General features: G+C 39.3%; 37 protein-coding genes and 6 pseudogenes (2 of these 43 running past the window's edge). 27 read left to right on the plus strand and 16 right to left on the minus strand.

What is annotated here, in order from left to right:
* From rplO to alaS, 11 genes are all read left to right on the plus strand, one after another.
* Positions 1 to 183 carry the 3' end of a 50S ribosomal protein L15 gene (gene rplO, locus NMK50_RS02960; RefSeq protein ID WP_254770815.1) on the plus strand. It extends 297 nt beyond the left edge of the window, so 183 of the gene's 480 nt are visible here — the last part of the coding sequence; its start codon lies off the left edge, out of view; it ends in the stop codon at positions 181 to 183.
* Positions 184 to 338: 155 nt separating this feature from the next.
* The gene (secY, locus tag NMK50_RS02965) at positions 339 to 1,685 is read left to right on the plus strand and encodes a preprotein translocase subunit SecY (protein ID WP_254770816.1); all 1,347 of its coding nucleotides are present in this window, start codon (positions 339 to 341) and stop codon (positions 1,683 to 1,685) included.
* Positions 1,682 to 2,260: an adenylate kinase gene (locus NMK50_RS02970; protein WP_254770817.1), complete on the plus strand. Its 579-nt coding sequence runs from the start codon at positions 1,682 to 1,684 to the stop codon at positions 2,258 to 2,260. Before secY ends, NMK50_RS02970 begins: the two co-directional genes overlap by 4 nt.
* A 178-nt stretch (positions 2,261 to 2,438) precedes the next feature.
* A complete protein-coding gene (gene rpsM / locus NMK50_RS02975) occupies positions 2,439 to 2,807 on the plus strand; it encodes a 30S ribosomal protein S13 (protein WP_241438666.1) in 369 nt (122 codons plus the stop codon).
* A gap of 126 nt (positions 2,808 to 2,933) precedes the next feature.
* Positions 2,934 to 3,323, plus strand: a complete 390-nt coding sequence (gene rpsK, locus NMK50_RS02980) for a 30S ribosomal protein S11 (protein WP_254770818.1) — start codon at positions 2,934 to 2,936, stop codon at positions 3,321 to 3,323.
* A gap of 94 nt (positions 3,324 to 3,417) precedes the next feature.
* Positions 3,418 to 4,431 (plus strand): DNA-directed RNA polymerase subunit alpha, encoded by a 1,014-nt coding sequence (locus NMK50_RS02985; protein ID WP_254770819.1) that lies wholly within the window; start codon positions 3,418 to 3,420, stop codon positions 4,429 to 4,431.
* A 25-nt stretch (positions 4,432 to 4,456) separates the two neighbouring features.
* Positions 4,457 to 4,885, plus strand: coding sequence for a 50S ribosomal protein L17 (rplQ, locus tag NMK50_RS02990; RefSeq protein WP_254770820.1), 429 nt, complete (start codon positions 4,457 to 4,459; stop codon positions 4,883 to 4,885).
* Between the two features lie 272 nt (positions 4,886 to 5,157).
* Complete coding sequence (locus tag NMK50_RS02995) at positions 5,158 to 6,552, plus strand: DegQ family serine endoprotease (RefSeq protein WP_254770821.1); 1,395 nt, start codon at positions 5,158 to 5,160, stop codon at positions 6,550 to 6,552.
* Between the two features lie 8 nt (positions 6,553 to 6,560).
* Positions 6,561 to 7,880, plus strand: a complete 1,320-nt coding sequence (locus tag NMK50_RS03000) for a replication-associated recombination protein A (RefSeq protein WP_254770822.1) — start codon at positions 6,561 to 6,563, stop codon at positions 7,878 to 7,880.
* A 614-nt stretch (positions 7,881 to 8,494) separates the two neighbouring features.
* On the plus strand, positions 8,495 to 9,538 hold the full coding sequence (gene recA, locus NMK50_RS03005; protein ID WP_241438672.1) for a recombinase RecA: 1,044 nt from the start codon (positions 8,495 to 8,497) through the stop codon (positions 9,536 to 9,538).
* A 205-nt stretch (positions 9,539 to 9,743) separates the two neighbouring features.
* A complete protein-coding gene (alaS, locus tag NMK50_RS03010; RefSeq protein ID WP_254770823.1) occupies positions 9,744 to 12,407 on the plus strand; it encodes an alanine--tRNA ligase in 2,664 nt (887 codons plus the stop codon).
* Between the two features lie 99 nt (positions 12,408 to 12,506).
* Here alaS and NMK50_RS03015 read toward each other — a convergent pair whose 3' ends face one another.
* Entirely contained in the window at positions 12,507 to 14,291 is a 1,785-nt protein-coding gene (locus tag NMK50_RS03015) for a glucan ABC transporter ATP-binding protein/ permease (protein WP_254770824.1), read from the minus strand.
* A gap of 215 nt (positions 14,292 to 14,506) precedes the next feature.
* Between NMK50_RS03015 and NMK50_RS03020 the strand changes: the two genes are divergently transcribed.
* Both NMK50_RS03020 and NMK50_RS03025 read left to right on the plus strand, forming a co-directional pair.
* Complete coding sequence (locus NMK50_RS03020) at positions 14,507 to 15,496, plus strand: RluA family pseudouridine synthase (RefSeq protein ID WP_254770825.1); 990 nt, start codon at positions 14,507 to 14,509, stop codon at positions 15,494 to 15,496.
* A gap of 634 nt (positions 15,497 to 16,130) precedes the next feature.
* Complete coding sequence (locus NMK50_RS03025; RefSeq protein ID WP_254770826.1) at positions 16,131 to 16,913, plus strand: ATP12 family chaperone protein; 783 nt, start codon at positions 16,131 to 16,133, stop codon at positions 16,911 to 16,913.
* A gap of 35 nt (positions 16,914 to 16,948) precedes the next feature.
* Here the strand turns inward: NMK50_RS03025 and NMK50_RS03030 are convergent, their stop codons facing one another.
* The 4 genes and pseudogenes from NMK50_RS03030 to uvrA form a co-directional block, all read right to left on the minus strand.
* Positions 16,949 to 17,497, minus strand: coding sequence for a hypothetical protein (locus NMK50_RS03030; RefSeq protein ID WP_254770827.1), 549 nt, complete (start codon positions 17,495 to 17,497; stop codon positions 16,949 to 16,951).
* Between the two features lie 155 nt (positions 17,498 to 17,652).
* Positions 17,653 to 19,061 (minus strand): annotated as a pseudogene (gene glnA / locus NMK50_RS03035) (type I glutamate--ammonia ligase).
* 57 nt (positions 19,062 to 19,118) lie between these two features.
* The gene (locus NMK50_RS03040; RefSeq protein ID WP_254770828.1) at positions 19,119 to 19,457 is read right to left on the minus strand and encodes a P-II family nitrogen regulator; all 339 of its coding nucleotides are present in this window, start codon (positions 19,455 to 19,457) and stop codon (positions 19,119 to 19,121) included.
* 271 nt (positions 19,458 to 19,728) lie between these two features.
* The gene (gene uvrA, locus NMK50_RS03045) at positions 19,729 to 22,629 is read right to left on the minus strand and encodes an excinuclease ABC subunit UvrA (protein WP_254770829.1); all 2,901 of its coding nucleotides are present in this window, start codon (positions 22,627 to 22,629) and stop codon (positions 19,729 to 19,731) included.
* A 318-nt stretch (positions 22,630 to 22,947) separates the two neighbouring features.
* On the opposite strand from uvrA, the gene ssb reads away from it, so the two are divergent.
* The 7 genes from ssb (at position 22,948) to NMK50_RS03080 (ending at position 32,036) form a co-directional block, all read left to right on the plus strand.
* Positions 22,948 to 23,466, plus strand: a complete 519-nt coding sequence (ssb, locus tag NMK50_RS03050) for a single-stranded DNA-binding protein (protein ID WP_254770830.1) — start codon at positions 22,948 to 22,950, stop codon at positions 23,464 to 23,466.
* Positions 23,467 to 23,698: 232 nt separating this feature from the next.
* On the plus strand, positions 23,699 to 26,479 hold the full coding sequence (gene gyrA / locus NMK50_RS03055) for a DNA gyrase subunit A (protein ID WP_254770831.1): 2,781 nt from the start codon (positions 23,699 to 23,701) through the stop codon (positions 26,477 to 26,479).
* A 24-nt stretch (positions 26,480 to 26,503) separates the two neighbouring features.
* Positions 26,504 to 27,022: a pantetheine-phosphate adenylyltransferase gene (coaD, locus tag NMK50_RS03060; protein WP_254770832.1), complete on the plus strand. Its 519-nt coding sequence runs from the start codon at positions 26,504 to 26,506 to the stop codon at positions 27,020 to 27,022.
* Positions 27,012 to 27,605: a peptidylprolyl isomerase gene (locus NMK50_RS03065; protein ID WP_254771169.1), complete on the plus strand. Its 594-nt coding sequence runs from the start codon at positions 27,012 to 27,014 to the stop codon at positions 27,603 to 27,605. The genes coaD and NMK50_RS03065 overlap by 11 nt, the downstream gene beginning before the upstream one ends.
* Positions 27,606 to 27,624: 19 nt before the next feature.
* Complete coding sequence (locus tag NMK50_RS03070) at positions 27,625 to 28,137, plus strand: peptidylprolyl isomerase (protein ID WP_254770833.1); 513 nt, start codon at positions 27,625 to 27,627, stop codon at positions 28,135 to 28,137.
* Between the two features lie 879 nt (positions 28,138 to 29,016).
* Positions 29,017 to 30,135 (plus strand): tRNA guanosine(34) transglycosylase Tgt, encoded by a 1,119-nt coding sequence (gene tgt / locus NMK50_RS03075; protein ID WP_254770834.1) that lies wholly within the window; start codon positions 29,017 to 29,019, stop codon positions 30,133 to 30,135.
* Positions 30,136 to 30,827: 692 nt separating this feature from the next.
* A complete protein-coding gene (locus NMK50_RS03080) occupies positions 30,828 to 32,036 on the plus strand; it encodes an MFS transporter (protein ID WP_254770835.1) in 1,209 nt (402 codons plus the stop codon).
* Positions 32,037 to 32,077: 41 nt separating this feature from the next.
* On the opposite strand, the gene NMK50_RS03085 is transcribed toward NMK50_RS03080, so the two are convergent.
* From NMK50_RS03085 to NMK50_RS03135, 11 genes and pseudogenes are all read right to left on the minus strand, one after another.
* Positions 32,078 to 33,505 (minus strand): MFS transporter, encoded by a 1,428-nt coding sequence (locus tag NMK50_RS03085; protein ID WP_254770836.1) that lies wholly within the window; start codon positions 33,503 to 33,505, stop codon positions 32,078 to 32,080.
* 122 nt (positions 33,506 to 33,627) lie between these two features.
* On the minus strand, positions 33,628 to 34,842 hold the full coding sequence (locus NMK50_RS03090) for an NADP-dependent isocitrate dehydrogenase (RefSeq protein ID WP_254770837.1): 1,215 nt from the start codon (positions 34,840 to 34,842) through the stop codon (positions 33,628 to 33,630).
* A gap of 910 nt (positions 34,843 to 35,752) precedes the next feature.
* Positions 35,753 to 36,789: pseudogene (locus tag NMK50_RS03095) on the minus strand (tyrosine-type recombinase/integrase).
* Between the two features lie 7 nt (positions 36,790 to 36,796).
* Positions 36,797 to 37,016 (minus strand): annotated as a pseudogene (locus NMK50_RS10580) (hypothetical protein).
* Positions 37,017 to 37,287: 271 nt separating this feature from the next.
* On the minus strand, positions 37,288 to 37,641 hold the full coding sequence (locus tag NMK50_RS03105) for a DUF488 domain-containing protein (protein ID WP_254769725.1): 354 nt from the start codon (positions 37,639 to 37,641) through the stop codon (positions 37,288 to 37,290).
* Between the two features lie 60 nt (positions 37,642 to 37,701).
* The gene (locus tag NMK50_RS03110; protein WP_254770838.1) at positions 37,702 to 38,325 is read right to left on the minus strand and encodes a lambda exonuclease family protein; all 624 of its coding nucleotides are present in this window, start codon (positions 38,323 to 38,325) and stop codon (positions 37,702 to 37,704) included.
* A 1-nt stretch (position 38,326) separates the two neighbouring features.
* Positions 38,327 to 39,082: an ERF family protein gene (locus NMK50_RS03115; protein ID WP_254770839.1), complete on the minus strand. Its 756-nt coding sequence runs from the start codon at positions 39,080 to 39,082 to the stop codon at positions 38,327 to 38,329.
* Positions 39,083 to 39,156: 74 nt separating this feature from the next.
* Complete coding sequence (locus NMK50_RS03120; protein ID WP_254770840.1) at positions 39,157 to 39,597, minus strand: hypothetical protein; 441 nt, start codon at positions 39,595 to 39,597, stop codon at positions 39,157 to 39,159.
* Between the two features lie 14 nt (positions 39,598 to 39,611).
* On the minus strand, positions 39,612 to 40,262 hold the full coding sequence (locus tag NMK50_RS03125; RefSeq protein WP_254770841.1) for a hypothetical protein: 651 nt from the start codon (positions 40,260 to 40,262) through the stop codon (positions 39,612 to 39,614).
* A 163-nt stretch (positions 40,263 to 40,425) separates the two neighbouring features.
* Positions 40,426 to 40,923 carry a hypothetical protein gene (locus NMK50_RS03130; protein ID WP_254770842.1) on the minus strand — a complete coding sequence of 166 codons (498 nt, stop codon included), beginning with the start codon at positions 40,921 to 40,923 and terminating at the stop codon, positions 40,426 to 40,428.
* Positions 40,924 to 42,799: 1,876 nt separating this feature from the next.
* Positions 42,800 to 43,417 (minus strand): annotated as a pseudogene (locus tag NMK50_RS03135) (type ISP restriction/modification enzyme); the annotation flags it as partial.
* Positions 43,418 to 43,923: 506 nt separating this feature from the next.
* Here NMK50_RS03135 and NMK50_RS03140 point away from each other — a divergent pair.
* From NMK50_RS03140 to NMK50_RS03170, 7 genes and pseudogenes are all read left to right on the plus strand, one after another.
* Positions 43,924 to 45,684, plus strand: a complete 1,761-nt coding sequence (locus NMK50_RS03140; protein ID WP_254771170.1) for a ShlB/FhaC/HecB family hemolysin secretion/activation protein — start codon at positions 43,924 to 43,926, stop codon at positions 45,682 to 45,684.
* A 93-nt stretch (positions 45,685 to 45,777) separates the two neighbouring features.
* Positions 45,778 to 53,286: a two-partner secretion domain-containing protein gene (locus tag NMK50_RS03145; protein ID WP_254770843.1), complete on the plus strand. Its 7,509-nt coding sequence runs from the start codon at positions 45,778 to 45,780 to the stop codon at positions 53,284 to 53,286.
* A 17-nt stretch (positions 53,287 to 53,303) separates the two neighbouring features.
* Entirely contained in the window at positions 53,304 to 53,774 is a 471-nt protein-coding gene (locus tag NMK50_RS03150) for an SMI1/KNR4 family protein (protein ID WP_254770844.1), read from the plus strand.
* Positions 53,771 to 54,358 (plus strand): SMI1/KNR4 family protein, encoded by a 588-nt coding sequence (locus NMK50_RS03155; RefSeq protein WP_254770845.1) that lies wholly within the window; start codon positions 53,771 to 53,773, stop codon positions 54,356 to 54,358. Before NMK50_RS03150 ends, NMK50_RS03155 begins: the two co-directional genes overlap by 4 nt.
* Positions 54,359 to 54,510: 152 nt before the next feature.
* Positions 54,511 to 56,499, plus strand: a pseudogene (locus NMK50_RS03160) (DUF637 domain-containing protein); the annotation flags it as partial.
* A 61-nt stretch (positions 56,500 to 56,560) separates the two neighbouring features.
* Positions 56,561 to 57,160, plus strand: a complete 600-nt coding sequence (locus NMK50_RS03165) for an SMI1/KNR4 family protein (protein WP_254770846.1) — start codon at positions 56,561 to 56,563, stop codon at positions 57,158 to 57,160.
* Positions 57,161 to 57,312: 152 nt separating this feature from the next.
* Positions 57,313 to 57,671: pseudogene (locus NMK50_RS03170) on the plus strand (DUF637 domain-containing protein); its annotated part runs 1,582 nt beyond the window's last position; the annotation flags it as partial.

The following is a 57,671-nucleotide window of genomic DNA, read 5'->3' on the forward strand; positions in this document are numbered from 1 at the left end:
TCTTTGAAAGAAGCTGGTATTGTTCGTCGTGTGAAGGATGGGGTACGTCTCCTTTCTGATGGTGAGTTGAGAGCAAAAGTTATCGTTCATGTTTCTGGTGCTTCTGAGGCTGCTCGTGTTAAGGTTGAAAAAGCTGGTGGGCAAGTTATTCTTCCTGAAGTTGTTCCAGTAAGCTCATTTTGATGTAAATGATATTCTAGGGAAGTTTAGGTACTTCATTGAGGGTGCCTTTTAGGAAAAATTATTTAATTTTTATATTTGTTTATGTGTGACAATATAAATTTTAAGGGTTATACTTCTGTGACTTAGAGAACTGGAGTATAAATAGGAGACGTTTTATGGCATCAGCGGCAGAGCAATTTGCTTCCAATGTGAGCTTTGGTACCTTTGCGCGTGCAACTGAATTGAAAAAGCGCATTTGGTTTACTTTAGCAGCACTTCTTGTCTATCGCTTTGGTACTTATATCTCTCTTCCTGGTGTCAATATTGATTCTTTACGGCAGACATTTGAACATCATGCATCTGGTGTTTTGGGATTGTTTAATATGTTTGCGGGAGGTGCTGTTGGGCGTATGGCAATTTTTGCATTGGGTATAATGCCTTATATATCAGCTTCCATTATTGTGCAGTTATTAACTTCAGTGATTCCTTCCTTAGAAGCTCTCAAAAAAGAGGGGGAACTTGGCCGTAAAATTATTAACCAGTATACGCGTTATGTGACGGTAATTTTAGCGATTTTGCAAGCATTTGGTATTGCTGTTGCTCTTGAAACTGGGATAGGAACAGGACTCCAAATTGTTGTCGATCCCGGTCTTATTTTTCGTATTTCTTCTGTTATTACCCTTGTTGGTGGAACAATGTTTCTCATGTGGCTTGGTGAGCAGATTACTTCACGTGGTGTTGGTAATGGGGTGTCCCTTATTATTTTTACAGGTATTGTTGCTAATCTTCCTTCCACTTTTGCCCAACTGTTGACTGCCCATAGTCAGGCTGATTTGTCAACTTTTTTGCTGATAGGAATTGTTCTTATCGCGGTTTCTGTTATTGGAGTTATTGTTTTTGTAGAGCGTGCACAACGACGGATTCTTATTCAGTACCCCAAACGTCAGGTTGGCAATCAAATTTTTCAAGGTGATATGTCGCATCTGCCTTTAAAATTGAATACCGCTGGTGTTATTCCACCCATTTTTGCTTCATCTTTATTATTGCTGCCTGCGACTATTAATAATTTTTCTGATAAAATGCCCCAATGGATGCAGGCTATTTCTTATTCTCTTAGCCATGGGCAACCACTTTATATGATTGTTTATGCATTTTTGATGGCGTTTTTTTGCTTTTTTTATACGGCGATTGTATTTAATCCAAGTGATACAGCAGACCAGTTAAAAAAACATTCTGGTTTTATTCCGGGCGTTCGTCCTGGTGAGCGTACGGCTGAATATATTGATTATGTTTTGACACGTATTACTGTTGTCGGGGCGATGTATATTATTTTGGTCTGTTTATTGCCTGAATTTATGATATCTGCGTTACAGGTTCCTTTTTATCTTGGAGGAACGTCTTTGTTGATTGTTGTTACAGTTACACTTGATACAGTTGCTCAAATTCAAGGACATCTTGTTGCTCATCAATACGAAGGTTTGATTAAAAAATCAAAACTTCGTGGAGGTAGAAGGAATCGATGAGAGTTATTCTTTTAGGACCTCCAGGGGCTGGAAAAGGTACACAAGCTAAAATGTTAACGGAGAGGTATAATATCCCTCAGTTATCAACAGGCGATATGTTGCGTGAAGTGATTGCCAAAGAGACAGAGATTGGAAAAAAAGCCAAAGCTGTTATGTGTTCTGGTGCTTTGGTTTCTGATAACATTGTTAATCAAATTGTATCAGATCGAATTGATGAAAGTGATTGTGTAAACGGTTTTGTTTTGGATGGATATCCGCGGACGGTAGGACAGGCAGAATCATTGCAAAAGATTTTGCAGTCAAAAAATATGCGGCTTGATGCTGTTATTGAGTTGAGGGTTGATGAAGATGCGCTGATTGAGAGAATGAAGAGGCGTGTTGAAGAGACAATCGCTGCTGGTGAGCAGGTTCGTTTAGATGATAATTCTGTTGCATTTGCGAAGCGGTTAGTAGAATATCGTGAAAAAACAGCTCCTCTCTCAAAATTTTATTCGGAAAGAGGGTTATTAAAGGTCATTGATGGGATGATTGGTATTGATGAAGTGTCACGTGTGATTAGAGAGTTTCTTCAATAACATTTTTTTTAGAAATAAATGAAAAGTGTTGACTTTTTTTGTAATATCTATCAAAAGAATTCCAATCTATTTCGGTAAGGTATTAAGATTCGGTGTATATTTGTGTCGGATCATGTTTTTCTGTAAAATGCATCGTGTATTTTGCGGCTAATGTCAATATAAATCAAGGAGAGTAGGCGTGGCTCGTATTGCTGGCGTCAATATCCCGACAAATAAGCGTGTTATCGTTGCGCTTCAGTATATTCATGGGATTGGACCAAAATTTGCTCAAGAAATTACTAAAAAAGTTGGTATTCCCATAGGGCGTCGTGTTCATGAACTTTCTGATGCTGAGGTATTGCAAATCCGTGAGGCGATAGATCAAGGTTATCAAGTTGAAGGTGACCTTCGGCGTGAAGTTGCTATGAATGTTAAACGTTTGATGGACCTTGGTTGTTATCGTGGTTTGCGTCATCGTCGTTCGTTGCCTGTTCGTGGACAGCGTACGCATACAAATGCGCGTACTCGTAAGGGGCCAGCTAAAGCAATCGCTGGTAAGAAAAAGTAACAGTCTTTTAGAAAAAAAGGTTTGTTTTTTAAAGTGTTTTGTTTCTTGTTTGTTCATTTTTAATGAGAACAAGGAAGGTGGAGCTGCTGGTGTTACGGCAGTGAAGAGATCGTTGAAAGGAAGATTATGGCCAAGGAAGCCACACGTGTTCGTCGTCGCGAGCGTAAAAATATTTCATCAGGTGTTGTTCATATCAACTCAACATTCAACAATACAATGATTACTATTACGGATGCGCAGGGAAATACGATTACGTGGTCGTCTGCTGGTGCTCAGGGGTTTAAGGGATCACGTAAATCTACACCCTTTGCAGCGCAAGTCGCTGCAGAAGATTGTGCTAGAAAAGCACAAGAGCATGGTATGCGTTCGTTGGAGGTTGAAGTTTGTGGTCCTGGGGCGGGTCGTGAGTCTGCTTTGCGTGCCTTGCAAGCTGTTGGTTTTGTCATTACTTCTATTCGTGATGTAACACCAATTCCTCATAATGGATGTCGTCCACGAAAAAGACGGCGTGTTTAATTGGGTATTGTTTTTTGTTGTCAGGGAATCCTCTGATGTTCACATTGGTCGTTACGATTGAATGGTAGCGGAACTAAAGAACGGGAATGAAAATATGATCCAGAAAAACTGGCAGGAACTGATTAAACCCAGTAAGGTTGAGTTTGCTGCGCATGATAATCCAAATGTTTTGAGCGTGATTGCAGAGCCTCTTGAACGTGGCTTTGGCTTAACGTTGGGGAATGCACTTCGGCGTGTGTTGTTGTCATCACTTCGCGGTGCCGCAATTACCGCTGTACAGATTGATGGTGTGCTACACGAATTTTCATCGATTCCGGGCGTTCGTGAGGATGTTACAGATATTATTCTTAATATCAAAGAGATTGCACTTCGTATGGAAGAAGAGGGGCCTAAGCGTGTCGTTGTTTGTAAAGAAGGTCCCGGTGTTGTAAAAGCTGGAGATATCAATACTGTTGGAGATATGGAGATACTGAATCCAGAGCATATTATTTGTACCCTTGATGAAGATGCTGAGATTCGTATGGAATTTATTGTTAATACAGGAAAAGGCTATGTTCCATCTGATCGCAATTGTGTTGATGATGCGCGAATAGGTCTTATTCCGGTTGATAGTCTTTATTCACCAATTCGTAAAGTCTCCTATAAAGTGGAAAATACGCGTGAAGGTCAGGTTTTGGATTATGATAAATTAACGCTTACGATTGAAACAAACGGTGCTGTAAATGGTGAGGATGCTGTTGCTTTTGCTGCACGTATTCTTCAGGATCAATTGTCGTTTTTTGTCAATTTTGAGGAGCCGCAAAAGCAAGTTGTTGAAGAGCCTGATCCAGAGCTTTCTTTTAATCCCGCGCTTCTCAAGAAAGTGGATGAATTAGAACTTTCGGTCCGATCGGCAAATTGTCTTAAGAATGATAATATTGTCTATATTGGTGATCTTATTCAAAAAACAGAAGCTGAGATGTTGCGAACGCCGAATTTTGGACGAAAGTCGTTAAATGAGATTAAAGAAGTTTTGGCATGTATGGGGTTACATCTTGGTATGGAAATTTCTGCATGGCCACCTGAAAACATTGATGATCTTGCTAAACGTTATGAAGATCAGTATTAAAATTTAGAATTTAAGGAGATAATTCATGCGCCATAGTAAGTCAGGTCGCAAATTGAACCGGACTGCCAGTCACCGTAAAGCGATGTTTGCTAATATGGCGGTTTCATTGATTGAGCATGAGCAAATTGTGACGACTCTACCAAAAGCTAGAGAAATTCGTCCTATTGTTGAGAAGCTTGTTACACTCGGTAAGCGTGGAGGGTTGCATGCACGTCGGCAAGCAATTGCAGCACTTCGTGATACGGGAAAAGTCGCAAAGCTATTTGATACGCTTGCACCGCGTTATGCATCACGTAATGGTGGGTATTTGCGTATTATGAAAGCGGGATTTCGTACCGGTGATAATGCTCCTATGGCTGTTATAGAGTTTGTTGATCGTGATATTGATGCGAAGGGTGCGGTAGACCGTGCACGTACGGAAGATGTTGTAAATGAAAAAGAAGCTTCTTCATGAAGTTAAAGTGTTTCCTTTTTATTGCGTTTTAAAGAGCCGCCTTTTCAAGGCGGTTTTTTTTATTAGTCTTTTTGAAGAATTTTTACTTAAAACTAGCTATGGTAAAAAGATTATAAAAGTTTGAATTATTTTATTTTTATAATATTTTTTGTTCAAATGGTTGTTTTTTTTCTTCATTATAAATATTAATAAAAGCTGTTCGTTTATGGAGGATGAGAGGGGCTCTTATCTTATTAATATTAAAGAATGGATGGGGTTTTTAGGAGTAGATTATGAGATATTTTCTCTTAGTAGGGCTTTTTTTTGTTATTATGACACAGATGTCCTTTCATTATGCGTGTGCTCAAATTCCGAAAACACAAGAAGAAATGACTCTTTCATTTGCTCCTCTCGTTAAAAGGACGACTCCTTCGGTTGTGAATATTTATGCAGCACGGCAAATTAGAGCGCGTTCTCCTTTTGAAGGAGATCCATTTTTTGAGCAATTTTTTGGTCGTTTCCAAAATAATCGCCCCTTACGAAGACAATCATCATTAGGATCAGGGGTGATTGTTGATCCACGTGGTTTAATTGTTACCAATTATCACGTTATTAAGGATGCAGATGAAATTAAAGTTGCTCTTTCTGATGGACGTGAATTTGAAAGTAAAGTGAAGCTAAGAGATGAGGAGACAGATATTGCTGTTCTTGAAATTGATGCAAAGGGTGCTCAGTTTCCTATTCTTCCTTTAGGAGATTCGGACGCAGTTGAGGTTGGTGATCTTGTCTTAGCGATTGGTAATCCTTTTGGAGTTGGTCAAACAGTTACAAGTGGTATTGTTTCAGCGCAGGCACGTACACGTGTTGGTATTTCTGATTTTGACTTTTTTATTCAAACAGATGCTGCCATTAATCCAGGAAATTCTGGTGGAGCTTTAATTGATATGAAGGGGCAACTCATTGGGATTAATACGGCTATTTATTCGCGCTCAGGTGGTTCCGTAGGGATTGGTTTCGCCATTCCATCAAATCTTGTAAAAGTAATGCTTGACACTGTTAAACGTGGTGGAAAATATTTTGTGCCCCCCTACATTGGTGCATCTTTTCAAAATGTTACACCCGATATTGCGAGTGGTTTAGATTTAGAAAGCCCTTATGGTGCTCTTGTTATTGAGGTTATCGAAGATAGTCCTGCTGCTAAAGCTGGTTTAAAAGTAGGCGATGTCGTTTTGCGTGTGCAAGGGATGCGTATTGATAGTCCAGATGGTCTTGGATATCGTTTGATGACAGTTGGTATTGGGCACAGCCTTGTTTTAGAATATTTACGAAATGGAAAGTTGTTAAAGACACAAATAACCGTTTCCTCTATACCGGAATCGGCATTTTTAAAATCTGAAAAAATCATTGGTGAGGGGCCTCTTGCTGGTGCTGAGGTTTTGAATTTAACACCGCAAAATAGTCGACGTTTTCATCTCCCAATATCTGCAAGGGGTGTTGTGATTACCAATCTTGATGAAATGAGCAATGCTGCGGGGATTTTTCGTCCCGGAGATATTTTGCGTGTTGTTAATGGCCATAAAATTCAGACAGTGAGTCAGTTAAAAAAGATTCTATTGCAAGGTCGCCCGCGTGTTTGGCAATTAGAATATGAACGTGATGGCATGTATATTCGCCAATTTATTCGTTGAGGTTTTTTTTGAATAAAGATTTTTTTACTTCGTTTTTTGATCTTCATATTAATAAAAATCGGCCGCTTGCAGAGAAAATGCGTCCTTGTTCTCTCAGTGATGTGATGGGACAAGATCATTTAGTTGGAGAGGAAGGCATACTTTCACGCATGATAGCTGCAGGCTCCATTGGTTCAATGATTTTCTGGGGGCCTCCAGGAACAGGAAAAACAACGGTTGCGCGCTTGATAGCAGCTGAAACAGATTTTGCTTTTGAGCAAGTTTCTGCTATTTTTACTGGTATTTCTGAACTCAAAAAAATTTTTGAAGGTGCTCAGAGTCGTTTTATGTCTGGGTATCGAACACTTTTATTCGTTGATGAAATTCATCGATTTAATCGTGCACAGCAGGATAGTTTTCTTCCTGTTATGGAGGATGGAACTCTTATTCTTGTTGGAGCAACAACGGAAAATCCTTCCTTTGAACTTAATGCGGCCCTTCTTTCTCGTGCCCGTGTTTTAACATTTCTTCCACATAATGATGAAAGTTTGCGCATGCTTTTGAAGCGTGCTGAAGAAGTGCAAGGAAAATTTCTTCCTTTAGATGATGATGCGAGAGATGTTTTAATTGGGATGTCTGATGGTGATGCGCGAGCAGCTTTAGCATTAGCAGAGGACGTTTGGTGTCATGCCCAACCAGGAGAGATCTTTGATGCTGTCTCTTTGCAAAAAATAATTCAACGTCGTGCTCCCATTTATGATAAAGGAAGAGAGGGACATTATAATCTTATTTCAGCGTTGCATAAATCTGTTCGTGGATCTGATCCTGATGCTGCGCTTTATTATTTGGCACGTATGTTTGATGCTGGAGAAGATCCTCTTTATATTGGACGAAGATTGGTTCGTATGGCTGTTGAAGATGTTGGTTTGGCAGATCCGCAAGCTCTTGTTATTTGTAATGCAGCAAAGGATGCTTATAATTATTTAGGATCACCAGAAGGAGAATTGGCTTTGGCGCAGGCATGTCTTTATGTTGCGACGGCACCAAAATCAAATGCAACATATCTCGCCTATAAGGCTGCTATGTCTTGTGCACGCAAAAATGGTTCTTTGCCTCCTCCTCAGCATATCCTGAATGCGCCTACAAAATTTATGAAGGAAGAAGGGTATGGAGATGGTTATCGTTATGACCATGATGAGCCAAATGCTTTTTCAGGACAGGAATATTTTCCTGAAAAACTTGGGCGCCAGATCTATTATCAACCACGAGAGCGTGGTTTCGAGCGCGAGATTATGAAGCGTCTTGCGTGGTGGAAGCAATTGCGTAAAAAACGGGCCAATCAAAAATGAAATTTTTATTAAGACAACATTTTTTGTTGGCTTTAAGCTTATTTTACATCAATTATGTGATTTATCATCCTCTATTAATGGGTCTCAATCATGTCGTAAACGATTGTTATTGCTGCAAGATGCGAGGCTCTTTTGTCTTAAAATTGAGATATGCTTAAAACGTAAATTAAAAATATTGATTTCGCTTTAATTCTCTGGTTATTTTATCTTTATGGTTTCAGTTGTATATTATATCGTGCCGTTTTGATTGGTGATTGATTTTTTATCAATCGTAAGAAATTGATTAAAAGCGAGAGTTTTTTCAGTGTGTCCTAAGAAGTATGAGTGGGGCTGTATCTTGAGGTTTGTGTTGAAATTTACATTGTTTCTTTTCTAGAGGAGAGCTATAACTGTACTCGGTTTTTCCTTTATAGAGGGATGTTTTGAGGAGTATATTAGTGCTATAAGAGAAGGCGTATTGCTTCTTTATTTTAGAGTAACGGTGTATTTAAGATGCAATATGAGGAAAAGAATGGAAATAGTTTGTGAAAATCTAAACTCAAGACTTTAGTTAAGCTAAAATAACAGTGTACAACTCGGTATTGGATTATTGTGAATCGATCAAGGATATTATCGTGGATAAAGCAAAGGCTCTCGATGCAGCTCTCTCTCAAATTGAACGTTCTTTCGGTAAAGGCTCTATTATGCGTCTTGGGCAAAAAGAGCAAGTCGTTGAAATTGAGACGATTCCAACGGGTTCACTCTCTTTAGATATTGCTTTGGGGGTTGGTGGATTGCCTAAGGGGCGTATTGTTGAGATTTATGGACCAGAAAGTTCTGGAAAAACAACATTAGCCCTTCATGCTATTGCTGAGGCACAAAAAATTGGTGGAGTTTGTGCTTTTATTGATGCCGAGCATGCTCTTGATCCTATTTATGCGCGTAAGCTTGGTGTTGATTTAGAGAATTTGTTTATCTCTCAGCCGGATACTGGTGAGCAGGCATTGGAAATTACAGAAACATTGGTTCGTTCTGGTGCTGTTGATGTGCTTGTTGTTGATTCCGTAGCTGCTTTGACACCGCGCGCGGAAATTGATGGTGAAATGGGTGATGCTTTACCTGGATTGCAGGCACGGTTAATGAGTAAAGCATTGCGAAAATTAACAGCAGCAATTTTTCGCTCTAACTGTATGGTTGTCTTTATTAATCAAATTCGCATGAAAATCGGTGTGATGTTTGGTTCTCCTGAAACGACAACAGGCGGAAACGCTTTAAAGTTTTATGCTTCTGTTCGTTTAGATATTCGTCGCATTGGATCTATTAAAGATAGGGATGCAATCGTTGGTAATCAGACGCGTGTTAAAGTGGTGAAGAATAAACTAGCACCTCCATTTAAACAGGTTGAGTTTGACATCATTTATGGTGAAGGCATTTCCAAAGTAGGTGAATTGATCGATTTGGGTGTTAAAGTTGGCATTGTGGAAAAATCTGGAGCATGGTTTTCTTATAATTCTCAGCGTTTAGGACAGGGGCGTGAGAATGCAAAGCAGTTTTTGCGTGAACATGCGGAAGTAGCTACAGAGATTGAAGCCGCTTTGCGGCAAAATGCTGGTTTGATTGCAATTGAGTTGCTAGAGAATGCGGGGTCAGAAAATACAGAAGGTGATGAAACGATATGATCGAGTGTTTTTGCCACAGCAATTCATTCATGTGAGATCGTTCTGTTTTTATTTAAAAATTTGAAGTATTGAAATCGTTTATTTTTCGATTTTTTTTGAAAAAAATTCTACTTTTTGATTAAATTGATTCTATGCATTTAGCAAAGAGGATGTTTAATGGGAGAAATTTTTTTATGATTTTGCGCTGTATTCTACAGGTATTAATATGAATAGTGTCAATAATATTCGTTCAACTTTTCTCGATTATTTTCGTATTAATGGACATACAATTCTTCCTTCTAGCCCACTTGTTCCACGGAATGATCCAACACTTATGTTTACAAATGCAGGAATGGTGCCGTTTAAAAATGTTTTTACTGGGCTTGAACAGCGTTCTTATAAAAAAGCCGCAACGGCACAAAAATGTGTCCGAGCGGGTGGAAAACATAATGACCTCGATAATGTTGGCTATACGGCGCGCCATCATACTTTTTTTGAAATGTTAGGAAATTTTTCTTTTGGTGATTATTTTAAAGAAGAAGCCATTTTTTTTGCGTGGCATCTTTTAACAAAAGAATTTTGTCTGCCAAAAGAGAAATTATTGGTAACAGTTTATCACAGTGATGATGTTGCTGCTGAATTGTGGCGTAAAATTTCAGGTCTTCCAGATGAAAAAATTATTCGTATTGCAACGGCTGATAATTTTTGGGCAATGGGGGATGTTGGTCCTTGCGGTCCTTGTTCAGAGATTTTTTATGATCATGGTGATAAAATCTGGGGTGGACCTCCTGGAAGTCTGGAAGAAAATGGTGATCGCTTTATTGAGATTTGGAATCTCGTCTTTATGCAGTATGAGCAGGCAAACAAGGAAGAACGTGTTGAATTGCCTCGTCTTTCTATTGATACGGGCATGGGATTAGAGCGCATTGCTGCTGTTTTACAGGGTGTTCATGATAATTATGATATTGATCTTTTTCGTGCATTAATCAGTGCATCTCAAGAAATAACCGGGATTGAGGCAACGGGTGATTTTGTTGCAAGCCATCGTGTGATCGCTGATCATCTTCGCTCGTCAGCATTTTTGATTGCTGATGGTGTTCTTCCTTCTAATGAGGGGCGAGGGTATGTTTTACGTCGTATTATGCGTCGTGCTATGCGTCATGCACATCTTCTTGGTGCTCAAAAACCATTGATTTATCGTCTTTTACCTGCTTTAATTCGTGAAATGGGACAAGCCTATCCTCAATTGGTTCAGGCTGAATCTTTGATTTCAGAAACTTTAAAGTTAGAAGAAACGCGGTTTCGTAAAACTCTTGAACGAGGGCTCGGTTTGTTGAATGAAGCAAGTAGCAATCTCGAAGAAGGGGACCATTTTAATGGTGAGGTTGCCTTCAAGCTTTATGACACCTATGGTTTTCCGCTTGATTTAACGCAAGATGTTTTGCGACGTCGTGGAATATCTGTTGATGTTAAGACTTTTGATAAAGCGATGGAACGTCAGAAAGCAGAGGCACGTGCCCATTGGTCTGGTTCTGGAGAGGCTGTAACAGAAAAGATCTGGTTTTCTGTTTATGATAAAGTAGGCGCTACGGAATTTTTAGGTTATGAGACAGAAAAAGCTGAAGGGATTCTTACTGCTCTTATTTGTGAGGGGAAAATTGTTGATCATGTTTTTTTAGGGCAGAAAGCCATTCTTGTCGCCAATCAAACACCTTTTTATGGTGAATCTGGTGGGCAGATTGGTGACAGTGGTGTTATTTCTGGTGACAACTTTGTTTTTGAGGTGCATGATACTCAGAAAAAAGGTGGTGGTATTTTTATTCATATTGGAGAGGTGAAATCTGGTCAAGCAAAGACGTCTGATTGTGTAGAATTAGCCGTTGATGTTGTTCGTCGTAAGAAAATTCGTGCAAATCATTCCGCGACCCATTTATTACACGAGGCTTTGCGTCAAACATTGGGATCACATGTTACACAAAGGGGGTCTCTTGTCTTACCCGATCGATTGCGTTTTGATTTTTCCCATCCAAAATCTGTTTCTTCAGAGGAATTGAAGAAAATAGAAGATTTAGCAAATGATATTGTTTTACAAAATAGTGAGGTAACAACACGCCTTATGCTCGTTGATGATGCCATTTCTGAAGGAGCAATGGCGTTGTTTGGTGAAAAATATGGTGATGAAGTACGTGTTGTTTCTATGGGTACCAAGCTTGAACAGGAAGGATTAAAAAAATACTGGTCAATTGAGCTTTGTGGGGGTACACATGTGAAAAGAACAGGGGATATTGGTTTAATTCATATTGTTTCTGAAAGTTCTGTGGCAGCTGGAGTTCGTCGTATCGAAGCTTTAACAGGCATAGCTGCTCGCCTTTATCTTAATCGCCAAGATGAGCGTATGCATGGGATTGCTCGTCTTTTAAAAACTTCTCCTCCTGATGTAGAAGAACGGATGCAGATTTTGCTTGATGATCATCGTAAACTTGAAAAAGAGTTGAATGATGTACGCAAGAAGATGCTGCTGAGCGGTGAGATGATAGAAAATGATCCAGAAGATGTTATCATCATCAAAGGTGTTTCTTTTATGGGACAGGTTGTAAAAAATATTTTACCGCGGGATCTTAAAGCGTTAGTGGATTCTGGAAAGAAGAAAATTGGATCTGGAGTTGTTGCTTTTATTGGCGTTTCAGAGGATGGTAAGGGAAGTGCTGCTGTTGGTGTTACTGATGATTTGACTGATACACTGAATGCTGTTGATTTGGTGCGCATTGTTTCAGGTGTTCTTGGTGGTAAAGGTGGGGGCGGTCGTCCTGATATGGCGCAGGCTGGTGGTCCTGAAGGGGATAAGGTTGGTGATGCACTTGCGGCATTGAAAGCTGCTCTTGAGAGATAATTCTGATTGATTATCGGTATTGCTGAGCTTCGAGATCTTTTTAAAAAAGGAATTTTTTCGTTTTGGTCTATTTTTTTCTTAAAGGTGAAAGGGCTTCCTCTATGAAGCTATTGCTTTATGTAAGGAGAGCACATTTTTATCATCTTCTATGATTGATTGATTAAATGCTAAGCCTCCGGTTTTTAAGAGTTTATAAAAACGACCCCTTTTATCGATCAATTCTTGAAAGCTTCCTTTTTCAATTAAGTGACCATGTTCTAAAAATAGCACAACATCAGCATCGCGTATTGTTGAAAGGCGATGTGCTATAATAAAAGTGGTTCGGTTACGGCTTATGCAATCAAGAGCTTCTTTTACATGTGCTTCTGTTTCAATATCAAGAGCACTTGTTGCTTCATCTAAAATAAGAATGGGGGCATTTTTTAAAACAGCACGTGCAATTGCTAATCGTTGTTTTTCTCCACCCGATAATTGAGAACCTTGCTCACCAACCATTGTATCGTAACGATCATTTTTTTTCAAAATAAAATCGTGAGCGGCTGCTATTTTTGCGGCTTCATAAAGTTCTTCATCTGTTGCTGTTGTTCTTCCTATTGAGATATTGTCATAAATACTGCGGTTGAAAAGGCCTGCGTCTTGAAACACTGTTGCTAAAGATTTGCGTAAAGATTCACGGTTAACAGAGCGTATATTGATGCCGTCAATGGAGATATGTCCAAATGTGGGGTCGTATACACGTTGTAATAAATTGATTAATGTCGTTTTTCCAGCGCCCGTTGGTCCTACAATTGCAATAGTTTGACCTGTTTTAACTTCAAAGGAAATGTTAAAAACACCTTGAGAAGAATTAGGAAATTTGTAAGTAACATGGTGGAATTGTATTTCACCTTTAACCTTTTGAAGGGAAGGTAAATTTTCAGGTTCGTTGATATGAAAGGTTGAGTCCTCCATGGCAAAAAATTCTTGTAGTTTTGCTTGTGAGGATACAATCAAATGAATAAAACCGCTTATTTGATCCAGGCGACTAATCATGAGTTGTGCAAATCCAACAAAGGCAACAATTTCTCCTACACGTAATTGCTCCTTTGCTACAAAAAAAGCGCCAAGAAGAAGAATACAAACTATTGAAATTGTTGAAGTCATTCGATTTAAACCACTGGCAACAGCCCACCAATTGAGAACAGGGTTTTGTGCTTTCAAAAGATCGTTTGTATGCTGATGTAATGCTAAGGTTTCTTCTTTGATTTGATGATAGCTTTGTACAATGGAAACGTTGGAGATTGAATCACTGATATGTTTAAAAACATTATGATGATAGCATTCTACAGCAGTTTGTCCGTTTTTTGTTTTGTGCATGACCAAACGTGCAATTAATATATAGATGATGGCAAGCACAACGAGAACTGTTGAGAGGCGCCAATTCATATTAAAAGCTATGGGAATGAGAACAAATAATGCGACAAGAGTTGAAAGATGTTGACGCATAAAATCAAGCCATATGGTTGACATGGAGTCTACAGCGCGCAAAAGTATGTGAAGGGTATTAGACGTTCCACGCTGTTGATGCCAAATTAAAGGCATAGAGATGATACGCTCAAAAGATTCATTTAGAACAGCTAAGCGGCGCCTATGTGCTAAGCGATCAGCGCTGCGTGCAATAAGAACATAAGCAATAATATGAGAAATACCAAAACATATCCAAATTGTAAGAGTAGGGATAATAGCTGTTTTTTCTGCAATAGAATCAATGACGCGTCCAAATAAAATGGGTTCTGCAATAGTAATAATAGCCAACATAACATTAGTCGTACAGATTAAAACAGAAGTCTTTTTTTCTCTGTTTAGATAGTTAAGAACACGTGCATATGTTTTGAATAAGGACACAGGTGATTATCTCCACTCGCTATGCAAGTTTATCTTATTGATTCTTGTAATTGCTAAATTTTGAGCTAATAAAATTTGAACAGTAAGAAAATGCAATTTTAAATACGGATTGTAATATGATGTGATAAAGCCAATTGTATGGGAGAGAGATTTTTGTATTTTTAAACAGATGAGCAAGAATTGATCAATAAAATTATATCAGCGAGGAAGTCTTTATGGCAGGCATCGAAATAAAAAAGGTTGAGATAGATGAAAACGGAATGCGCGTAGACCGTTGGTTTAAAGTACATTATCCAGGCCTTGGATTTGGTTATTTACAAAAATTGCTGCGTTCTGGTCAAATACGGGTTGATGGTGGGCGTGTAAAAGCCGATACGCGTCTTGTTATGAGACAGTCTGTTCGTGTACCCCCTCTCCTTATTGATAAAAAGGAGAATTTTCTTGTAACGAATAAAACACTTCGTGAACAGAATGATGAAATTATTTTGAAAAAAATGTTGCTCTATGAGGATCCAAAAGTTTTTGTTTTGAACAAGCCGGCTGGATTAGCTGTACAAGGTGGTTCTGGCTTGATGCGCCATGTTGACAGTATGCTTGAGGTATGGCGCAATAAAAAAGGTGAAAAACCGCGATTGGTTCATCGGCTTGATCGTGAAACATCTGGTGTGCTTGTTGTTGCTCGATCAAGAGGGGCGGCACAGGCTTTAACAGCTGCTTTTAGAACACGAGAAACAAAAAAGACTTACTGGGCATTGGTTCGGGGAGTGCCTAAAAAAAAGCAGGATAAAATTTCAACATGGATGGTTAAAGATATCACGACACAAGGTGATAAAATGCGTGTTTGTGAACATGGGGAGCCTGATGCCGACCATGCAGTTTCCTACTATCGCGTTTTAGATGCTAGGGGGCGGGCTCTTTCGTGGCTTGAAATGGAACCCTATACGGGAAGAACACATCAGTTACGTGTGCACGCTGCTCATATAGATCACCCTATCATTGGTGATTCAAAATATTTTTTTTCTGATAGTAATTGGACGTTACCAGGAGGGATGCAAAACCGCCTTCACCTTCATGCGCGTCGTATTCGTATTCCTCATCCTTCAGGAGGGCTATTGGATGTTGTCGCACCTTTACCTCCTCATATGGTGCAAAGCTTTAATCTTTTGGCTTTTAATGAAAGTGATGGAGATACACAAACAGAATAAGAGAAAAATTTTTACGGTTTGTTCTTTTTAATTTATCAAAAATTCAGGTGATTTCGTAAAATATAGTTGTAATGCAATTTTTGGTAAGTTTCGCGCCGTTAAAGAATTATTCTATTATGCCGTAAAACATTTTTGTTTAGGGTGATGATATCAGGCAGGGGAATTTTTATGCAAGGGGGATTGATAACATTAGACGAATGCGTGGGATACCTTTACCTTTGTTCAAGCAAGGTGGGTGGTGAGAAAATTGCACTTTTCTAGGGTCTTTTTGATAATGAGTGTTTTCTTCTCTAACAATTCTGCTAAAAATGTTTTTAGAGCTGTTAATAGGTGTATATATCACTATGTGTAGATGGGTTATAGCGAGGCAATGAACATATTCACCATCATGTTCAACATATTCAAGTTTTCAATCAAGACAAATACTTTTAAAAAGGGCTCTAACTATTTGTTGCTGAATATAAAAAAGCATTCGCTATTGCTTTGTTTGTAAAATAGATATGAAATATAAATTAGAGTGATGCTGGTAATATTTTTTCTTCTTTAGGGCTGGGCATGTTAAATGAAAGCATTCTTGTGATACATAAAAATGAGAAAAACAGTAAATCTATTAAAAGGATCAGAGGTAAACAATATGCGTGAAATTTTGAACCATTTTGATATGCCATTGAATAAAAATCATTCTGTTCAGAAGAGTCAAAAACTTTCATGCTCGCCACTCCCAAAACGATTTTATAGGCAAGTGAACACTTCGTGTGAAGAAGGAGGCTTTGCTATCTTGTTGGATGGATGCCTCGTTAAAACACCAGCGAAGTGCTCTTTTCTCGTACCAACAGAAGCTTTTGCTCTGTTAGTAGCAGAGGAATTTGAAAACCAAAAGCAAATTATTGATCCAGCAAAAATGCCAATGACGCGCCTTGTTAACACTGTTATTGATGGCATAGCGGGTGATATGCAAGTTGTTTTTGAAGATTTATTACGTTTTGTTGCCTGCGATATGATCTTTTATCGTGCACAAACACCAAAAGAGCTAGCACAGCGGCAATATGAACAGTGGGATCCTTTATTGGATTGGGCAGAAGAAAAACTTGGTGCTCGGTTTCATTTGACAGAAGGGATTATGCATGTTGAACAATCACGAGAGGCTATTCAAGCGGTTAGTAATTACCTTCGTAAATTTGATTCTCCTTATATGCTTGCAGCACTTCATATGCTGACAACCTTGACAGGATCAGCTCTTATTGCTTTTGCGGTTATGGAGAGAAAAGTTGATGCAGATCATGCTTGGAATATCGCTCATTTAGATGAAGATTGGATGATAGAACAATGGGGCGTTGATGAAGAAGCAATGGCGCGCCGCACTAGCAAGAAAGCTGAATTTGATGCTGCTTTCAAAGTCATAACAACTTGTTTATAAGAAAAAATCTCTTTTATTTATGCACGTTATTTTTTTTACTCAGTGTATTTTGTGATTTTTTGCGGATTAACTTTTATTTTTTCCAATCCAGGAAGTGATTCACTGGTGATATTTAAGATTGCTTCATCATTTCCACGAATAAAATACCAATGGTTGTTGTCAAGAAGTGCAATAACCTCCGTTTGAATAGAGCATTTTTTTCCAGAATTTGTTGTGGTAATAAACTCTACAGGTATAACAAAATACGGAATACCATTATCAAGTTTGCCTTCACGCTTTCGTTTTTGGTCAATGTGAATACTCTCAATTTTATAATTTTTCGCTAATCGCTCTATTTGGCTTTTCATGATCTGTTGGAATTGTGATTTGCTGAAATTTTTCTTAGCCGTTAAATTATTGATGATTTGGGGAGGAATAGCGCTTAAGATGGCATTCGCATCAGCATTTTGAATTGCTTTGCTGTAAGCAGATGCTGCTTTTTCAAGGTCTATAAGTCTTTGATTGGTAATTGTAGAGGCTTGAGTTGTTGATATCATAAAGGCAATGCATAAAAAAATGGGAAATAGGGAACAGATTCGTAGCATTAGAAACCTTATTAATTGATTTGGATAAATTCAGTTGTACTTATACAACAAAAGCACATAAGCAAAAAGCTCGTTATGCTTTTCGATGAGGAGAATATCCACAAAAATGGAGGATGAAACCTCCATTTTAAATCAAAAGAATAACCGATTATTCTTTAAACAGAATAATACATATCAAATTCGACAGGATGAGGCGTTGTTTCATAACGTAAAACTTCTTGCATTTTTATTTGAATGAAAGAATTAATTTGATCATCGTCAAAGACATCACCCGCTTTCAAAAAGCTACGGTCTTTATCAAGTGCTTCAAGTGCGTCACGCAAACTCCCTGAGACTGTAGGAATTTCTTTAAGCTCTTTTAAGGGAAGATCGTAAAGATCCTTATCCATAGCCTGTCCAGGGTGAATTTTATTTTTGATTCCATCAAGACCAGCCATTAAGAGTGCTGCAAATGCTAAATAGGGATTTGCTGTTGGATCTGGAAAACGCACTTCTACGCGTTTTGAATTTGGCGAAGAACTCATTGGAATCCGACAAGATGCGGAACGATTGCGTGCGGAATAAGCAAGAAGAACAGGCGCTTCATAACCAGGCACTAAACGCTTATAGGAGTTTGTCGATGGATTGGTAAAAGCGTTAATTGCTTTGGCGTGCTTAATGACGCCACCTATAAAAAATAAGCAGGTCTCTGATAGTCCAGCATATTCATTGCCTGCGAAAATTGGTTTGCCATCTTTCCAAATAGACATGTGAACATGCATGCCTGAACCATTATCACCAAAGATCGGTTTTGGCATGAAAGTTGCTGTTTTTCCATAGCTATTTGCTATTTGATGGACAACATATTTAAAAATTTGCATCTTGTCAGCTTCACGAACGAGCGTGTCAAAGCGAATACCCAATTCATGTTGCCCTGCTGCTACTTCGTGATGATGCTTTTCTACGCGAACGCCCATATCTTTGAGTGCTGTGAGCATTTCAGAGCGCATATCTTGGCAAGAATCGAGCGGGGGAACAGGAAGATAACCGCCTTTCATTCGTGGGCGATGACCAAGATTGCCCATTTCATATTCTGTATCATCATTGGATGGAAGTTCACTGGAATCAAGTTTAAATCCCGTATTATAAGGATCTGTCTTATAACGTACGTCATCAAAGATAAAAAATTCCGCTTCTGGACCGATATTGATTGTATCACCAATTCCTAAAGATTTCATATAGACTTCAGCTCTCTTGGCGATAGAACGAGGATCTCTGCGATAAAATTCTCCAGAAACAGGATCGAGCACATCACAAAAGAGGACTAAAGTGGATTGTGCAAAAAAGGATCAATATGCGCTGTGTCTGGATCTGGCATTAAGACCATGTCAGATTCATTAATTGTTTTCCATCCGGAAATGGAAGAACCGTCAAACATAACACCATCACTCAATGTATCTTCATTGATTTCTGCGATATCCATTGTGATATGATGCAACTTTCCTCGAGGATCGGTAAAACGTAAATCAACAAAACGGATTTCGTTATCTGCAATCTGTTTGATAATGTCTGATGCGGTTGTCATATTCAATTTCCTTATGTGGGATTGAGGGGATAAAAAAGGTGCTTTTGTTATTATTTATTAAAGGGCATCTATTCCAGTTTCGTCAGTACCTATACGAATGGCATCATCGATGGAAAAGACAAAAATTTTCCCATCTCCTATATGTTTTGTTTGAGCTGCTTTACGTATTGTGTCAACGGTTTGTTCTAATTTTTCATCGGCAACAACAATTTCAATTTTTACTTTAGGTAGAAAATCAACAACATATTGAGCACCGCGATAAAGTTCTGTATGTTCTTTTTGACGGCCAAAACCTTTGGCTTCTGTTACTGTAATACCATGTAGTCCAATTTTTTGAAGCGCTTCTTTCACTTCATCAAGTTTGAAAGGTTTTATAATGGCTTCAATCTTTTTCATGCTGAAATTATCTCCAACGTTATTTTGCTTTTTAAACCGCATCACATTATATTGACAACTATAAGATGTCCAACAGATACTTTGTACACAAAAAGTCAAAAATTATTTTATTTTATGGTTTTTGGGAAAAGTTTTTTATAGTCTTGAATGAAATGATATTGTTTTTTGCAAAAGGTCTATAAAGCATAAAATGATAGCAATGATTAAGAGATATTTTGTTCTTTGTTATTGTGCTGCACATTCTCTAAAAAGGGCTGTTGTAGAAGAGACTCTATAAAGGTCGGCGCAGCAAAACTTCTTTTAAAAATTTTCCCGTATAGGAAGAGGGAATTCGAATAATCTCTTCAGGACGTCCTACCGCAACGATTTCACCACCACGGTCCCCACCTTCTGGACCTAAATCAATAATCCAGTCAGCTGTCTTGATAACTTCAAGATTATGTTCAATGACGACAACAGTATTGCCTTGTTCGACAAGTTCGTGCAGAACTTCGAGGAGTTTCGAAATATCATGGAAATGTAAACCCGTTGTCGGTTCATCCAAAATGTAGAGTGTACGCCCCGTTGTTTTGCGTGAAAGTTCTTTAGCAAGTTTTACACGTTGGGCTTCACCTCCAGAAAGTGTCGTGGCTTGTTGTCCTAATTTGATATAGCCAAGACCAACTTTACTGAGAGTCTTAATTTTGTTGTGAATGCTAGGAACAGCTTGAAAAAATTCTTCCGCTTTTTCGATTGTCATATCTAAAATATCAGCGATAGATTGTTCTTTAAATTTCACTTCAAGTGTTTCTCTATTATAGCGTTTTCCCTGGCAGACATCGCAAGTAACGTAAACATCAGGGAGAAAGTGCATTTCAATTTTAATAACTCCATCACCTTGACACGCTTCGCAGCGTCCTCCTTTAACGTTAAATGAAAAACGTCCTGCTTGATAACCACGCGCTTTTGATTCTGGGAGCGCAGAAAACCATTCACGGATTGGAGTAAATGCGCCTGTATAGGTTGCTGGATTAGAGCGTGGAGTACGTCCAATAGGCGCTTGGTTGATATCAATGACTTTGTCAAGAAACTCTAATCCTTCAATTTTTTCATATCTTGCGGGGCTATGATAACTTCCCATGATATGGTGTGATGCAGCTTTAAAAAGAGTTTCAATAAGAAACGTTGATTTTCCTCCGCCTGAAACACCCGTTATACATGTGAAGGTTCCAAGGGGGATATCAGCATTGATATTTTTGAGGTTATTCCCTCGGGCTCCAATGACTTTCAGTTTTTTCGATTTTGATATTTTGCGTCGTTGAGTAGGCAATGGAACAGCCATTTTTCCTGAAAGATATTGTCCCGTGAGAGAAGATGCATTTTCTATAATTTCTTGCGGTGTACCTTGCGCTATGATTTCGCCTCCATGAACGCCTGCTGCAGGCCCCATATCAACCACATAGTCTGCTGTAAGAATGGCATCTTCATCATGTTCAACAACGATAACTGTGTTGCCAAGATTACGCAGATGATACAGCATTTTCAGAAGACGTTCATTATCGCGTTGGTGCAAGCCAATAGATGGTTCATCTAAAATATAAAGGACACCTGTAAGACCAGAACCAATTTGAGATGCCAATCGAATACGTTGACTTTCTCCCCCTGAAAGGGTGCCTGAATTTCGAGATAAGGTAAGATATTCGAGTCCTACATGGTTTAAAAAAGCCAAGCGTTCACGAATTTCTTTTAAAATACGCACTGCGATGTTGCGTTGTTTTTCTGTGAGATATTGATGAATATTGGCAAACCAATCATCTGCTTTTGAGATGGAAAGTTCTGATATTTGCCCAATATGCATCCCCTGGATTTTTACAGCGAGTGCTTCTGGTTTTAGACGATATCCATGGCATGCTGGACAAGGTGAAGAAGACATATAATGTTCGATTTCTTCACGGGACCATGTAGAATCGGTTTCCTTCCACCGCCGCTCCATATTAGGGATGATTCCTTCAAAGGATTGAATTCTTTTATATGCGCCTGAATCATTTTTATAAATAAAGGTGATTTCTTTGCTTTTTGTACCATAGAGAATAGCCTGTTGTGCTTCATTCGAGAGGACACACCATTGATCCGTGAGTTTAAATCCGTAAAATTTGCCTAACGCTTCTAAGATTTGGCTATAGTATGGTGAAGATAACTTAGACCAAGGCGCTATTGCACCATTTTTTAAAGTGATGTTTTTATTTGGTATGATTTTTGCTGGGTCTACAGCTTTTTTGATACCAAGCCCGTCACAAAGAGGACAAGCGCCAAAAGGATTATTGAATGAAAAGAGACGTGGCTCAATCTCAGGGATAGAGAATCCAGAGATGGGACAGGAGAATTTTTCTGAAAAAACAAGTCGTTTATGTGTTTCATTTTTCGATTTATGAGCAGATTTTTTCGTGGTTTCGTTTTCGGCTAAGGGATGGTCAGCCATTTCAGCAACCGCAATTCCATCCGCTAGTCGTAAACAGGTTTCTATACTGTCAGATAGACGAGAGGTCATACCAGCATGCACAACAATGCGGTCTACGACGACATCTATGTCGTGTTTATACTTTTTATCAAGAGAGGGAATATCAGGGATTTCATAAAATTTGCCATCAACCTTAGCGCGTTGAAATCCTTTTTTTAAAAGCTCTGTCAGTTCTTTTTTATATTCTCCCTTTCGCCCTCGGACAAGAGGTGCCATAATAAAAACGCGCGTCCCTTCTGGTAAAGACATAATTTGATCAATCATTTGGCTTACCGTTTGGCTTTCAATAGGAAGTCCCGTAGCAGGGGAATGGGGGATGCCAATACGCGCAAAGAGAAGACGCATGTAATCATGAATCTCAGTGACGGTTCCTACTGTTGAACGAGGATTGCGGCTGGTTGTTTTTTGTTCAATAGATATTGCTGGAGAGAGGCCATCTATGCGATCGACGTCGGGTTTTTGCATGACTTCCAAAAATTGACGGGCGTAAGCAGAAAGGCTTTCAACATAGCGGCGTTGGCCTTCGGCATAAATTGTATCAAAAGCTAAAGAGGATTTGCCTGATCCAGAAAGGCCCGTGATAACAATCAGTTTGTCCCGCGGGAGATCAATATCAATATTTTTAAGATTATGCTCACGCGCGCCGCGAATGGATATGTATTTTTGTTGAGTCATATTTTATCCTTGGCGTATACAAAAACTGCGTATCTAAAATAGAGTATAACCATTTTTGAGAATTACAATATATTAATTATTTTAGCAGGGATAAATATGAAAAGAAAAACACAAAGAACAGCTTTTTCTTCTCTAAATGATAGAATAAACTATGCGTGATTGTCATCTTTTGTTATATTAACACAAAGCGACCTCTTAGAAAAATAGTAAAGTCTACATTGAAGGTTAATTGCAGAGATGCAAATGAGAAGGTTAAGGTGATTATAACTGCTATACAACAAAAGTTGTTTTGCGAATTAAGATTTTGGAGTTTATGCGATGGCTGGTAGCCTTAATAAAGTGATTTTGATTGGTAATCTTGGTGCTGATCCTGAAATTCGCCGTTTGAATTCTGGTGATCAAGTGGCAAATTTGCGTATTGCTACTTCAGAAAGTTGGCGCGATCGTAATACAAATGAACGTAAAGAGCGCACAGAGTGGCATAGTATCGTTATTTTTAACGAAAACCTTATCAGAGTTGTGGAGCAATATTTAAAAAAAGGAAGCAAAATCTATATTGAAGGTCAGTTGCAAACACGCAAATGGCAAGATCAAAATGGGAATGATCGCTATACAACAGAGATTGTTTTGCAAAAATATCGTGGTGAATTGCAAATGCTTGATGGACGTGGTGGTGCTGGTGGAGAGCAAATGCAAGGGGCAAATCAGTCAAGCGGAAGTTATGGCAGTGGTGGTTTTGGTGACAGTCATTCTGCTCAGAGAGATGATTTTGGTCAAAACAATCATCAAAAAAAAGAAGACTTTTCACACAAATTAGATGATGATGTTCCTTTCTGAGATTGCAAACAGTGTTTTTCTTCGTTGTTTCTTTTCAGTTGTTTGTTTGAGTTTTTTAAAGTTTAAGAAGGGAGATCTAGCTTCTTTTATCCATGATTTTTAATACACATAAATAACATGTTGAAAATTATTGTTAAACTTTTGCCTTTGTTGCGGATGAGAAATTAGCGTTTTGGCGTTTTTTTCGCTATAAACAGAGTATAGTGATTCTTTATTTGAAAGTCTTGAAGCTGTGACCGATCTTACTCCACTACAAGAACGTGATGTGCTGACCGGTATTAAACCAATCAGCATTATTGATGAAATGCAACGCTCTTATCTCGATTATGCAATGAGCGTAATTGTTTCCCGTGCACTTCCTGATGTCCGAGATGGATTGAAGCCTGTTCATCGGCGTATTCTTCATGCCATGAATGAGATGGGGCTTTCTTTCAACAAATCTTATCGTAAATCTGCTGGTGTCGTTGGTGAGGTTATGGGGAAATTCCATCCTCATGGGGATGCTTCGATTTATGATGCGTTGGTGCGTATGGCACAGGACTTTTCTTTGCGAAACCCGTTGATTGATGGACAGGGGAATTTTGGTTCTGTTGATGGTGATCCACCTGCGGCAATGCGTTATACAGAATGTCGTTTGGAAAAGGTTTCAGAAGAACTTTTAGCGGATATTGATAAAGATACCGTTGATTTTCAGGATAATTATGATGGACGTGAGCGTGAACCTGTTGTCTTACCAGCGCGTTTCCCTAATCTTTTGGTTAACGGATCAGGTGGTATTGCTGTAGGAATGGCAACCAATATTCCTCCTCATAATCTTGGTGAGGTTGTCGATGGTTGTATTGCCTTGATTGACAATCCTAACATAACGCTTGATGAAATCATTCAAATTATTCCTGGTCCTGATTTTCCTACCGGAGGTATTATTTTGGGCCATTCTGGTATTCGTTCAGCCTATGAAACTGGACGTGGTTCAGTAATTATGCGTGCTAAGGTTGATATTGAAGAAATTCGCAATGGTCGACAAGCAATTATTGTCAGTGAAATACCTTATCAGGTTAATAAAGCAACAATGATTGAAAAAATGGCCGAATTGGTGCGTGATAAACGTATCGAAGGAATTTCCGATTTGCGTGATGAGTCTGATCGTGACGGCTACCGCGTTGTTATTGAACTTAAGAAGGATGTTGTTGCTGAGATTGTTTTAAATCAATTGTATCGTTATACGCCCCTGCAAACTTCTTTCGGTTGTAATATGGTTGCGTTAAATGGGGGAAAACCTGAACAGATGGCGTTGCTTGATATGCTTCGTGCCTTTGTTTCTTTCCGAGAAGATGTTGTTAGTCGGCGAACAAAATATCTTTTGCGTAAAGCGCGTGAGCGTGCCCATGTTTTGGTTGGTCTTGCACTTGCTGTTGCTAATATCGATGAAATTATAGCACTCATTCGTAAAGCTCCTGATCCACAAACAGCGCGTACACAATTAATGGAGCGGCGCTGGTCAGCTTTTGATGTCGCCCCTTTAATTAAACTGATTGATGATCCTCGTCATATTATTCACGACGATGGGACTTATAATTTATCTGAAGAACAGGCGCGTGCTATTTTGGAATTGCGTTTGCAAAGGTTAACGGCACTTGGGCGTGATGAAATTGCCGATGAATTGAATAAAATTGGTGTGGATATTACCGATTATCTCGATATTCTAGCGTCTCGATCACGTATCATGGGGATTGTGAAGGATGAACTGAGAGCCCTTCGTGAGGAGTTTGCAACACCACGACGCACTGTCTTTGGTTTTGGTAGCGCTGAGATGGATAGCGAAGATTTGATTGCTCCAGAAGATATGGTGGTAACGGTTAGCCATAGTGGCTATATTAAGCGTGTGCCTCTCAATACATACCGAGCGCAGCGTCGCGGTGGTAAGGGGCGTTCTGGTATGTCTACCAAGGATGAGGATTTTGTAACGCGATTGTTTGTGGTTAATACCCACACACCGGTTCTTTTCTTTTCATCCCGTGGAATTGTTTACAAGGAAAAAGTTTGGCGTTTACCGCTTGGTACGCCCCAATCGCGCGGGAGAGCTCTGATTAATTTGCTTCCTTTACAGCAAGGTGAACGTATAACAACTATTATGCCTTTACCAGAAGATGAAGCGCATTGGAGTACATTGGACATTATGTTTGCAACAACGCGTGGAACTGTACGTCGTAATAAATTATCAGATTTTGTTCAGGTGAATCGTAATGGCAAAATTGCAATGAAACTTGATGAAGAAGGAGATGAAATTCTTTCTGTTGAAACTTGTACAGAACATGATGATGTTGTTTTAACAACGGCCAATGGACAATGTATTCGTTTTCCAGTGGTTGATGTTCGTGTTTTTGTGGGACGTAATTCGGTGGGGGTCCGCGGTATTAATTTGGCTAACGGTGATAAAGTTATTTCGATGACACTCTTAGAGCATGTTGAGGCGACATCGGTTGAACGTTCCGCTTATGTCAAACGTGTGATGAATGAACGGCGTGCTGCTGGTGCCGATGCTGAAGAGATTGTAACTCTTGATGAAGAAGACGGAGGAAGTGAAACAGAGTTGACAGATGAGCGCTATGCAGAACTTCAGGCGCGTGAGCAGATGCTTTTAACAGTAAGTGAATTTGGTTATGGAAAACGGTCTTCCTCCTATGAGTTTCGCATTTCTGGACGTGGCGGAAAAGGAATTCGTGCAACAGATCCATCTAAGACAGCTGGAATTGGTAAATTGGTAGCGGCTTTCCCTGTGAAAGCGCAAGATCAAATTATGTTGGTCTCAGATGGTGGGCAACTCATTCGTGTTCCTGTCGAGGGTATTCGTATAGCTGGGCGTTCGACGAAAGGGGTCACAATTTTCAATACAGCTGAGGGTGAAAAAGTTGTATCAGTTGAACGTATTTCTGAATCTGAAGATGATGATAATCATTTAGATGATGTCTCTGAAAAATATCCTGATACAGTTGATCTGAGCACAGAGAAATAATTTTCAAAGGGGCGAAGCGAAACAATGAAAATTGCTCTTTATGCAGGTTCTTTTGATCCTCTTACAAATGGTCATCTTGATGTTTTGCGGGGCAGTTTTGTTTTGGCTGATAAGGTCGTTATAGCTATAGGTGTACAGGCTAAAAAAAAACCACTTTTTACTTTTGAAGAGCGTGTTAATTTAATTACTGAGGTAGGAAAAGACTTGTTAAATGTAGGTCCTGATCGATTGCAGGTTCTTTCATTTGATTCTCTTTTGATTGATAAGGCTCAAGAAGTTGGCGCTTCATTGCTTATTCGCGGATTACGTGATGGTACTGATCTTGATTATGAAATGCAAATGGCAGGGATGAATGCTATCATGGCGCCTCAATTGCAAACTGTCTTTTTGCCGGCAAGTGTTTCTGGACGCGTCATTACCTCTACATTGGTCCGTCAGGTTGCTTCTATGGGGGGGGATGTCGTATCCTTTGTACCGGCAAATGTTGCAAAAGCTTTACGTTTAAAATTTCCATCTACAAAGGAAGATGATGATGTCTCTTAGAATTTTTGCTCTTTTGACATGTCTTTTTTGTTTTTTTCCCTTGAGTGCTGGTGCGAGTGATTCTAACATAACCGATGATGCAAATATCCTTATTTTATCTCTTAAAAAGGGTGATGTGATTATTCGTCTTCGTCCTGATTTGGCACCAAAACATGTTTTGCAAATCAAGAGGTTAACAAAGGAAGGTGCATACAATAATGTTGTCTTTCACCGTGTTATTCCAGGTTTTATGGCACAGACTGGTGATGTTCAATTTGGAAAAAAAGATAGCGCAGATTTTGATGCTAAACGCGTTGGTAGTGGCGCTTCCAACTATCCCAATATACCAGCAGAATTTTCAAAGCAGCTCTTTAAGCGTGGTACCGTTGGAATGGCACGGGCACAAGATAAAAATTCTGCCAATTCTCAATTCTTTATTTGTTTTGGTGATGCTCCTTTTTTAAACGGTCAGTATACTGTCGTTGGAGAGGTGATAAAGGGAATGGACGTTGTTGATACAATTAAAAAAGGCACCACAAGTAATAATGGATCTGTAAAAGATCCCGATGTTATTAATGCTGCTACTTTACAAGCTGATAGATGAGTCAAAGGAGTTTCTCTATATGTCCGAAGTTAAAGATTTAGAAAATACCTTAATCCTTGAAACAACAAAGGGGAGCGTTGTTATTGAGCTTTTTGCTGATTTGGCGCCTAGTCACGTTGCTCGTATTAAAGAGCTTGTGCGTGAAGGTGCTTATGATAATGTTGTCTTTCATCGTGTTATTGATGGTTTTATGGCTCAAACGGGGGATGTACAATTTGGAAAAAAGGATGGGACCAAATTTAATTTATCACGTGCTGGTATGGGGAGTTCAGCGAAGCCTGATTTGACAGCCGAGTTTTCAAATCTTTCTCATAAGCGTGGTACAGTTTCGATGGCGCGTAGCCAGAATCCAAATTCTGCTAATTCACAGTTTTTTATTTGCTTTGCCGATGCTCCTTGGCTTGATCGTCAATATTCCATATGGGGACAAGTTATTGAAGGTATGGAAAATGTTGATAAAATTAAGCGTGGTGAGCCTGTTATAGAACCTGATACAATCATTAAAGCTACAATTGCTGCCGATGCAAAATAGTATAAATTATACGGGTTTCAATTTTAAGTGCGTTAAATGAGGGTATTCTGGTCTGATTGTTATCTCTAGCATAATAAAGATCAGTTGTTTTGGCTTTGAATCTAGAGGATTGGAGTCGATAAGATATTTATAATTCCCTATACTTTATAGGCATTAGGTTTTGTTATCTATCAGTGCTATTGGTTTTACAAGGAGGGTATTTTCTCTTGTTGGCAATAGAGTCTTACGGTCAAAATTGCGTATTTAATAACAGATGGGCTTAGGACCAGAGCATGAATAGCTGATTTTATTCTTTTAACTCTATAGAATCTATAGTTTTTTATAGTTTTTCTCCACTTCAATATATGTGTTTTGAATTTTATATTTTTGTATAAGTGGGTTTGTAGAGGTCGTGATTTAGGACTATTCTTTGCCTTGAGAAATGTTTAAAAGCAGCTCAGAAGGTTTCTGCATTTATCTCTTCTAAATTCATTTAATAAGGGCCGATCTAGGTTTGAGTGTTATGGTTGTTGATTGTAATGCGTGGTAAGGTCTTTTATTGTTACTTATTGTTATTATAGCTCTCGATTCTTTCCTGTAATTATATTGGTTATATAAAGTAAGGTCGTTGTTGTTTGAACAACGGCTTTAGAACTATGGTGTGCTGAAATAGGGATATGTTATTGGTATATTAGGTATTTTGGGAAAATAAGATTATCGCTTTACTTATGATGATTGTTTGATAATAAAACTTTATTTACTCTGTTAAATTCTTTTATGCTGATTACAATATTGAGCGAATCAAAGGTCAATCCATAAAACTTATGAAAATGCCATAAGAAAAGGTATAGCTTTTCTTTTTAGGCGATATGAGTTTGTAGAATTAAAAAGACAAGAGTGATGATAAAGACATTTCATTATAGAAAAATTGCTCAAGATGGATGTGCACGTCGTGGTGAAATTATAACAAACCGTGGGAATATTCGTACACCCGCATTTATGCCGGTTGGGACAGCAGGAACTGTTAAAGCGATGTATATGGATCAGATACGTGCTCTTGGTGCAGACATTATTTTGGGCAATACTTATCATTTAATGTTGCGTCCTGGAGCAGAGCGTGTTGCTCGTTTAGGAGGTTTGCATGAATTTTCACGCTGGTCTGGACCTATTTTAACCGATTCTGGCGGATTTCAAGTTATGTCGTTGGCGGGAATTCGTAAAATTACAGAACAAAATGTTATTTTTCGTTCTTACATTAATGGCGCATACTATGAAATGAGTCCGGAGCGTTCTATTGAAATCCAAGGGCTTCTTAATTCTGATATTCAGATGCAGTTGGATCAATGTATTGCACTGCCTGCTAGCGAAAAAGAAATAAAAGCTGCTATGGAACTTTCGTTGCGGTGGGCTGAGCGTTGTAAAACAGCTTTTGGCAATCAACCAGACAAAGCATTGTTTGGTATTGTTCAGGGTGGTGATAATATGAAACTGCGTGAACGTTCTGCACAAGCGTTGAAAGAGATGGATTTGAAAGGTTATGCTATTGGGGGGCTTGCCGTTGGTGAACCACAGAATGTGATGACAGCTGTGTTGGATGTTACTTGTCCAATTTTACCAGAGGATAAACCACGCTATCTTATGGGGGTAGGAACACCTGATGATATTTTGCACAGTGTTGCTCGTGGTATTGATATGTTTGATTGTGTTCTGCCGACCCGTGCGGGACGCCATGGTTTAGCTTTTACACGTTTTGGTAGAATTAATTTGCGTAATGCGCGTTATGCAGAGGACCCTCATCCTCTTGATCCACAATCTCTTTGTCCTGCTGCATATGATTATAACTGTGCTTATTTACATCATTTGATTAAATCCGGTGAATCTCTTGGTGGTATGTTATTGACTTGGAATAATCTCTTTTATTATCAGCAGCTTATGCAAGAAATTCGTGATGCTATTGAAGAAGGGTGCTATAGTGATTTTTGTGCTGAAACACGTGCTTTATGGAGGCAAGGACGTTAAAGCATCGATTGTAATGAACAACATCTGCTTTTTTAATTTGTTTTGTCTTAAGAGCTTTTGCTAAAAATGAAGCCAGAAGTTTTTTTAGACATATACAATTGTATGGATCTAAAATAAATGTCTCGTTTGTTGGTATATGTTCCTTTTTTGACTGTAATAGTAAACAGAAACTGTTACTCCGGTACGCGCTACCTGATCCGGAGAGAACAGTTTGTTCCTGATGGTTGTTTAGATCAACAATGTTAATGAGGGGTTAGCAAATCCTTAAGGAAGTATGAAAATTGCATTTTTATAGGGTAATTTCTATTTTTTATTCTTAAACAGTTAAGTTATGACAAAGGCTGTCTTCTTTAGCAGTAAATATAAGGTGTTTTTGTTTGAATTGAAGGTTTGGAAAATACAAACAATTAATCCAGTGTTGAGCTTATCTTATCTTTTCTGATAATGGTATTCTCATAACAGGTGTTTTATTTAAGCTATAGAATATTGTTGATTCCATGCATCTAAAAAACAAACTTTGTTTATTAAAGTGATATTTTAATATTTCACATCAAAAGAAAACGAAAAGCGCTTTTGTTCTAGAAGATGTTTCAATGTTTTATTAGAAATTTTTAGTAAAGAGATATAAGAAGACTCTGCGTTTATTTCCGCCATATGACAGATATTTATGATGAAAGTATTGCTCTATAGAAATGAAGAAGATGAGGGATTCTGATAGAAAAGACATTTTCACTTTAGGCATTGATTCGAGAACACGCTATTTGGCAAACTTCGCTCTTGCCGTGGGGAGTTTTGCTATTGGTACTGCGGAATTTGTTTCTATGGGTTTACAGCCAGAAATGGCACGAAGTTCATCTGTTGATATTCCTACCGCTGGTCAATATATTTCTGCTTATGCATTGGGTGTTGTGATTGGAGCGCCTCTTTTAGCTGTTGCAACAGCTCAGTTATCACGCAAAACTGTGCTGATAGGATTAATGTTTTTTTATGCGCTGGCAAATATTGCAAGTGCTTTTTTTTCTGATTTTAGCATCTTAGTAGCGTTGCGGTTTATCAGTGGTCTTCCTCATGGTATCTATTTTGGTCTTGCAACTATGGTTGCAGCTACAATGGTAGAAATGAATGAACGTTCCAAAGCTGTTGGGTATGTGATGCTTGGTTTAACAATTGCGACCGTTTTGGGAGCACCGAGTGCAACTTGGATTGGTCAACTGGTTGGTTGGCAGATTGCTTTTGTTCTTGTTGGTGCTATTGCTTTATTATGTTGTTTGCTCGTTTGGAAATTTTTACCTTCAGGTTTGAAGATTACAAAAACAAATTCTCTACGTGAACTTGGTGCCTTAAAGCAGAAGCAGGTGTGGTTTCTCTTGATGATGGTTTCTGTTGGGGCTTCAGGATTATTTTCTGTTTTCACTTATATTAAGTCAACATTAATGCATATTTCTGCTGTTTCGCTTGATTTTGTGCCATTTATTATGCCGTTAGTTGGATTTGGTATGGTGATCGGGAATCTTTTAGGACCTAAATTAGCAGTGAAAATTGGTATTTCACCATTAATATTTTTTTCGATGCTTTGGAGTACATTTGTTTTTTTTCTTTTTTTCTTTTTATCCCATACTCCATTAACAGCTGCATTAGGATGTTTTTTTGTTGGTACTTCTTTTGCAGCTATGCCTTCTATACAAACAAAAATTATGAATGTTACTCTTAATGGGCAGATTTTGGCAGGAGCATTAATGCAGTCTGCTTTTAATATTGCCAACGCTCTTGGTGCAGAATCTGGAGCACGGGTTTTGAGATTGGGTTATAGTTATGAATATACTGCTATTGCGGGGGGGATTTTAACTTTATGGGGATTACTGATTTTCTGCTTCTCATGGTATATGGAAAAGCGTGATTGACATATTTTATTTTTGAGAGAGAAAATATTTTTTCGTTTAATTTAGTTTTTTGATTGTCCTATAGGATTTTTAAATATGCGATAGGAAACGCGTAGAGCAAATGGGATACCAAGGAAAAATAAAAAACTAATTAGTAGGGTAAGAAGAGTCTCGGCGGCTGAAATCATTCCTCTTATTCCTCCCGGATTAAAGAGGCCAGCAAAATTTGTGATTGTTCCTGCAAGTGTTGCACTTAATGCAGCTGAAAAGAGTTGTACAGAGATAAATGATTCGCTAGCACGTAGAGCATCCTCATCGTTTGCACATTGTAAGATCCGTGTTAACAAATGCGGCCATGCTATTCCTGCACTAATCCCGATAGAAAACAATGCTAAGCAAATGATAAAAATATGTTCAGATGTGGAATTTTGCATTGGAATAAGCCATAAAAGGCTGCTTATACCTAAAAGACTTAATATAGGGGAATATATGATGATGCTGCGAACTTTTTTTGGGGATATACCAGCACTTGATAGGGAACCACATGTCCAACCCAAACTCATGAGTGACGCTATATAACCGGCAATAAGTGGGGTTTGCCCATGAAGCTCTTGAAGAAAAAGTGGAAAATAAAGCTCTATGCTATACCCGACTGTCGTCATAACGAGTATCAATATATAAATAGGAAAAAACTCTGAAGAGACAGAAAAGGATTTATGCGGCAACATGGGGTGAAGTGTGGATGTTTCAATCTTTACTAGAACAAGGAAAAGGATCAATCCGATAATTAATCCGCAGATTTGCGTAATTTTGATATTTGTAGCACCACCAGCAGAAATAATAAAAATTAATAAGGTGAGTATGAAAAGTTGTAAAAGAGGAAGAGGGGATGTTGGAATCTTTCTTTTATTTTCTTTTGGTAAAACTTTAAGAGCTATAAGCGAGAAGATTATCGCTAATATGCCAATGATCCAAAAGGATGTTCTCCATGCGCCATAATATACAGAAATACCACCAATAGCTGGACCTAACAAGATTGCTATTCCCCACATTCCAGAGATAATACTCAATGCACGTGACCATAAAGATGGACTAAAAGCAAGGCGTATCATAGAATAGGATAGGGATAGTAAAGAACCGCTTCCAAATCCTTGAATAAAGCGTCCTATTAAAAATAATGGCATATTTGAAGCCATACCGCATATGAAGGTACCAACAGTAAAAATGAGACCAGAAAGCAAATAAGCTTTGCGAGGACCTGTTTTTTCTAATATTTTTGTTGCAAGCGAAGTTCCAAAGAGTGATGATATAATAAAAACAGTTGCCACCCAAGAATAATATAGCCCACTCCCCATCTCACTTATAAGAGATGGCAAAATAGTAACAACAATATAAACGTTCGTAGCGTGCAATACAACACCACCTGTAAACGTTAAAAAGCGCGTACCATTTTTACCCAATAAAAGTGCTGACCAGCTTTTTTGTTCCACTGTTTTTTACTATTTAATAAAAAGTTGACTTCCTTCCTTTATAAGGCAATTATTTGAATTTGCCAAGAAAAACTTCAAAGCTCTTCTTTTGTAGAGCTTTGAAGTTTAAGTGAAGTGATCAATTAATGGCCTACAGCTTTTTTAAGATTCTCATCAATTTTATCAAGAAAACCTGTTGTAGAAAGCCATTTTTGTTTGGGTCCAATCAAAAGTGCTAGATCTTTGGTCATAAAACCTTCTTCAACAGTTTTAATACAAACGTTTTCCAATGTTTTGGCAAAGTTTTTTAATTTCTCATTGTTATCTAGTTTAGCACGGTGTGCTAATCCACGTGTCCATGCAAAAATAGATGCAATAGAGTTTGTTGATGTTTCTTCACCTCTTTGGTGCTGACGGTAATGGCGTGTTACTGTGCCATGTGCCGCTTCTGCTTCAACAATTTTGCCATCTGGTGTCATAAGAACAGAGGTCATGAGACCGAGAGAACCAAAGCCTTGGGCAACAATATCAGATTGAACATCACCATCATAATTTTTACATGCCCATACATAACCACCTGACCATTTAAGTGCGGAAGCAACCATATCATCAATAAGACGATGTTCGTAATATAATTTACGATTTTCAAATTCAGTTTTAAATTCTGCATCAAATATTTCTTGAAAAATATCTTTAAAACGGCCATCGTAAGCTTTCAAAATAGTATTTTTTGTTGAAAGATAGACTGGGACATTTCGTTGTAGTCCATAATTAAAAGATGCACGTGCAAAGTCACGAATTGATTCATCAAGATTATACATAGCCATGGCAACCCCTGCACTTGGCGCGTCAAAAATATCATATTCAATGATTTGATTATCAACTCCGACAAATTTAATACTTAGTTTTCCTTCGCTGGGAAATGTGAAATCTGTGGCTTTATATTGATCCCCAAAAGCATGGCGGCCAATAATAATTGGTTTTGTCCAGGTAGGAACGAGGCGCGGCACATTTTTACAAATAATAGGTTCGCGAAAAATGACACCCCCTAAAATATTACGAATTGTACCATTGGGTGATTTCCACATTTTTTTTAAGCTAAATTCTTTAACACGTGCCTCATCCGGTGTGATGGTTGCACATTTCACACCAACCCCATATTTTTTTATAGCATTTGCAGAATCGATAGTTACCTGATCATTGGTTGCATCTCGATTCACAACGGAAAGATCATAATATTTAAGTTCAATATCGAGATAGGGGTGGATCAATTTATCTTTAATATCTTTCCAGATAATACGGGTCATTTCATCCCCATCGATTTCAACGACGGGATTTTCCACTTTTATCTTTGCCATTAGAAGTCCTTTTTTGTTTGAGTGATATTATTTTTATAACACTTTCAGGTTTATAATGAAAAGTAAAAACAAGGATGATGGAAGCGCAATTTGCGTGTAATATTGTTAGAATATATCCATAATGAATATAAAGTTTTATTAATGCGTTAATTTGTTAAAAAAAGAATATGATCATTACAGAGTTGAATGCAAAAATTTATGCAATAATCATGGGATATGTAACTTGTCTCATGTATAGGAAATATTGATTTTTTATTATATTTCATTTAATTGTTTTATAAATTTATATTATTGTGGTTTTTTTTATAGTTTTTGTAGATGTTATATTCCGTTAATAAATGAATTAGTGAATCTATAAATTTTTGTACTGTTTTAACTCTACAGCCACGTCTCGTTTGTATAGAGAAAGATCAAGTATGGTTAGAGATAGAGCTATAATTCAAGAAGAGTTGGTAAACATAATTTTTAGATTTTTTTAGAATATTTAGAGAATTCTTAAAATTTTTTACAATCAGAAGAGATACATAGAGTATAAGGCACCCTTGTACAAAAAATCAGAGGTATATGCATTAATATAGCTTATAAATTTCAGCTTATTATAAAACAGAACTTTCAAGAAAGATTTTCTTTTCAAGAACCCTCGTTTTATTACTGGTATGTACAGTACAATACTCTTAAGTAGAAAAAACAATTACCATCTTTACAAAGGCAATCGCTAAATTCTATCCCCTAAACGACATTTACGCATCATAAATCTTTTAAAAATAAATTAAATCAATAAATTACTTGTAATAAAAAAGAATATGGTACGCTCAAGGGGCAAACAGAGAGTAAATAAAATCAAATAATTATGCCTAATGTAAGGGATTGGGTGGTTGTTGATTCTATTACGTTTTTTTTGCCTCTATCCCTAACTTTTTTGGAGCTTTTTTATCGATTCAAGAGCAAGTTTTTTACGATCTGCGCTCTTCGTATAAAGAGATGCCATATTGTCATCTGTCCAGCCAAAAAGTGCTTTTAGTTATGATATTGTTGCACCTGAATTTGCTGCGCGTGTTGCTGCTAATTTTCTCAAACCATGTGCTGATTTTTTGATACCTGCTTTAATACAGGAATTACGAAATAAACCCCCAAAACTTTCTTTGGGTGTTTTGTTTCCACGTCTACCACAAATGAATGTTTTTTCTCCAATAGGACCAATTTTAAGGGTTTCTTCTAATTCAGGCAAAATGGGAAGAAAAACATCTGTTTTAAATTGGCTCTTTTCTGTTTTTAAGTGAATGATATTCTCTTTAACGTCTTTCCAACCAATGCGAACAGCATCACCACGACGCAATCCCGTGTAAAGAAGGACATCAATCTAAAGACGTTCATGCGTTCCTAAAGCCCATTTTTGATAATATTTCTCAACATCCTCTTCTGTCCAAACAGGAAATCCCCCTTTATTTTTAAGAGTAGGTCTTTTGATTCCTAATGCTGGATTGTCTTCTAAAAGACCTTGATCAATAGCCCATTTAAAAAGACCATTAAGTGATTTTAGAAAATCTCTAGCCATTGCAGGTGTTTCTTTACGTCGTTCAACACCGGCAATGATATGTTTCTTTTCGATGGCTTTGTATGGAATATTCCCTATCGAATCACATACCTTCATAAGGATGAATTCTCTTTGTTTTTTGTAGCTTTAGCAAAGTTATGTCAATGGGAGCTGTTAAAATATTATTTAATCAGCCATGCAAAAGAACCTTCAACTAGTTTCCCTGTTTTGGATTTAGGAAGGATAAGCCCTTGTAATTGGGCAAGTGTGTTTTTGTAATTATCAACAAACTCTTGCGTTCCATAGGTACCTCGTATTCGAATACGTTTGCCATGACCAATACGCACATACCATATAATTTTACCATGGCGTGTGATTTCTTTAACAAGATGAGGGGGGTGTGGTTTTGGCATTGCAACTTTACATTTGAGAGAGGGCATATTCGTAGTATTCATGTCTTTGACAAATCTAATAATTTGTTTGGATTCGCGGCGGCGTTTGGTATTGTGATATCGGATTTGAGGTAGATGAGGAGTTCACCAGCAGGTTTGATTTCTATTAATTCGCATCCTTATTTTTTTGCTTTTCTTAAAGCACGCGCAATAGCTGGTTGTGTTATAGTAGGTGGATGGTGTCCCATGTTTATTCCCCTTAATTTAGGTACAATTTGCCCTGTAGCGTGAATCACGCATTTCTTGAAAGTTGTCATGAGAGTGTGGGGGTGCTGGGAAACATATGGAGCTTTCCCATTTTTAAAAAATTTGTATGCTTATTTTTTAGATGTGCCGAATTTCATATTTCCAATCCTGTAATTGTGTAAGAGCCAAGGCTATTTGCCCTCTATGGCACATGCATACATTGGCTTCAAAACAAGTAATTGCAACGCGCTTTTTGTTTAAAAAGACTTGATATCATGTGTTTATTGCACACAAATGATTTTTGAGTGTTGTCTTTTGATATTCTTCAAAAAGACGTTCGTAATCTTTTTGTGTTTTCAAATTTTGTCGTTTTTCAGAGGCAATGCCAAGCTCAGGCATATGCATATATTCAATATTAATGTTGTTTACAGCTTTCTCCAATTGTCTTTTCGAAAACCCATGTTTTCTACTTATTGGATTTCTACGAACATCACATAAAGTTTTGATATTGTTTTCTATGAGACAATCAAGATAATTCTCAAGGGACTTTCCTTCATAGCCAATTGTAAAAAAACAAGCTTTCTCATCTTTAGCTGGGTGTAGGATACTCTGTTTGATATTACACACGTTTTACTTCCTTACATAAATGGGCGGGGGTGCTGAGAGGAGGAGAGCACCCCCATAGGGTTATGCAGCTTTTGTCAAGATCTGCTTCATGTCTTGCTCTATTTCTGCTAAAAAGACCTCGACTGCTTTAGTAATCTGTTCAATTTGTTCATCATCACGGTGGATGCGTTGGATTTTCATACGCAAGTGAGATGATCTCCCTACAAATTGTGGATTATAGCTAATGAAATGACACCATTTGCGCCCTGTACAAGCCATTTGGAATTGCATCTGCGCTCTGTATTCAGTTTTAATCTCGTCATACATAAAAAAACGAAGATGCGTCGTCGATTGTGGACATTTGACTTCAATTAAACCGTCTTCACCAATCAAACCATCAGGGCTAGCTCCCGCCATCTCTATGATAGGATGTGGTATAAAACCGCATTTTATGACATCGGCATCATAAATGAATTCATATTCTTTCAGGGCATCCTCTTCATGTTCAATCCCCCATTGCATAGATGGTGTTATATAAGATTGGCTTATTTCCCCTGTTAAGCGTTCTGTCATGAGTTTCATTTTGTAGTCTTCATATTTACTTGTCGGCAATCCTTTGGCTGTTCTACTGAGGACATTGTAAACATTAGACGCGGTAACTTTCCCTAACCTTGCTTGAAACCATTCTGCTGTTCTTTGTTCCATATTACACCGCCGTTTGTTGTTGTGTTGATGCCATTTGCTTATTTTGTTTATCTTTTAAAAGGTGCAAAATGGTTTGTGCTTTCTGATCAGAGATATCGTCAAGCGTTTCAACATTCGCATAAGAAAGTATCTTTTTTTCTTCTACCTTTGTTTGTACCATAAGCCTTCCGATTTCATTGATTTGTTGGGGAAAAGCTGGTTTTTCAGGCATATTCCCATCTGTATCGTCTTCTTTGCTTGCGACGTTAAGAAGCATGCCTAACAGATATCTGCGTGCATAAGTGATAGTAGAATCAAGAGATTGAATGACGGATTTGCATCTTTTAGCATCATAAGGAAATTTCCCTTCTGTCGATATTTTGTTTCCTGATGGATGTGTTAAAGTCATTTCTATGACGATATTGTCATGATTTTGTTCTTTGATACGAGAAAACAAAGCGAAGTGGTATTTTGAAAGGGTCTCCTTTACAGCATCAATATGCTGATCAAGGGTAGCGTATTGGCTATTTGTATGAGTATTTATAGAGTTTTTCTGGATATTTTGATATTGCGTTTGCATTAAAGAAAGATCACGGACAAAGTTTTGGTAATTCTGTCGTTCTATTTCCTTTTCTCTCAAGGAGATAAGCCGTTCGAGACGATCCATATCAACATCATTTTCTAGGGCTCTTGTTAAAATGAGATCCATAGCTGTTTGTTTAACTGCTAAATTTGGATTTTCTTTAACTTCTGTTAGGTTCGTGTTTTGTTCATTCATTATGTTTTCCTCCATTGCGCACAATTCACCCGTTGCGTGAATCACGCTTTTGTTAAAATGGTTGTTGTTTGTTGCTAGAAAGGATTATCGAACTCTGTTGAAGAGTCGCCGTTCTGGTCGGTCATAGTTTGTTCACAAGCCTCTGAATTATCATAAATTTTTGTATTGCCATAAATTCTTGAATCATTATCAATAATCACGTTTCCATAGATTTGTGTGCTTCCAAAAATATGACCTCCATATATTTTGACGTTATTATAAATTTTTGCATTATAAGCAATTTGTGCGTTATCAAAAATCTTAGTGCTATCAAAAATCTTAGCAAAGAAACACGCCTTGGCATCATTATAAATCCAACAATCGTTTTCATGACTTAAATTGTCTTCATCCTCTATAAAGCCGCCAAGATCACCTGCTTTGACATCTCCAAAGTCTTTCAATGCACGAATTCGGTAAAGCGTAACATATCCATCAAACTCAATTTCTTCATCAGTAAGTTCGTATTTCTTTTCCATGATGAAAGCAGCCCCTATCTTAAAACGGTGTGATTACCAGAAACTTTTGTATTTCCAGTTATTTTGGCTTGATCACAAACAATAGCACCACCAAACACACGGGCATTTCCAGAGATTTCTGCGTGACCACCAACTTTAGCTTTTTCAGAAACATGTGCACCTTCGTGGACTACGGCATAGCCATAAACCTTAGCCTTTCCAAAAACACGTGCATCATCTGCAATACATGCGGATTCAAAAACACAAGCATCATCAAAAATTTCTGCGTTCTGTGAAATTATTGCATTACCACTAATCTTTGCATCATGGTATATTCGTGCATTCCCAGAAACAAAAGCTTTATCGCACACTTTTGCGTTGCCATAAATTTTTGCAAGTATTTGGACACTGGCATTACCGGAAACTTTTGCATGATTGAAAATGTGCACAGCACCCAAAATTTGTGCATCATCGAAAATTGTTGCGTTATTATAAACCAATGCACCATCTTTGATTAGTTCATTGCCATAGACTTCAGCATTCTCAAAAACCTTTGCACTATCTCCAACCCAACAATCACCCTCATGAGAGAGGTTGCTTTCATTTTCGATAAAACCACCCAATTGACCAGCCTTTACATCATCAAAATCCCTTAAAGCTTTAATGCGATAAAGATTTATAGGCACAAATTTACCATCCTTATTTTGGTAAATTTCTTTGATTTCATTTGTGATTTCATATTTTTTAGTTACAACTGTACTAATTATGAGAAAACCCAATCTAAATATCTAATAAATTTTGAATGGAATGTTCTTAAGAAGGTGCGCCCCGCTGTGCCCGCGGTGTTATTTATGCTGCTTGATTTGCATCTTCAGAATTGCAATCATATTCGTAATCATCATCATAACCATAATCATCATAATATTCGTGACGATAGTAATCATCTTCGCTACCAAATTCGGGATATGCATCATCACAGATATCTTCATTAGCAGTTAAAGAAGCATTGCTATGAATATAAGAATTGCCTGAGATAAGAGCATCACAAATATAAGCAGGGCCCTTTATTTTTGCATTGCCACCAAAATGGGCATCATCATAAACCCTAGCATTTTCATAAATTTTAGCACCATCAGTAATAATAGCTTTATTACAAACCACGGCATTACCAAAAACTTGACCAGCGATTTTTGTATCATCATAGATTTTTGCATGATCATAAATGCAAGCATCATTACCCAAAAACCATGCCTTGCCAGTGACTAAAGCATTTCCATAAACCTTGGCTTGTCTAAAAACTTTAAATTCTTGATAAATTTTAGCATTCTCATAAAGCTTGGCATCCAAAAAAACGCAGCATCATCATAAATCCAAAATTGCCTTCGTGTGATAGGTTGCTTTCCTTTTCGATATACCCCCCCCTAGATCACCTTTTTTAACATCACCAAAATCTCTTAAAGCTCTAATACGGTATAAATAATGATCATCTATTAATTCACAATCATCAATAAATTCATATTTTTTACAGGCTCTTGTTTTGCAAGGGATGTAGTGTCATTTGCATTGGAAGCGATAACAGGGTGTTTTTAACTGTAGATTTCATCATTAAATCCTTACTGATTAGATGTTTTTCATTAACAACCCTATAAGGGCATCGGGTGTTGAAAAACACGGCAGTAAGTCCGTTGCTTACACTTTTCCCTAATAAGGGTATTGTATGGTGTAAACACACCTGACAGAATCTTCATATACTAACAAGAGCATAAAAGACAGCCAGTATTTTAAAGACATGGGAGAGGCTATCTCGTAACCTATCTACTAACGGTTTAGTGTTTGAAACACTTAAGTATTTATATAACAAAATACGTATTTATTATCAATCACATTTTATTCTTTTTTGTATTTTTTGTAATTATTTTTTATGCCATTGTGTATAAATATGCATCATATGCTTATGAATATTTTACGTTTTATTTCCTATATTTGAATCTATATTACATAATTGCGTTATTTTTCTCTTTTAAACATCATAATAACTAAAATCGCTTTTATGATGCGTATTTTTAAATTTATAAAGCATCATTATTTTTATGAGATAACTTGTGAATATTTTTGTGATTTTTTTATAAGAGGTTGGTAATTTAAACAGCCTTAATAGAGATCGCATTTTTATAACCAAAGCTTTTGATTCATTATCTATAGCCATCGCATCATTTTTATAAAACAAAGGGTAAATATAATCATGCGGTTTTGATTTGTTATAAAAAGATATATAGATACCTATTGAATTCTTATAGCATTATCAAAATACCTTTTAAGGGGCTTTTGTTTCTTGTCAGTCATGTCAGTCATGTCAGTCATGTCAGTCATGTCAGTCATGTCAGTCATTTTATCCCCTCATTTAAAAAAACATCATATTTCAATATTTTAGTATTTTTCAAAATTTTGAAACATCACGTATAAAAGCCATCACGTATAAAAGCAATGGGAGTAAGATAGACAATTAATGACATGAGTTGTGTCTGTTTTGTCAGTATCTGTCAAAAAATTGAACTGACAGCATTTATGATTAGAGTGCGTGTTTAAATCATGTTTTATGAGAGGGCATATGATCGTTTAAAGCCTTTCAAAAGACAGCTTGTGATTATGAGAAATGCTATCAAGGCTTTTATAGCTATTAATTTAATAGGTTTTGGGGTGTTTTTTTAGCTCATTTTAAAAAAATTTAGCAAAAAATAAAAAGTGTTATATTTCAATATGTTAAAATTTATCAATTTTCAATAAACAACTCATAGTTGACGATAATTGACAATATAGTGTGTAAATACAATCAATATTATAGGTTTTTGGGGGGAGTGTGATTTATTTTTACAAAAATAAGTCATTAAAAGAGTAACGAATAGAAGCATTCATTCTTCTTTTTAAAGAGAGCTTTTGCAAGATATGAAAGGCATCATTTGAGATTGCGAGTTAATCTTTTAAAGGCAATGTAAAAAATCTCATTCTATTTAAGATAGGATTTCTTAAAAGCCTTAAAGCAATCCAAATGAGAGTATCTAAAAGTGCAAGGCTTCTCTTTTTAGAATAGCGCATGGTAAAGAATTTTCCTTTAAGATTGTACATAAGCAACATAACAAGAGGGGTATAGATTATGGTTATAAGATCTATACCCCTTATGAGATTGGCATGTTCATATGATAGGCATGCTTCATAAGTCTTAAGTCTATTCAGTTTCTCTTAATTCCAAATTTGGTAGGTTTTTAACAATCTTCATTGTTTCTAAACTTACCGTAATAACCCTTTGGAACAATTTCAATGGATAAGCAGGGTTGCCAACGGTCTCAAGTGCATAGCGATTGGTATCATTAACAATGCCACTCTTTTTATCAGTTTTTACACATTGACGCCCCATAACCCATTCAAGAGCGGGTTTACCATTTACGATATAGTCATAAGCTTTAAGAGGAATATCTGTTATTGTGATATTGCTATTGTAAATAACAGTGGTTTTATTCTTTTCCTTGCTATTGCCAGCGAATTTCATTTCTGTAACGTAATAAAACTTTTCGGGGTTCTTGATATCTGTCAGTTTTGGATTGCCTTTTTTAAAGGTCACGAGATAAGGTTCTATGGTTTTATAATTAACGTGTAAATTTTCTAATTCACGACCAGCATTAACAAATTCCCAGAAATCTTCAGCACTCTTTACACAAGGGATGCGAGGGAGCTCTTTAGAGAGATTATCAGCATAACAAGCACGATAATCTTCTGAATGCAAGAGCCCGTAAACATAATAAAAGATATCTTCTTTAGTGATGTTCTCATTAGGATAAGAAGATTTAGAGCCTTATATTGAAATTTCTTTAAACCCGCATCTGGAATCCCATCATGATTTTTTTTGCTTTGATAGGCTATAAGCTTTGGTCATGATGTTTAATTGATCCGATGATAATAAAACTATAGCTACTTGCTATAGCTCATCTATAGTTGCTGTCTCTCAGATGTAACAGTTAAACGATTAAAATGAATAATATTGTTTATTAAACTGTTATGAATGGATTAAAGTCTTTTTTTATTCTCTGAATAGGTTTACACACTCTACCTTGGTAAATTTGTACAAGTGCGTTCTTGCACTTTAATAGAGAGATGAAAGTCTTCATGGGGGGAGATAAGATAGTTTTTATAGCCAATAAAGCGGGGGCAGACAGTACAGTTTATGTTTTTTCCCTTCCTCTTCAAAGAATTGTTTTCTTCAGAACATTACAACAATGTTATGCATTTTGTTTTTCTTTCTTAAGGAAGCATAAGGTGTATTGTTTTGCCCTTCCTGTTGAGTGTAAAAAATTAATGATCCGGTTATTTTGTTGTTTTGTGCTTGCCATGGTTTTAAGTGTTATCGCATTGCCGGGTTTTGCAGAAAATATACGGGATCAAGTGATCCATCAATCAGAGACTATTCAACGTCAACAAACGCAACAGCGACGTTTTCAGGAATGGCACAAAAGGACAAGAAAGCCTGAAGTATTTTTTGAGGATGATGAGGAAAGCACCTCCGATAATGCTTCGAGATCAAAAACCTGTTTTATGATCAAAAATATTGCGTTGATGGGTGCTAGGTTGATTTCTTATAGAGATCTTCATGGCAGCATTTCCCGTTGGGAAGGGCACTGTTTAGGCATTGATGATATCAACAAAGTGCTCAAAGCGGTAACCATGCTTTATGTCAAGCGTGGTTATATCGCGGTGCGGGCTTATTTGCCTGAGCAAGATTTAAGGGGTGGTCATCTCAAAATTGTTGTTGTTGAAGGTCGTGTAGAGGATATCACCCTGGATGGTCATAAAGTTGAGAGGAAAGATCGCGGCGAAATCGCCACGGCTTTTCCAAATCTGATTGGTCATCCGACCAATTTACGCGCGATAGAACAAGGGCTTGATCAAATTAATCGGCTGTTTTCTCGTCAAGCCACTCTTAATCTTGAAGCTGGAAAAGTTTCTGGTGATTCTATTCTTGATCTTCATATAGTCAAACAGAAACCTTGGAGTTTTACAGTTTCCAGTGATAATCTTGGAGCTCAGGCAACAGGTCTCTACCAAACACGCTTGAGCCTTTCTTTTGATGATTTATTAGCTTCCAATGATCAATGGTCGTTTAGCTATCAGCGCTCCATGGATGGTGGTGTGTATTATTTCACAGACGCGCGTCCCAACAGTGATACGGTCACGGGCTCCTTTTCCATTCCCTATGGTTATTGGACAGCGGGTTTTGATGGCACGTGGAGCCAATATCATTCGAGTGTTAAAGGAATATTTTCTGACATTTTAACATCGGGCAAGTCGTTATCGCTTACCCCTTGGATTTCGCGGGTTATTGCCCGTGATCAGGAGGGCAAGACATGGCTTACGGGACGATTGACCTGGAAATATGCCGATAATTTTATTCTGGGCAGTAGGATTGATGTATCGAGCCGTAAATTGGCTATTGCGACCTTTGCATTTGATCATATGCGCCAATGGCTTGGAGGAGAATTGAATGTTCATCTAGGGTTTCATAAAGGTTTAGCGATCTTAGATGCCTATGATGATAAAGAGCAAGAAAATGTCTCGCTCAATGCGCCCAAAGGGCAATTTAGAAAATGGTCTTTTTCCTTGAGCTATGTGCGTCCTTTTTCACTCCATTCATATCATTTTCGCTACAATAGCCTGTTTTCAGGGCAGTGGTCTCCCGATAGTTTGTTTGGTTCAGAACAAATATCGCTTGGCGGCAACTCTTCTATACGCGGGGTGCGTGAGGCGGTTTATTACGGCAATAACGGAGTGTTTTGGCGCAATGAATTGTCCCTGTTATTGCCAGGTTTTACCTCCAAGAGAGGTCGTAAATTGATGAGCCAATTTTCCCCTTATTTGGCGCTTGATCTGGGGGCTGTGGCCGATGATGCAAGCAAAAACAGTTTTGGTGGTCGCTTGGTTGGCGCAACGCTTGGTTTTCATGCGGCTGGAGAGATGATGGATGTTGATTTGTCTTATTCCAATCTTTTGAAGGCGTCGACACCGCTGGAGAAAGGGACTAGGGGTGGAGTATTGCAAGTACGGGCTTTGTTAAGGTTTTAGAGGAAGGGGCGGTAAAGGATATCGCTTTGTTGTTTACACCCTTTGGGGGCTTTTTTTACAAAAAGATTGATAGGATTTGATGAGGAGTGAAAGATGCGGGGATTGAAGGATCAACAGCATAAATTGGGATATGAAGCCAAGCTCGGGCAGCATGCTCTTGGTATTTTGCAGAAAGGGGCGCACAAGGGGCTTTCTCTGGTTTTAAGCTTTTGCTTGGCCTTTCAGCCATTTTTATTGCAAGCACAAGCGCTTGGCACGCAAGGCCCTGTTGGGCAAGAGAACCAAGGGATTAAAGCGGCTGATGGGGTTGGCTCTGTTTTCCGCCCAACGGTGGGCGTAGCAGGCAATGGTGTGCCGCTGATTGATATTGCGCGTCCCAATGGACACGGTCTTTCTCATAATAAATATGACACTTTTAATGTTGATGCCCATGGTGTGATTTTAAACAATTCCACCAAAGAGGTTTCGCGTTCACAGCGTGGGGGATTGGTGCCTGGTAACGGCAATTTACGCGGTGTTGGGGCAGCAAAGGTTATTCTCAATGAAGTGGTGAGCGCCAATCGCTCGCGTCTTGAAGGGATGACGGAAGTTCATGGGCAAGCGGCAGATGTGATTATCGCTAATCCCAATGGACTGACCTGTAATGGTTGCGGTTTTATCAACACACCACGGGTGACCTTATCGACTGGGCAGCCGATTATTGGGGCTGATGGTTCTTTGAGTGGTTTGCGTGTTGAAGGTGGTAACATCACCATAGGTGCGCATGGGGTTGATGGAAGTTCATTGGATATTTTTGATCTTGTTTCGCGCAAGATCCGTATAGAGGGACCCATTCAAGTCAAAGGGGAATTGGCGGTTATAGCAGGGCATAATCATTTTGATTATGGGAAGCGAGAAGCAACGTCACTTGGTTCTGATGGCAAAGAGATGGAATTGGCAATCGATTCCAGCGCGTTTGGTGGCATGTATGCGGGGCAGATCCGGGTTCTTGCCAATGATAAAGGTGCGGGCGTCAAGATGCTGGGCAATATGGCAGCCAATGCCGGCGCCATGAAGTTGACCAGTGATGGCAAGCTGGTGTTTGCCAAAGCACGTGCTAAAGGATCTGTCAAAGCGCATTCTCATCATGACAGTGTGCATGTGAAAGATCTGGTTTTTTCAGAACAGGCGGTTGAGCTAAAAGCTTCGAAGCATGTTGAACTGGCAGAGCATGCTCGCGTTGCGGCAAAGGATGCTGTTGATGTGCAGGCTTCTACTATTGCCCTTAAATCGGATACTTTGTTGGCGAGTGGCATTGACAATGATGGCACACAGTCAGCGACGGGTTCTTTACACCTCAAGGCAGGAAGACTTGAGGCGGGGAATGGACGGATAGCCGCCGGTGGTCTTTTAGAGATCCAAGCAGCAAATATTGATTTTTCGCGTATAAAAGACAATGGGCAAACAGGGATCTCTTCCCTTGGTGATATGACCATTAAAAGCAATCACATCCATGCTTTCAACAACCATATTGGTGCGAGCGGGAATATTGTCTTGAGAGCCGATGAGGCTCTCAGCGTAGGGGGTGGTCATTATAGTGCTGGCGGTTTTCTTTTGATGGAAGCCGCACAATTGTCTTCTCGCGCCAAATTAGGAGCAGAGCAAAAAATTGACCTTTATGCGCATAGTGGTGATCTTCTTCAAGAAGGGACTGTCTCGTCTAATGGGGAGGTCACGCTTAAAGCCCATGACGCTCTCAATCACACCGGTGCGATTGTCAGTCTCCAGAAGGTTTCCTTGACAGCGGGCGGCATGCTGACAACCGGACAAGAGAGTGCAATTTTAAGTCATGATATTGCTATGAACGTTGATGCTCTTACCCAAGCGGGGGTTATGGAAGCGCAAGAGGGCACATTAACCCTTCAAATGCGTGATGGGGTCATCAATAGCGGCACAATGCGCGGTGATAGCGTTGATGTCCATGCTGGTGCTTTGACCAATCAAGGTTTGTTGATTGCTCACAATGCTATGCAACTGACGATCCGTGCCAAGGAAGGGCCTGGGGCGCAAAAAGCCTTTGTTAAAAATGCCTCTGAAGCCGTTTTGCAAAGTGGTGGCGCTTTTGTTTTATCAGCAGGACACTTAACCAATGCCGGTAGCATGGGCTCCAGTGGTGAGAGTGTTGCCCTCAATGTGGAGGGTGATGTCAACAATAGTGGGCTGATCTATGGCAAAAAATCCACAACGCTTGCTGTGGATGGTGCTTTAACCAACAAGCATGGCAAGATAATTGCTGAAGAAGATCTCACCCTTGGTGGGTTGAAGAGAGAACGTGCTGGGCATGTGGTTAATGAAGAGGGAGTCTTGAACAGCTTTACCGGCAAGATGAAACTTGTCGCAACTTCTTTAACCAATAAAAGTGCAAAATCAGCTGATCCATCCCGACAAGATGCAACATTGCAAGAGCAACAGAGCGCTAGACTCGATGAGGGGGAGGCAGCCTACATCTTAGCACGTGGTGGTTTACTGATAGATGTTGGTGCTTTTGAGAATCGTGACAGTCTGATCTCTACGCAAGGTGCTACCAGTGTTGTTGCCGACAGGATAGCGCAGGCTGGCATTGTGGAAAGTGAGAGTGGTGATCTTCAACTGACCAGCCATGGTGCGCTGATCAATAGCGGTTTGATTGCAAGCAATGGTGCAATCACTCTTGAAGCAGGAAAGGATCTGCTACAGAGCGGACGGATTGTTTCGCAAAAGGGGATAGAGCTCTCCAGTAATGGCACATTAACAATGGAAGAACCAAGTGAGGTTGCTGCCTATGCTGTTGTCCTTAAAGCGAAGACACTAAACCAAGCAGGGCATATGGAAGCCCAAGGTGGCACGCTTACCCTCAAAAGCCATGGTGTTTTAAGCAATACCGGTACCATGGTGGGTGGTGTTATTGAAGCACAACTTGGTTCTTTAACAAATTCCGGTCAGCTTTTAGCCAAGGATTCCTTGACGCTTGTCGCAGAAAATCATGATCCGTTATGGGAGCAGGGTGGTCTGCTTTTAAATGGGAAAGGTGGGGTTCTCAAAAGTGGTGGTGCTTTTGTTATAACTGTCGCTGCCTTGAGCAATGCTGGTAGCATGGGTTCGAGTGGTGATGGCGTTACCCTCAATGTGACAGGGGATATCAGCAATAGTGGGCTGATTTACGCCAATAAGTCAGCAATACTCTCCTTGGATGGAACATTCCTCAATAAATTTGGTGATGTCATTGCCGAAGACAGTTTCACTGTGCGTGGTTTAAGTGGAGAGTGGGCTGGTTCTGTGATCAACAGTTCTGGGCTTTTAGAAGCCGTCTCCGGTGATATGATTTTTAATGTCTCTTCACTTACCAATATGCGTGAAGGTGGGGTTAAGGTAACTGACAAGGTGGTTGGTCACAGTTACAAGCGAGGACATTGGGAAGGAACGAATGTTAAGCACCACCAGATCAAGGAAGATGTGAAGACCACCATTATTCGTCAGCAGCCTCATTTTACCAATAACGCAGCACAGATTTTGGTAGGGCGTCATTTAACAGTTCATGCTGGTGATATCAGCAATAGCTATAGTTTTATTGCCGCCAATGGCAATATTGCGATGCAGGGTGATAGCCTGCTCAATGAAGGGTATGATTTAATTGAAACAACCAAAATTGTAACAACAACACACCGCAGACGCAAACATTGTACTGTTGCCAATGGGGGCTGTTCTTGGGGCGGTATCACAGATTTAGGGAGTATTACGAATACAGCCATAAATACACGCACCTATGATACTTTTTACGGCACGATAGAAGCAGGTGGCACTCTTGATGCAAAGGTGACAGGCACTCTTAACAATCATGCGGTGCGTGAGGGGGCAGGCCAAGTTGGTTTAAGCTCTGGTGATAAAAGTTTGGCTGGCGTTAAAAATACCGATTTTGATAGTTCAAAACCACTGATCAGCAAGGACCGGTTGGAGGGCATTATCAAGGGTTTGACGGGGCACAAAGCACTTTTTGTTCCAAGCCCGCAAACACCAGCAGCACAATTCATACAGGTGCCTACACAAGAGGGGCTTCGTTCTGTCAAAACAGAGTTGAGTGGCACGCAAACCCCGCAAGTGTCGTTTGTGGTCGAAACACGCCCAGATTTTATTAATCCCAGCAAATTTTTAGGGTCTGACTACTACTTAAAAAAGATTGGCAATTATAAGCCTGAACAAGCGTTTAAAAGGCTAGGGGATGCTTATTTTGAATATCGCTTGGTGGGGGAGCAAATCTTTGAGTTGACCGGCAATCACACTCTGCTTGAGGTTGAAGATCCCAATGCCCAAATGCAAAGGCTTTATGACAATGCTGTCGAGCAGCAAGGTCCCTTGGGGTTAGAGCTAGGAAAACCCTTAACGCAAAAGCAGATTGCTGGATTGCAAAAGGATATCATCTGGCTTGAGACAATTGAGAAGAATGGACAAGAGGTTTTGGTACCGCGGGTTTATTTAGCGCCAACCTCGTCTCTTACACAGGGTGTTGAAGGAACACAAAGATCCCAACAAGGAAACCTTGCCAGTGCTCGCCTAAAGGGAAAAGGGGTCAGCTTCAATGCAAACAGCCTTACCAATAGTGGTGCTGTAGTCAGTCACGATGCATTGCATGTCACGACCAAGAAAAGTTTGTTCAATGATGGTGGATTTTTAGATGCTTCTGGGTCTCTAGAGCTCACCAGTGATGATTTTTTAGCCAATTATTCCGGTGTTGTTCATGGTGATATCATCACACTTACTGCTCAGAGCATAGCCAATGGAACGGCTAAAATCCGTGAGAATAATGAATATGGTTTTGTTGATCGGGCGGGGCAGAAGGGACAAATCCTCTCTGATCATCACTTAAACATCCACAGCCTTGGCGATTTGAGCGTTGAAGGAGGGGAGTTTACCAGTGGCGGTCCGATGACAATGATTGTCGATGGTTCTGCTAACTTTAGTGCCTTGGCGCTAGAGGGTGAACACAAGCAGACATTGGAAAAAGGCCATTATGATGCGCAAAGCAGGACGCATCAGTTGAGTGAACTCAACAGTGGAGATGATCTTACCATTGTTACGAATGGCGACCTCACCATGGATGGGGTGAAGGCTCAAGCAAAGGGCGATGCGCGTTTTGACAGTGGTGGTGCTCTGAGTATGACTTCAGTGCAAGATTTGAGCAGTTTTGATTTAGACCTTAGGGGCAAAGAAGGTGATAAATCGAAGCAAAAGAATAAGTTTCGTCAACAATCCACACAAGTGACCACAAACAAAACCACAGCAGAGGCTGGTGGCAATCTCTCAATCTCTGCGCAAAACGGTGACCTCACCTTTGCTGCGTCTGGGTTGTCCAGTGGTGGTCAAACGCATCTTGTTGCAGAGAAGGGTAAGATCAAGCTTCTGACCAACAAAGATCAAGACTTTGAGGAGATTTATCAGCGTAATGAAAATTTGGTTTGGTGGAGTGAGAGTGACAAAGGTTACTTTGAGGAGATCATCAAACATGTCACCATGGAAGCTGGGGGTGGTGTTAAGATTGAAGCAGGCAATGGCATTGTTGCCGAATATAAGGCAACGGGTGATTTAGACAAATCCCTTGAACAATTGTCTCGCTCGCCGGGGATGGCATGGATTAAGCAACTGCGTGATGATCCCCTTTTAGCCAAACAAGTGGATTGGCAAGCAGTTAAGGCTGAGTTTAAACACTGGGATTATAAATCCCAAGGTCTGACAGAAGCTGGTGCGGCTTTGGTGGCCTTGGTTGTGACAGCAGTGACAGCTGGTGCTGCTTCCACAGCTGCTGGTGCCATGACCAGTGCTTTGGGTGTTGGTTCTAACACCGCCATGAATGCGGCGATGCAAGCCGGTGTGCAAGCGCTGATCAATAAAAGCGCTGTAGCGCTTGTCAATAATCGTGGTGATATTGCCGCCGCATTGCATGAGCTTGGCTCTTCCAAGACACTCCTCAGCATTGTCTCTTCGATGGTGACAGCGGGTTTGACCAGCCAATTGACAGATATGGCAGGGGTTGGTCAATCTTTGCCCAAAACGGCTCCTTTTGCAGAGCGGATTGCCCATGAAGCAGAAAAGAACCTGATCAAAGCCTCCATTGGCGCGGGTGTGCAAACGGTTCTTGAAGGTGGCTCTCTTGAGAAGAACTTTTTTACCAATCTGCGCACTGCTCTGTCTGATACGGTTGGCAAGACATTGGCAGAAGAAATTGGCACGGCCAAGGCTGAAGGAAAGATTGACACGGTCACTCAGATTGTTGCCCATGCTGGTCTTGGTTGCTTAAAGGGCGCTATTGCAAACGGTGTTTGCTCCTCTGGGGCCGTGGGCGGCGCTGTGGGCGAAGCCACCGCAATGCTCCAGTTTAAACTGTGGGTGAAGGGCATTGTAAAAGAGGAAATGGGGGAGCTGAAGGGTCGCACACCAACCCCTGAAGAACAAGCCCGCATCACGGCAAGGATTGATGCTGAATTTGCTTCCTTTAGAGACAACACCATTAATGTTGCACGGGCTGCGGGAGGCTTTGCTGCGGGTCTTGCTGGTGGTGATGTGAATAGCGGTGCCGATGCTGCAGGAAATGCCGCGGAAAACAACTACCTCAGCAGCGCTCAACAAGCACAGAAGAAGAAGGAGTTAGAGGAGTGTCCAGATAAGTGGTGCCGAAGAGACGTTGAAGAAAAATGGCTCGAGATTGATGACCAACAAGATGTGTTTTTTTCGGTAGGTGTGGTTGCTGGTGCACCCGCTGAATTATATGAGACGGCTCAAGGTTTTTGGCAAATGGTGCGCCATCCCATAGAGACTTTGGAAGCACTTAAATCTCTAGTAACGAGTGGAAATGTTACAGAAACAATAAAGCAATCTTATCTAGAGCGTATTAATTATTTAGAGGAGGAATATCAAAGAGCGGGAATTAGCGGATCGTTTCATGCTGGAGTTGAACTTGGGAAACTATTGACTGAAGCAGCATCTCTAGTGGCGGGAGGTGCTGGGCTAGCCAAGGGTGGTGTGAAGCTTATTGGCAAGCTGACCGAAAAGGCTCTTAACAAACTTGCTGTTAAGGCTGAAACAACGGCTGCAAAAGTAGGTAGCGAAGTTTCTCAAGCACTCGGAAAGATGAGTGATGAAGCTATTGCAACTCAATATTTGGGGCAGGAAAGAAAATTCTGGTCAGCGGATCCCATTGAGGTTGAGTTTGGAATGACTTACAAGGGAGAGAAAATTACTCAAAAAAACAAAGTTTATCAAAGAGATGATCTGTTCGATCCTAACCAGATTGTTTCTTGGAGACAAGGAGGGAAAAAAGTATGGGGTACCAATATTGATAGAATGAAAACAGGAAGAGCACCTATTGGCTTTGATGGTGATCCTATACAGTTGCATCATATGTTGCAAATACAAGATAGCCCTATCGCAGAGATTAGGAAAACGTTTCATCAAAAATACACTTCTGTTATTCATATTTATCCTAAAACAGAAAAATCGCTTATTGATAGAGACATGTTTGATATATGGAGACCAAAATATTGGAAAAACCGTGCTAAGGTTATAGAAGAAAAAATGAGGCTAAAACAACAATAATTTATGGAGAAAAAATTATGAAAATTTATACTTTAACTGATGTTGCACAACTAATTGATAAATATAGTGATAAAGTTGATTTCGGTACAGCAGAAGATGCGCCTGATGATATATTGATCGAAAAAGCTGAAAAAACCCTTGGTTTGCAATTTACATCTTCTTATAAAAGTTTTTTAAAAAATTATGGAGGAGGAGAAATTGGTTATGAAGAGATCTTTAGCATTTATGGGGATTATGTAGGTATTCCTGCTGGTGATATTGTTTATCGCAATTTAAACGATATAAAAAATGGTTTAGCAAAACCACAGCAGCTTGTTGTCAGTAAAAATGATTTTGGTGAAATATTTTACTTTGATTACACTCAGTTTCGGGATGGTGAATGCCCACTTTATATCAGAATTCCATCTGGAGATTCAGAGTACTATGCCAGTAATTTTTATGAATTTTTATGCAAAAGAATTAAGGAGCATGCAGGGGAGGATTCATGAAAACCTATACCTTAGATGATGTCAGAGAATTAGTTGATAAATATAATGATATTATCAATTTTCGTACTGAAGAAAATGTGGCTGATGATCTACTGATTGAAAAAGCTGAAAAAGCTCTCGGTTTGCAATTTACATCGTCTTATAAGAGTTTTTTAAAAAAGTATGTAGGAGGAGAAATTGGAGGTGAAGAAATCTATAGTCTTTACAAGGAATGTGGAGCAGATATTCCTGGTGGTGATATTGTTTTCCAAAACTTAAATGATAGAAAAGATGGCTTTGTAACACCAGAACAACTCGTTGTGAGTTATGATCTTGATGAAACCTTTTATTTTGATTACACGCAGTTTCGGGATGGTGAATGCCCACTCTATGTCAGGTTTGCGGATGAGGAGTGCGAATATTACGCCAGTAATTTTTATGAATTCTTGTGCAAAAGAATCAAAGTGCATGCAGGAGAGGATATAGAACAGGTCTATGTGGGTGATGAGACAGGGCATGAAAAGACTGAGCAAACACCCCATCCGCAACCTCTCCCTTTTTACAAGCGTTTTTGGAAAAAACTATGGCGGCGAGGTAATTCCTAAAAACCTAGACCTCAGATGATATTGTACAATTGGTTGCAAAGAGAAACCTTATGCAGACCAAAGAAGCAACAAAGATAAAAAACGTGGCAGAGACCTCTATCGTGATGAAATAGGGAGACGTATGCCTTTTATCCTCTCCTTGATCGCATTGATCCAAACAAGTTTCTTGGCACTCTTTTAAATCTGAGTTTAAACACTGGGATTATAAATCCCAAGGTCTGACAGAAGCTGGTGCGGCTTTGGTGGCCTTGGTTGTGACAGCAGTGACAGCTGGTGCTGCTTCCACAGCTGCTGGTGCCATGACCAGTGCTTTGGGTGTTGGTTCTAACACCGCCATGAATGCGGCGATGCAAGCCGGTGTGCAAGCGCTGATCAATAAAAGCGCTGTAGCGCTTGTCAATAATCGTGGTGATATTGCCGCCGCATTGCATGAGCTTAGCTCTTCCAAGACACTCCTCAGCATTGTCTCTTCGATGGTGACAGCAGGTTTGACCAGCCAATTGACAGATATGGCAGGGGTTGGTCAATCTTTGCCCAAAACGGCTCCTTTTGCAGAGCGGATTGCCCATGAAGCAGAAAAGAACCTGATCAAAGCCTCCATTGGCGCGGGTGTGCAAACGGTTCTTGAAGGTGGCTCTCTTGAGAAGAACTTTTTTACCAATCTGCGCACTGCTCTGTCTGATACGGTTGGCAAGACATTGGCGGAAGAAATTGGCACGGCCAAGGCTGAAGGAAAGATCGACACGGTCACTCAGATTGTTGCCCATGCTGGTCTTGGTTGCTTAAAGGGCGCTATTGCAAACGGTGCTTGCTCTTCTGGAGCCGTGGGCGGCGCTGTGGGTGAAGCTACCGCAATGCTCCAGTTTAAACTGTGGGTGAAGGGCATTGTAAAAGAGGAAATGGGCGACCTGAAGGGTCGCACACCAACTCCTGAAGAACAAGCCCGCATCACGGCAAGGATTGATGCTGAATTTGCTTCCTTTAGAGACAACACCATTAATGTTGCACGGGCTGCGGGAGGCTTTGCTGCGGGTCTTGCTGGTGGTGATGTGAATAGCGGTGCCGATGCTGCAGGAAATGCCGCGGAAAACAACTACCTCAGCAGCGCTCAACAAGCACAGAAGAAGAAGGAGTTAGAGGAGTGTCCAGATAAGTGGTGCCGAAGAGACGTTGAAGAAAAATGGCTCGAGATTGATGACCAACAAGATGTGTTTTTTTCGGTAGGTGTGGTTGCTGGTGCACCCGCTGAATTATATGAGACGGCTCAAGGTTTTTGGCAAATGGTGCGCCATCCCATAGAGACTTTGGAAGCACTTAAATCTCTAGTAACGAGTGGAAATGTTACAGAAACAATAAAGCAGTCTTATCTAGAGCGTATTAATTATTTAGAGGAGGAATATCAAAGAGCGGGAATTAGCGGATCGTTTCATGCTGGAGTTGAACTTGGGAAACTATTGACTGAAGCAGCATCTCTAGTGGCGGGAGGTGCTGGGTTGGTCAAAGGAGGCGTGAAGCTTGGCGAAAAGGTTCTGATCAAGTTTATAGCTCGGAAAGATTTTGCTCAATTTGCTGCCAAGAAAAACCTTGCCAAACTTGCTGCTCAGGCAGATCCTGCCAAATATGCTGCGAAGAAAGGCCTAACCAAACTTGCTGCTAAAGACAAAAAACTTTGGTTAAAAGAAAAACCCACTCAATTTACCGATAGCAAATTTGGTCAGACAAACAAAATCTATCAGAGAAACGATCTGTTTGATCCTAACCAAAGGGTTAAATGGAGAGTAAACAAGAAAGACGTGTGGGGCACTAATATTGAAAGAATGAAAACAGGAAGAGCACCTATTGGTTTTGATGGTGAGCCTGTTGAGTTGCATCACCTGAAGCAAACGCATGAAGGTCCTATAGCAGAAATTAGTAATGAATTTCATAATAAATATACTTCCGTGATTCATGTTCCTTCCAAAACACATCAATCACTTATAGAGAGATCAAAGTTTGAAAAATGGAGGGAGGAATATTGGAAGGAACGCGTTCAAGGGTATAGAGAACAAAAAAACAATAATTTAGGAGGAATGATTGATATGAAATGGAGTATTATAGGGATAGATTTTGGAAAATGGGGACAGGTGAAGGAGCAGAGATAAGCTGCGGTTAATTGAAAAAGAGCAAAAAGAAACTTATAGAATAACGTATGGAGAATGATCGATGAAAACCTACACCTTAGCTGATGTTGCAGTATTAATTGATAAAGTGAATAAATATGATGGTGATATTATCAATTTAGGTAGTGAAGATGATGAAGAGAATGAAACAGATGATTTACAGATTGAAAAGGCGGAGAAAGCTTTGGGTTTGCAATTCACATCCTCTTACAAAGTTTTTTTAAAGAAATATGGAGGAGGAGAAATTGGGGGTGATGAAATTTTTAGCATTTATGGAGATTGTGGGGAAGGTATTCCTGCTGGTGATATTGTTTACCGAAACTTACTCAATAGAGAACGTGGTTTTGTGACACCAGAGCAGCTTTTCGTTAGCAGAACAGATTTTGGTGAGACTTTTTACTTTGATTATACGCAGTTTCGGGATGGCGAATGCCCACTTTATGTCAGGCTTCCATCTGAAGATTGCGAATATTACGCCAGTAATTTTTATGAATTCTTGTGCAAAAGAATTAAAGAAAGCGTGGGAACTGAGATACCTGATGGTGATCAACCGATTGCAAAGGTGGAGAAAACACCCCCTCCGCAACCTCTCCCTTTTTACAAGCGTTTTTGGAAAAAACTATGGCGGAGGGACAATTCCTGAAAACCTATAACTTAGTATATTTTGTACAATTGGTTGCAAAGAGAAACCTTATGCAGACCAAAGAAGCAACAAAGATAAAAAACGTGGCAGAGACCTCCATCGTGATGAAATAGGGAGACGCATGTCTTTTATTCTCTCCTTGATCGCATTGATCCAAACAAGTTTCTTGGCACTCTTTTAAATCTGAGTTTAAACACTGGGATTATAAATCCCAAGGTCTGACAGAAGCCGGTGCGGCTTTGGTGGCCTTGGTTGTGACAGCAGTGACAGCTGGTGCTGCTTCCACAGCTGCTGGTGCCATGACCAGTGCTTTGGGTGTTGGTTCTAACACCGCCATGAATGCGGCGATGCAAGCCGGTGTGCAAGCTCTGATCAATAAAAGCGCTGTAGCGCTTGTCAATAATCGTGGTGATATTGCCGCCGCATTGCATGAGCTTAGCTCTTCCAAGACACTCCTCAGCATTGTCTCTTCGATGGTGACAGCAGGTTTGACCAGCCAATTGACAGATAT

The organism is Bartonella harrusi, from assembly GCF_024297065.1.
Lineage (GTDB): Bacteria > Pseudomonadota > Alphaproteobacteria > Rhizobiales > Rhizobiaceae > Bartonella > Bartonella harrusi.

What these genes read in the sequence shown, in the direction of transcription:
- secY (WP_254770816.1), top strand. Translation starts at nt 339, where the DNA reads ATGGCATCAGCGGCAGAGCAATTTGCTTCCAATGTGAGCTTTGGTACC.
- NMK50_RS02970 (WP_254770817.1), top strand. Translation starts at nt 1,682, where the DNA reads ATGAGAGTTATTCTTTTAGGACCTCCAGGGGCTGGAAAAGGTACACAA.
- rpsK (WP_254770818.1), top strand. Translation starts at nt 2,934, where the DNA reads ATGGCCAAGGAAGCCACACGTGTTCGTCGTCGCGAGCGTAAAAATATT.
- NMK50_RS02985 (WP_254770819.1), top strand. Translation starts at nt 3,418, where the DNA reads ATGATCCAGAAAAACTGGCAGGAACTGATTAAACCCAGTAAGGTTGAG.
- rplQ (WP_254770820.1), top strand. Translation starts at nt 4,457, where the DNA reads ATGCGCCATAGTAAGTCAGGTCGCAAATTGAACCGGACTGCCAGTCAC.
- NMK50_RS02995 (WP_254770821.1), top strand. Translation starts at nt 5,158, where the DNA reads ATGAGATATTTTCTCTTAGTAGGGCTTTTTTTTGTTATTATGACACAG.
- alaS (WP_254770823.1), top strand. Translation starts at nt 9,744, where the DNA reads ATGAATAGTGTCAATAATATTCGTTCAACTTTTCTCGATTATTTTCGT.
- NMK50_RS03020 (WP_254770825.1), top strand. Translation starts at nt 14,507, where the DNA reads ATGGCAGGCATCGAAATAAAAAAGGTTGAGATAGATGAAAACGGAATG.
- NMK50_RS03025 (WP_254770826.1), top strand. Translation starts at nt 16,131, where the DNA reads ATGCGTGAAATTTTGAACCATTTTGATATGCCATTGAATAAAAATCAT.
- NMK50_RS03030 (WP_254770827.1), bottom strand. Translation starts at nt 17,497, where the DNA reads ATGCTACGAATCTGTTCCCTATTTCCCATTTTTTTATGCATTGCCTTT.
- NMK50_RS03040 (WP_254770828.1), bottom strand. Translation starts at nt 19,457, where the DNA reads ATGAAAAAGATTGAAGCCATTATAAAACCTTTCAAACTTGATGAAGTG.
- uvrA (WP_254770829.1), bottom strand. Translation starts at nt 22,629, where the DNA reads ATGACTCAACAAAAATACATATCCATTCGCGGCGCGCGTGAGCATAAT.
- ssb (WP_254770830.1), top strand. Translation starts at nt 22,948, where the DNA reads ATGGCTGGTAGCCTTAATAAAGTGATTTTGATTGGTAATCTTGGTGCT.
- coaD (WP_254770832.1), top strand. Translation starts at nt 26,504, where the DNA reads ATGAAAATTGCTCTTTATGCAGGTTCTTTTGATCCTCTTACAAATGGT.
- NMK50_RS03065 (WP_254771169.1), top strand. Translation starts at nt 27,012, where the DNA reads ATGTCTCTTAGAATTTTTGCTCTTTTGACATGTCTTTTTTGTTTTTTT.
- NMK50_RS03070 (WP_254770833.1), top strand. Translation starts at nt 27,625, where the DNA reads ATGTCCGAAGTTAAAGATTTAGAAAATACCTTAATCCTTGAAACAACA.
- tgt (WP_254770834.1), top strand. Translation starts at nt 29,017, where the DNA reads ATGATAAAGACATTTCATTATAGAAAAATTGCTCAAGATGGATGTGCA.
- NMK50_RS03080 (WP_254770835.1), top strand. Translation starts at nt 30,828, where the DNA reads ATGAAGAAGATGAGGGATTCTGATAGAAAAGACATTTTCACTTTAGGC.
- NMK50_RS03090 (WP_254770837.1), bottom strand. Translation starts at nt 34,842, where the DNA reads ATGGCAAAGATAAAAGTGGAAAATCCCGTCGTTGAAATCGATGGGGAT.
- NMK50_RS03110 (WP_254770838.1), bottom strand. Translation starts at nt 38,325, where the DNA reads ATGGAACAAAGAACAGCAGAATGGTTTCAAGCAAGGTTAGGGAAAGTT.
- NMK50_RS03115 (WP_254770839.1), bottom strand. Translation starts at nt 39,082, where the DNA reads ATGAATGAACAAAACACGAACCTAACAGAAGTTAAAGAAAATCCAAAT.
- NMK50_RS03120 (WP_254770840.1), bottom strand. Translation starts at nt 39,597, where the DNA reads ATGGAAAAGAAATACGAACTTACTGATGAAGAAATTGAGTTTGATGGA.
- NMK50_RS03140 (WP_254771170.1), top strand. Translation starts at nt 43,924, where the DNA reads ATGATCCGGTTATTTTGTTGTTTTGTGCTTGCCATGGTTTTAAGTGTT.
- NMK50_RS03145 (WP_254770843.1), top strand. Translation starts at nt 45,778, where the DNA reads ATGCGGGGATTGAAGGATCAACAGCATAAATTGGGATATGAAGCCAAG.
- NMK50_RS03150 (WP_254770844.1), top strand. Translation starts at nt 53,304, where the DNA reads ATGAAAATTTATACTTTAACTGATGTTGCACAACTAATTGATAAATAT.
- NMK50_RS03155 (WP_254770845.1), top strand. Translation starts at nt 53,771, where the DNA reads ATGAAAACCTATACCTTAGATGATGTCAGAGAATTAGTTGATAAATAT.
- NMK50_RS03165 (WP_254770846.1), top strand. Translation starts at nt 56,561, where the DNA reads ATGAAAACCTACACCTTAGCTGATGTTGCAGTATTAATTGATAAAGTG.